We start from the raw sequence: 57,671 nt of genomic DNA, 5'->3' as shown, positions 1-57,671 counted from the left end.
AGCGCGTGATCCGTGCCCGCGAACGCCAAACCGATCGTTTTAAAAATCATAAGGAAATATATTCCAACGCCATGATGACACCGGAAATGGTGAAGCAGATCTGCATCATCGAAGACGCCGGCAAAATGCTTCTCCGCAAAGCCATGGAACGCATCGGCCTCTCCGCCCGCGCCTACGACCGCATCCTCAAAGTCTCCCGCACAATCGCCGACCTGGCCGATAGCGATGATATCAAAGTCGAGCATTTGGCCGAAGCGATTCAGTATCGGAGTCTGGACCGGGAGAATTGGGCTGGATGACCGCACCTATAGTCTATCTTTTCACCCTAAACTTTGTTAAATTTGGAAACACTACAATTGACAAAAGAGATGAGTAATCGTATCGTTTCGGAAATCATGGATGAGCCAGATGCATATCTGGTGCTGGATGCGGTACAAAAAGCGCTTGATGAAGAACGGAAGCGTCGGTTGAAATTTTACAATGAGGTTACCGAGCAGGAAAAAGCCGAGTTTATCAATGGCGAAATTGTCACACATTCTCCCGCAACGTTCATGCACACTAAAATCGGGAGCTTGCTTTTTACTGCTCTCTCACTTTATGTACGCAAGAATGCGCTAGGTTTTGTAGGATATGAGAAGCTAATGATTTCCTTAACCCGCAATGACTACGAGCCGGACATTTGCTTTTTTACCAAGGAAAAATCAAATGAATTTTCCAGTGACAAGATGCTTTTTCCAGCACCCGATTTGGTAGTTGAAATCCTTTCCCCCTCGACAAAAGCGCGTGATCGAGGAATCAAATTCAAGGATTACCAAGCACATGGTATCAATGAATATTGGATTATCGACCCGAAAGATGAAACTTTGGAACAATATCACCTTTTCGGCGAGGAGTACCAGCTGATCCTCAAATCTGCCGTAGGCGATGTCAAAAGCTTCGCAGTAGAAGGCTTCCAAATCCCCATACGCGCCATTTTCGACGACGCAGAGAATCTGAAAGCCATTCAAAATCTATAATTCCCCACTACTCAAAGTTCCTCTACACTTACCCCGCCCAGCTCCTGGAAGAGCGTTTGCCAGTAATGCGTTACGTGCGGGTTGTTTTCTTTGCTGGAAGCTGTTGGTTCGAATGGGGACACGATCGTAACCTGCGGTGAGCCAATCGCGTAACGTTCCAGCTTCTTGGTATCTTCTTTGGCATCCGCTTCTGCCTCAGCGTCGCTTTTCGGCGGGTTGGTATGAAAATCGCGGCGATCGGCGCCTTTTACGCTTTCCACCATATCACTGAAATAATATACTTTCACTTCCGAGCCACTTTCACCGGCTTTGGCGATAACAGGCAAGCTGGCCCAAATGTCTGTCGACAAGTTGGAGGCCCCTGTATTCTGTTGATTGAGCTTTGCCAGTAACTGCCGCAGGTAAATGCTCTTTTCCTTTTGCAATGTCAGCTGGAACGCGGTTTCGATGCCCTCCCGGTCGGTTGCATTCGCGCCTTCGAGATTATCCCGCTCGCTGCGAATGGTTAGGGACAACGCGCGGGCCTTGGATGTGTTTTCATGAATGAAGTACACTTCCAGTTTATCGCCCTTGTTCTTCATATTCTGATCGATAATGTCGGTCAGTGCCTGGCGGTACTTGTCGTTCACATAGCGTTTGTCGACATGCACGCTTTGGGTTTTATCCAGAAACACCAGCGTGTAAACCGGCGCATCGGGAACAGCCTCTTTGGTGGCCTCTTTTTCTCCTCCACATGAAAATAAAGTCAGGAACATGGCTGCGAGCAAAAGGCGGCTTGCCAATGCCCCGGGTTTGCTGAAAAAGGGGTGACGGGTCTGATGATTCATAAATGGATTTTATTTGGCTAAACTAATTGGTTCTTCAAACATTACACAACGCGAAACGGTGTGTATACGCATTTATTTTAATACAAAAAGAAAACCCTTCAAAACACGTGCCTTGAAGGGTTTTCAGAAAATCGAATTGGAATATTACTGCTGCTGCTCCGCCTGTTGCTGAATCATCGTTACCAGTTCTTCGGAAATGCCGGTTGAAGAATAACCGCCATCGTGGTACAGGTTCTGCATCGTCACGAAACGGGTCAGATCCGAGAACAGGGTGATCGCGTAGTTCGCGCAATCATCTGCCGAAGCGTTGCCCAGCGGGCTCATTTTTTCTGCGAAATCATAGAATGCATCGAACCCTTCGATACCCGAGCCGGCCTTGGTTTTGGTAGGCGACTGCGAAATCGTGTTCACACGCACATTTTTAGCTTTTCCATAACGGTAGCCATAGCTGCGCGCAATGCTTTCAAGCATGGCTTTGGCTTCGGCCATATCATTATAGAATGAATAGGTACGTTGTGCCGCAATGTAGGATAATGCCACAACCGATCCCCAATCGTTGATCGCGTCGAGCTTTTCGGCTACCTGCAAGAATTTGTGCAGCGAAAGTGCCGAAATATCCACGCCCTTCTGGAACCACTCGTAGTTCAGGTCGCCATAGGACCGGCCTTTGCGTACGTTCAGCGACATTCCGATCGAGTGCAATACGAAATCGATCTTGCCGCCGAGAATCTCGGTCGATTTGGTAAAGAGGTTCTCAATATCTTCCAGGGAAGTAGCATCAGCAGGGATAATCTCGGCGTCGCATTGTTTCGCCAGATCATTGATCGCCCCCATACGCATGGCGATAGGCGCGTTGGTGAGTACAAACGTGGCACCTTCTTCCTTTGCTTTCAGCGCTACTTTCCAGGCAATGGAGTTTTCGTCCAGTGCACCCGATATAATTCCTCTTTTTCCTTTTAATAAACCGTAAGCCATGTTTCCTTTTATTGTTGATTAATTAGGATGTCCGTTCAAGCCGGCAAAGTAAAGCATTTTTAACGGCTTTAACCACAATATCCGCCGCCGCGATCCCTTTCCTGTATCCGTTCAAGGCTGGGCCACAGGCTTTTCTACTGGTTTCAAATGCAGCTTTTCTTGGAAAAACCGGTCTGTGGCCTCGTACACGCTCTTTACATCCTTCGATCGTAACCGCGAGCCGATCACATGGTCGCCGGTCTCAGGAAATGCCATTTCCTCTTTAAGGTCCGCCGGCGTGCCCAGGCCTTCGAACATTTTACGGATCGCCTTCACCGACACCACTTTATCCTGGTGCTCTTCGTCCTTATAATAATACCCGACAAAAACCGGCATTTTGACTTCGGCGAATATCTCCGGCCGCGCAATGGCGTCGATCATCTGCTGCAATGTCGTGAGCCCATTGGTATGGTAGCCCTGCAACCAGAACTGCGCCTGCGCCGGAATGGAATCCTTACCCATATTGTGGGTACCCATCACCTTATGCAATATTTGCTGACCCCACGGGCCAGTCACGAGTTTCATGGCCGGGTTCGCAATGGCCATGCACGGCGAGTAAAGCACCAATCCCTTGATTTCCGGATGGGTGGCCGCCAGGTAAACGGAGAGCAGGCCGCCCGCCGAAGTACCGATTACGATCACCGTATCTCCCAAAGCCTTCCCGATCGCCAGCGCACGCTTCGCTCCTGCCAGGAAATTGGCGGGCGTGAGGTCGTCGAACGCGTTGGTATCGGCGATACCGGCGTCGTGCATACGCGAGAGGTAGAGATTGGCCCCATATTTCTTAGCCAGGTCCTTGTGAATAGGGTCGCCCTCGGCCCAGCTCGCCCCGAACCCATGAATGTACACGATGCTGTAAGTAGTCTTCTGTTTCAGGCTATCGTTCGCCCACACGATCCTCGCCTCGTTGTCGGGCTTCAAAAGCGGCGTGGCCTTTTCGGTACGGCTTATCTCCTCTTCCAGCTTCATAAGATCGCTGGTAACGGTTGGTAAAACAGGCGTAAGGCGTGCTTCCGGCACTTTTGGCCCGGAAATGTACACTACACCGAGGATCACGAGGATCGCGGCGACCCATAGGATGAACTTTAACATTTTTTATGAATTAAGAAGGTTTCACAGATACGAAAGATCGCTAGTTTTATCGGGTTAATTTACGCAGGATGTAACCATTCAGCAATTTTTCCTGAATTCTGTTATTCATGGGTCAACCCACCCCGGGCAGGGATGTTGTATCTTGCAAACCTAAACGATTTACCCCTTTTCCAAATGCCCAATCTTTTACTCGTTGAAGACGACGCCAACCTCGGAATGCTTCTTCAGGAATATCTGACCGATAAAGGCTTTCCTACCGACCTTGCTACTGATGGGCAAAAAGGATGGCAGCACTTTGTGGATAAAGAATACGATTTGTGCATTTTCGATGTGATGATGCCCAAAAAGGACGGCTTTTCGCTGGCAAAAGAGGTACGTATGAGTGGGCGTGATGTGCCTATTATTTTTCTAACGGCGAAGTCGATGAAGGAGGATACGATGCAGGGTTTCCGGGTTGGGGCGGATGACTACGTGACCAAGCCTTTCGACCGTGAAGAATTGCTCATGCGGATCCAGGCTATTCTCAGGCGCTATACCCGGCAGACCGACCAGCCGGAAGAGGTGAAGGCATTCAAGATTGGCCAATATACCTTTGACTATAATCACCAGCAACTAGCTATTGGCGACACTTCCGCACGCCTGACGAGCAAGGAATCGGAGCTACTCCGGTTATTCTGCCAGAATCTCAACCAGCCCATCAGCCGCAGCTTTGCATTGAAAACCATCTGGGGCGACGATTCCTACTTCAATGCACGCAGTATGGATGTTTACATTACCAAGCTCCGCAAATACCTCCGTGAAGACCCTTCGATTCAGATCATGAATTTGCATGGGGAGGGGTTTAAACTCATGGTTGGTTGAAAGGAGAAATGGAGGAAAGGAGGATGGGCGGCCCGCGTAGGGACAATGGAGTGAGTTAAGTACTGCGAAAAAGGGGCCATTTGGGAAACTCTGTGTTTCTTTGTGGGGTTTTCTTTAAAGTATTTCAATAAGCTTCTATAAAAAAGCCGACGGCCGAAAGCCGATCGCCGACTGCCCAATATCATGATCCAGTTAGACCGTCGTCCCCGACGCAATAGAAAATCCGCAGGTGTGCGTGACCTTGTTCAGGAAACCAGTTTGCAGGTATCCGATTTCATTTTCCCCATGTTTGTTGTAGAAGGAACACGGCAGAAATCCGAAGTGAAGTCGATGCCCGGCATTTACCGCTATTCGCTGGACAATCTGCTCGAAGAGCTTAAAGAAGTGACTGACCTGGGTATCAGGGCAATTGATCTTTTCCCCAACTATCCGGAAAGCAAAAAAGATCGTTTCGCGTCCGAGAGCTACCACGAAGACACTTTCTACCTAAAAGCGATTACCGCCGTAAAGGAGCAATTCCCCGAGCTGGTGATCATGACCGACGTGGCGATGGACCCATACAGCTCGGACGGCCACGACGGACTCGTTGAGAATGGCAAGATATTGAACGATGCCACGCTCGAAATCCTCGCTAATATGTCGCTGGCGCAAGCCAAAGCGGGTGCGGACATTCTCGGCCCGAGCGATATGATGGACGGCCGTGTGGGCTACATCCGCCGGCATCTCGATGCGCACGGGTTTACCGACGTGAGCATAATGTCCTATTCTGCCAAATATGCGAGTGCGTTCTACGGTCCGTTCCGCGACGCATTAGAGTCGGCGCCTAAGTTTGGGGACAAAAAGACTTACCAGATGAATCCCGCCAACAAACGCGAGGCATTGCTCGAAGCACAGCTCGACTTTGAAGAGGGCGCCGACATGCTGATGGTGAAGCCTGCATTGTCGTACCTCGATATTATCCGCCTGCTGGACGAAAACTTCGATATTCCGATCGCTGCCTACAACGTTTCCGGCGAGTATGCGATGGTGAAAGCCGCTGCGCAGAACGGCTGGCTCGATGGTGACCGTGCGATGATGGAAGTGCTTACCAGCATCCGCCGCGCGGGCGCAAAATGCATCCTGACCTATTTCGCGAAAGAAGCAGCCGTGATATTAAACAAACGGTAGCGAATTCCGATTCGGCTAACATACAATGTGGAGATGTCTGATTATCTTACATCTTCACATTTTCTTTTTAAATCATCACAAAACAGTCATGAAACTACCTTTCCTCCTGCTACCGCTCGGGCTGGCCCTTGCAATCCCGGCCGATGCGCAGAAAAAGACATCTTCATTACCTGAATTCCAAATCAAAAAATCAGAAACCGAGGCGCATATCCGCTTCCTCGCGGGCGACGAGCTTATGGGCAGGCGCACCGGCGAGCAGGGTAACTTCGTAGCGGCACGCTACATTGCCGAGCAGTTTCGCAAACTGGGCGTGGTACCCGTACCGGGCAATACCGAAACCGGTACTTCGAGTTATTTCCAGCGTGTACCATTCGAGGAAATGGGTGCTAATGGCCCCGGAGAGATCGCAGCGGATGCCGAAATCATGAAAAGCGGCACCGACTGGCTTCTAATGGCCGGCGATGCGGTGGATTTGAAAGCGCCGATCGTTTACGCAAGTTTTGGTCTGGAAAATGCGGCCAAAGGCTGGGATGATTATAAAGGATTGGACGTGAAAGGTAAAATTGTGCTGGTAGAAAGCGGTACGCCCGAAACACAAACACCCTCCGAAATCATCGCTACTTCGACGGAAAAACGCAAAATTGCCCAGGACAAGGGCGCTATTGCGGTTATTGAGCTTTTCAATGCTCCCATTCCCTGGAATACGGTGAGCAAGTTTTTTGCAGGAGAAAAAATCTCGCTGGCCGAAGGTACTGCTGCTAAATCGATCCCGCATGCCTGGGTAAACGGCAAGGAGGCGAAATTTGCCCGTGCATTGCGCGCGGTGAAAGAAGTTACCTTTAAAACTTCCGGCAGGATTGCCAAACCGATTTACAGCTACAATGTGGCCGGTTATATTCCCGGTACCGACGCCAAACTGAAAGAAGAATACATCCTGCTCTCCGCGCACTACGACCACGTGGGCGTAGGCAAGCAAGGCGGGCAGGCATACACGCCCGAGGATAGCATCTTCAACGGCGCGCGCGATAATGCTTTTGGGGTAACCGCATTGCTCACCGCAGCCGAAGCGTTGGCGAAAAATCCTCCCAAGCGTTCGATCGTGATTGTCGCGTTGACCGGCGAAGAAGTAGGCCTGCTCGGCAGCAAATACTACGCGGCCCACCCGATTATGCCTTTGAACAAATGCATTTTCAATATGAACTCCGACGGCGCGGGATATAATGATACCACCATCGTTTCGGTCATGGGCCTCGACCGCACCGGGGCGCGTGCGGAAATCGAAGCGGCTTGCAAGGCATTCGGCCTGGGCGTTTATGCGGACCCTTCGCCGGAGCAAGGGCTTTTCGACCGTTCGGATAACGTGAGCTTTGCCAAAGAAGGCGTTCCTGCCCCCACTTTCACCCCCGGTTTTAAGGAGTTCAATGGGGATATCATGAAAAACTACCACCAGGTAACCGACCATCCCGAAACCGTCGATTTCAACTACCTGCTGAAATTCAGCCAGGCTTACACATATGCGACCCGCCTGATCGCCGACCGCAAAACGGCACCGCAATGGAGTACAGGTGATAAATATGAGCCGGCAGCCAAGAAACTCTACGGTAAGTAAGGTTTTCAATACAAAAGGAAAGACCTCCGAAGCACATTGTTCCGGAGGTCTTTCCTTTTATTAACTACTATATTATTTCGCTCCCGGAGGGCAGTTCTTTCTCAAATAGTCCGTGAAGAGCGACTGCAAATGCCTCGATGTGCCCGCGCCTTCGGAAATGCTGTGTGAGCGGTTCGGATAAGGCATAAACTGGAACACCTTATTAGCTTTGATCAGCTCATTAACGAGCATTTCGGCATTCTGATAATGCACATTATCATCGCCGGTTCCGTGAATGTAGAGCAGGTTACCACGCAGGTTTTTAGCGTAGGTGATAGGCGAGCCTTTCACAAAATCCTCCCGATTTTCCTGCGGAATGCCCATGTAGCGCTCCTGGTAAATGTTGTCGTAAGTGAGCTGGTTGGCCACAGCCGCTACGGCGATACCGGTTTTGAAATGCTGCGGATATTGGAACAACAAGTTCAAAGTAGACGAACCGCCGCCGCTCCATCCATGCACCGCCACGCGGCTGGTATCGATGAATGCAAATTGTTTGAACATCGCCGTTGCAGCGCCGTCCATGTCTTTGATATTAATGCGACCGATATTGCGGTATATCGCCTTGCGCCATTTGGCGCCTTTCGGCGAAGGTGTGCCGCGGTTGTCGATGGAAGCGTAAATGTATCCGTCGTCGGCCATGCTACCTGCATACAAACGGTTTTTGCCGGTTCCCCAAACGTCCTTCACCGTGCTTCCGGCAGCTTCGCCATACACCATGAATACGATCGGGTATTTTTTGCTCGCATCGAAATTGGTCGGTTTCACCATCCAGGCATCCACTTCCACCCCTTCGTCTGTTTTTACTTTGAAGAACTCGATATTCGCTTTCGATGAGTTGATCTTGTCTTTGGATTGTGCGATGGAGTTGTTAGGATCGATCGAAACGTGCTTAGGGAACGAAATCCACTCTACCAAAGGCGATGTTTTGGCATTCGAAAACTGGTGACGCCCGAATTTACCCAACGGCGAAATGTCGTACGCATGCGTTCCTGCCTGATCGGCCGGGGTAATGCGCACCGGCGTGCCTTTGCCATCCAGCGAAGTCTTGTACAGATAGCTCTGCGTCGCATTATCCGGCGATGCCATGAAATAATAGGTATTGTTCTTCTCGTCAATGCGAACCGGGCTGATCACGTCAAAATTGCCCGAAGTAATGAGCGTTTCCTTCTTCCCATCGCGGCTCACGCGGTAGGTGTGGCGCCAACCGTCTTTTTCGCTTACCCACAAAAATTCCTTACCGCCATTGATCCAGTCCCAGCCCATCGGGTCGTTATCCCAGCGGCTTTTGATATCGATCCACGCTTCATCCTTTTCGTTGTAAAATGGTTTCGCGCTGCCATCGGTGGTATTAATGTAAAACAATGTGCTCTCGTTCTGCTTGCGGTTCAGCTGCTGGATCACCAACTCGTTCGGCATCCCCGACCATTCCATACGTGGAACGTAGGTGTTTTGCGGATCGCCGGGGATATTCATCCATTTCGTCTGCGCCGAAGCAACGTCTACCACCCCGATTTTATACGGAGAAGGCGTCTCTCCTACCTTAGGATATTCCACCGGCACATTGAACGAGTAGATGGAATCCGTAGTATTGATCATCAGAAAATTGCGGATTTTGCGGGCGTCGAGCTGCCAATAGGCGATGGACTTGCTGTCGTCGCTCCAACGGAAGCCATCGCGGCAGTCGAATTCTTCTTCGTAAACCCAATCGAATGTACCGTTAATTACGCGGTCGGTACCATCGGTAGTAACCTGCTTCACCGTGCTGGTCGCGAGGTCTTCCACATACACATTATGCTTGCTCACGTACGCGACTTTCTTGCCATCGGGTGAGAATTTCGCAAACATCAGCGACGACTCCGGCAACCCCTTTCCGAGTTGTTTCAGCGTTTTGGCGGTGATGTCATACACCCAGTAATCGCCGCGCGTATCGTATCGCCACACACGTTTGGTATTGGTGTAAACTAAAACCTTATCACCTGCTTTGCTGATCGAATAGCTACGGATGTTCAGCGGAGAGCCGCCCTGTGGTGTAAGCTGCGCGGATGATACAATGATTTTTTCCTGGTTGGCGGGCAAGGTTACTTCCACGATCTGGCTGTCGCCTGCGTCGCGGTAACCACTGCCGTCGGGAAGCCATTGAAATGTGTCTGGAATCTGCGCAAAAAGCTGAAAGGAAAGGATTGTTAATGAAAGTGTCCTGAATATTTGCTTCATGTGAGCTTTAAAAAATTAGTACGACAACTATATAAGTGCAATTTTAACATTTTAATTAATCTTTTGCACCGTCTCTATCGCTTCCCTTTGATTTTGAGCGCCTTTGTTTTTTCAATGCCTCACTCAGCAAAAACTCGATCTGCCCGTTCAAACTGCGGAAATCCTGCTGTGCCCAGGTTTCGAGTTCCCTAAGCATATCAGGATTGATCCGCAAAACAAATGCTTTTTTCTCCGCCATATCATGGATACAAAGTGCCGGCGTTCAGAATAGGGGTCGCCGCTTTCTCACCGCACAAAACTACCAACAAATTACTCACCATCGCGGCCTTGCGCTCCTCATCGAGCTCCACGATCTGCTTGTCCGATAGCATGGCCAACGCCATATCCACCATTCCCACCGCTCCATTCACGATTTGGCGGCGGGCAGCAACCACAGCCGATGCCTGCTGGCGTTGCAGCATCGCACCCGCGATCTCAGGGGCATAAGCGAGGTGACTGATCCGCGCTTCGAGTACGTCGATACCGGCCCGGCTCAGGCGCTCGGTCAGCTCGGCTTCGAGCATTTCGTTGATTTTTCCGCTCCCGTCACGCAGCGTGACCTCCTGAGCACTCGCTTCTTCATCTTCCATCGAGTCATAAGCATAAATGCCCGCCAAATGCCGCACCGCCGCCTCCGACTGGATTTCCACATATTTTACATAATCATCCACTTCAAAAGAAGCCTTGGCAGTATCTCCTACGCGCCACACTACTACCGCGGCGATTTCGATGGGGTTACCTAGCTTATCATTCACTTTCAGTTTCTGTCCGTTCAGGTTCCGGGCACGGAGGCTGATCTTTTTCCTGCGGAAGAGCGGGTTTACCCAACGCAGGCCATTTTGTTTCATCGTACCCATATAATCGCCAAAAAAAGTCGTTACAACCGCTTCGTTCGGGTTAATGACCGTGAGACCAATGAGAATAATAAATCCGGTGACGCCGATAATCAGTCCGGTAACAGGGCTGCCGGTGGCGATCGCATACACAAAGCCGCCAAAAAGCAGCGCCAGGCCTATCACAAACAGCAGATAGCCAGAGATAGAGCGTAATTCTTTTTCGATCATAGTTTGCTTAGTTTGATATTAAATTGATATCACAATATTATCAAACTCCGTGCAACTTCCTAATGCATTTGGGACAAAAAAATCCCGGAGACTGTGAAAGGCTCCGGGAAAGGATGGGTGGTAGCGGCTAGCGGCGGAATATTGGCCCCTCGACCTGGAAATTGATAGGTACATTGTATTTAACCCTCACCTTCTGGCCCCTCATTTCCCCCGGATTCCATTTTCCGTTCATTAGCTTTACAACTCGAAGCGCCTCCTCATCCAACCCATGACCAATTCGGTTTTCCACTTTATACTCACACATTGAACCATCTTCACACACCACAAACGAGAGCATTACACGTCCCGAGATGCCGTTGCGCGCGGCATCAATGGGATACCTGATATTCATCCCCAAAAATTTATAGAATTCTTTGATCCCGCCTTTGAATTCGGGACTAATCATGGTATTGGTATATTCTTTCTTTTCCCCATTCGCCCAGGAACTACCACTTTTGAATTGACCCAAATCATAAACTTCCTCGTAATACAGGGTACTATCCGCCAATTTCCCGACCCAATTCCCATCTTTCACACCACTCACAACCTTTCCTTGCTCGAAAAGCCATTTACCATTGAGTGTTTCTCCCGCGGCTCGCCAATAACCATCGCCGTTTTTCACATATTGTGCTCCGTCCGGCCCCCAGGCGTTCATCAGCAGGGGTTCCTCCTTAGCGCCCATTCTATTGACCGGAAATTCCCTATGAGCCCTGATTTGCCCATTGGGATCCCAGTAAACTTCCGTAATCAGAGAATCTGATATCAACTGTTGGCGTCTTACCATGCCATTCAGGTCATAGTCTTTGATAAGGGATGCTTTTCCATCCACGCCGTATTCCACATATGAAAGCACGCGGCCTTCGGCGTCAAATGTAACTTCGGGAGCATGGCTGGCTTCGTTATAATCCCGGGCTGCAATCCTGTACGCGGCAATCGAGTCTGCACCCGGGTTCACAAAACGCGATTTGTAGCGGATAGGCGTCTTCGCAAATTTTGCTTCGCCGAGCCTCTTCCATTTTCTGCCTCTTGACTCTTCATAAGCCACATCTCCCGATACGAAACCCCGCTCATCGACGGGCAATGTCCTCCGGTACTTGGCCCGCGCAGAGTCGATGGGTACGAACGCCTCGTTGAAATAATCAATGAATGCAAGCCTTGCCGTGTCAAAGGCAGGCTTAGCCTCCGCCTTGAATGTTACTGGAAAAAAGACCGCCTGCCGGACTGGTTGCCCAGCCAGCATAGCCGGCTTCCAGGCCTTGTACATCCCGAGCACACGCACGGCCGCCGCATTGCATAAAGTGTCGATCCCGCGGGTCACTTCAATGCTGCTCATGCTGCCATCAGGCTGCACCACGCCTTTGAGATACACCCGTCCGTTTACTCCTTTGATCGAATTTTGAAAGGGTATTTGAAGGTTCGAGGTAATAAACTGATTAAGGACGGTCAGTCCGCCGGCGGGTTCGGCTTGTTTCTCTACTTCATGGGGTAAATACACCTGCTGGGCAAATGCCTGCGCAGTGGAAAATAACAATAGAGTGAGTAGTTTTTTCATTAGGGTTGATGAGTTATGCGAAAGGTAAAAATGATATTTTTCTTTTAAAGAAACTCATAGTTACTCTGCAAATATTTCAAAAACGATTTGTAGAAGTAGTTTTCAGCACAAACTTAACCTACTGATAACCTGCGAATAATATCCAGTTAATATTAAATGAGAAAATTTGTATCATGGGAGATACAACTCACTTTCGGACTATCATCATTTCTGACATTCACCTCGGAGCAGGAGGATCGAAGGCAGAAGAGGTCACCAATTTTCTGAAAAGCTACACCTGCAAGAAGCTTATCCTGAATGGCGACATTATCGACGCGTGGCAATTGAAAAAGTATGGGGTGTGGAAACGCAAGCATACGTTGTTTTTCAAGCGCGTGCTGAAAATGATAGAGGAAAATAAAACGAAAGTGATCTATATCCGCGGAAACCACGACGATTTCCTCGATCAGATTATCCCGCTGCGTCTCGGTAAGCATTTCCAGATCCGAAAAGATTACGTATTAGCCTCCGGCGCACAGCGGTTCTACGTGACTCACGGCGACGTTTTCGACTCCATCACCACTCATTTGAAATGGCTGGCTTACCTGGGCGATATCGGTTATACGTTCCTGCTTTGGGTCAATAAATTTTACAATAAATATCGCGCATGGCGCGGTCTCTCCTATTACTCTTTATCGCAACGTGTAAAACAGTCGGTGAAAATGGCTGTGAATTACATGACCGACTTTGAAGAGAAACTGACCGAACTCGCCCGCTCGCGGAACTGCGACGGCGTGATCTGCGGGCATATTCACCACCCGGCGATCCGCGAAATAGAAGGTATCAAATACATGAACTCCGGTGACTGGGTCGAGACGTTGAGCGCGCTGGTAGAGGATTTCGAAGGCAATTGGAGCCTGCTCTACTACGACCAGCAGGAGATCATCGAGAAGCCTGTAAAAAAAACGAGTACCAAAAAAGTCGTTGAGAACTTCCCCGGCATCGAGAAGCAGGTGGCGTTCACCAGTTTTCTGACGGGGCGGAATCAGCGCTATCTATAATCATGAGAATCCTTTTTCTGGTTCAGGGAGAGGGCCGGGGGCATTTGACGCAAGCCATTTCGCTCGGCCAGATTCTGCGTAGTGCAGGACACAAGGTGGTGGGTGCGATGGTGGGGACATCTCCGGGCAGGAATATTCCGTCATTTTTCCAGGAGCAGATCTTCGCGCCGGTACATCATTTTGCCGCGCCCAATATCATATACAAAGCACAAGGAGGCGGTATGAATGTAGGCCGGACGATTGCGACCCACCTGGCGCATTTACCCAAATACCTCAAAAGCTTACATCGTATCCACGAAACGGTGAAGCAGATCAACCCGGATCTGATTGTGAGTTTTTACGATACTTACGGAGGGCTTTACAATCTGATTTATCGCTCGGGCATACCGATGGTTTGCATCGCGCATCAATACCTGTTGCTCCATCCGAAGTTTATTTTTCCTGAAAACAGCCGGATCAACCAGTTTCTGATCAATCTCAACTCTAAATCGACCTCCTGGCTTTCGGCTAACCGGCTTGCATTGTCGTTCCGCGAAATGTCATCGGAACCTGATCTGAAAATCACGGTAGTACCGCCGCTGCTCCGCAAGGAAGTTACGCGACTTACGCCGCAAAAAGGCTCCTTCATACTCGTTTATATGACCCATCACAGCCTGAGCGCTCAGGTGATCGATTGGCACCGAAAACACCCAGATGTACAGTTGCATTGCTTCTGGGACAATGCGGATGCGTCGGAAGAGTTTGCTTTTGATGATACACTCACTTTTCACCAGATCAACAGTGAAAAATACCTGCGGATGCTCGCTACCTGCCGCGCGCTGGTGACCACAGCGGGTTTCGAATCGGTTTGTGAGGCAATGTACCTGGGCAAACCCGTGATGATGGTGCCCGTACCGAACCATTTCGAACAGGAATGCAACGCGATCGACGGCGTGATATCCGGCGCCGGGGTAATGTCCAGGTCATTTGACCTATCAGTAATCTTTGATTATCTGCCGAAGCATATTGATCAGTCGGAGAAATTCAGGGACTGGTATAACCGCGGGCAGCAGATGTTTGTGCGGGAAATCGCAGAATTTGAGAAATCAATCCACATCAGGCGGAAAATACAATCGGAGATCTGACTTTCTCCGCCTGATTCATGCTCACTTGTCCTTTTTGAACACCAGCTGTTCGGGATTTCGATCAAATTTAAGGATCAGTTTATCAGATTGTACGTGATAACTCCCCTTACCGCCCGTCGAATCCGACGGCAGCCAGGCTTTACCACTCCATTCCGGCTCACCCACCTTACTTCCGCCGAAGCTGCTGATTTTGAAAGTACAATTGGGGCCAAGCGTATAAGCTCCGGTAACCGTATTCACAAAAGTGTGGCCGGCGATCGTCCCATTTTTCTGGTCGTCCGAGAAAGTTAAAACCACGCTCTTCCCGCTGATTCCCGGATCTTTGTCAATCGCGCCTGTGGTTGTATTCTGAAAATAATCCAATCGCCAGGTACCAGCCAGCGACGCGACTTCCGAACATGGCGGCATAGCACAACAATCCTTCCCATTTCCGCACTCAAACGCAGTTAATCCAAGAAAAACGAGGCAAACAAACAAATATGCAATTCTTTTCATGGCTTATAATTTTAAAAACTGATCCCTAACCGCAATGCAAGCCTGTTGTAAACCCGGTCTTCGAAACGCTCCTTTTGATCCCACAACGGGGCTTTGGTAACGTGAGCTTCCTGCCGTTTGTAGGTCAATGCCAACGTAAATGCAGCAGATCCCGGCTTTCCTACTTTAATGCCCAGGCCCGGATTGACCATCAGCCCGCCCTTAGTATCGAAGCCTTCGGAATCGTCATGAAACCAGGCAAATGCGTAACCTGCGTCGAGCGTACCGAATAGCTGCACGTTTTTCCTTCCTGCCAAATCGTACCGCACGCCTCCCGCAATCGGGTTCAGTAATGCGGCTTTGTACCAGTCCATTCCGAGGGTTACGCCGGCGGATAGTCGGCGGTTCAATTGCAGGCCATTGAATGTCTGGATCGTTAGGCTTGTCTTGCTATCGACCTGCTCCTGATTTCCGGTGTAAGGATTATCATATTTAACCCGGCCAAATAAGCCGCCAAATTCGGTATGGTTTACAAACCTCGGGCTTTTGCCGGTTTGCGCATTTGCTGCCGTAGCGGCGAGCAGCAAGCATAAGTATGCGATCTTTTTCATATCAAATCGCTTTTCCGACCGGAATTTTGCTCAGTAACCGCAGATCTTTCGGATTGGAAGAATCATATTGGTAAAAACCGTCTTCCCCGATCAGCAGCAAAGTTTTGCCAAGCGAAATCACATCATATGCGTGCATATCTTTGAAATGCGCGAGTTGGTTTTTATCCACCGAGAAGCGCTCGCTCACATCGAACACTTTCAGACCGTGCTCGCCTTCGCAGAGGAAAAGCGTAGGGAAATCGACGCTCAGGCCATGTGGGTTTTCCATCTGATAACTTTTGATCAGTTGTGGCGCGGAAGGATTGCTCACATCCACGAGGTCGAGCTGGTTCTGGCCTCCCCCGCAAGCGGTGCCCGTGCGTAACGTCACGTAAGCGATGCCCCCGCTTACCACCACAGGATCGCACGCGCGGCCGTGCTGGAACATCGAAAGCTGCTTAGGCTCCGCAGGATCACTATTGTCATAGATAAACATGCCCGACGAAGAGCCGATGAACAGATTGTTGTTATAAGGGAAAATGGTTTCGATGCCCCAGCCGAGACTGATCGTTTTAAAATCAACCGGTTGGGAAGGCTTGTCGATCTTGAATAAATGCATTTGGCTTTGCCCCACTGCGTAGAGGAAATTACGGTCGAGCGCGAAACGGGCCATGGAGCCTCCCTGCCCGGTGGTGCTGCCCGAAGATTGCGGCGAAGCCGATGATGCGCTGCTGAGAACCGCCCTGTCGGCAAACAGCCAGCCACCCCACCACGACCCGGGCGAAATATTGTCTTCGCAATTCACAGTCACGGTTTCTTCCACCCATTCAACATTCTGATCGAAAATAGCACCTATGCTTTCATTAAGTCCCCAGCTGCCGCCGTCGAAAGTACCGGTTTGAAAAACATTTTTAACACGGCCTACTTCTTTGGGCGCGGTAGGGTCGGTAATGTCGATCGAAACAAGGTCGGAATAGCTATCAGCATAAAGAATATTATCGCGTACCGCTATGTCGCCGTTACCGGGAATATTGATGAACGTTATAAACTTCGGACTGGCAGGGTTGCCATTGTCGATGATGTGAATACCCTTTTTAATTTCATTGACATATAAATATTTCCCCTTCACATACATTTTCCCTGGCTGCACCAAACTACGGGGCGATTCTGCCTTCACCTGTGTCCTGAGCTCTATCAGAGAATAGGTAACGTTACTAAAACGGCGGACAACACGTGTTTCCTTACATTGATCGTTACACGACCAGCAAAGCCATGCTACGACACATAACAGTAAAAGTTTAGGTTTCATACGGCTTGGTTTTAGAGGCTAGTAAAAATGATATTTCAACTTGGGTAAATGCAGGACAATACTTTTCTGTAATTGGTTGGAACACAAAACAAAATCGTCCGAAAGCAAGGCCTTCGGACGATAACGCACCCCGAAAATACCGGCGAACCGGTATTTTTTATCTTTGATATTTTTAAATGCTTTTTGGCATTGCTATTTTGATTCCGGATTTTTGATCCTACCCATAAAAAGAATGGTATTGGAAGTGCTTTCGCTGATGATTAATCCAAACGGACGGTCGCAAATAAATCTTGGCGATTCCGGTCCGGCAGATGTAAGCCCTACACCGATGGTTGTTACCGCAGCTGCTTCCGTTCCCTTCTCATCGATTCCCAGGTATGCATCCTGCTTTACAAAATCCACGTAGAGCTGTGCTACTTTATTGATCTTGTTGAGTTGTGCATTTCCTTCCACGAACGCACGCTTGATGCCCATCGCGTCCAAGGTTCCATTCAATTTAGCTGAGTATTTGAATGTAAATCTCGGCAATCCCACAGTAATACCCCGTTCAGCCATTCCGCTATTCAGTTTCGTCCATCCCTCGCCTGTGATGTCGTTCAGCACCGCATCCACCGTATGCTGGCCTTTGGGAATGAGTAAGGTCATATTGAACTGGCCATTGGCATAAGGAAGGCGGACTGCGTCATAGTTGCTCCCTGAACCCACTTTGAAATCGGATTCGGCAAACATCATTTTTACATTTTTGCTCTGCCCGTTTTCCAGCCTGAATGGTGTATCCTGCGTCTTGCCGGCATCAAACCTCGTTTGCCAGTCTCCCTTGAAATACAATGCATTCAACAGAAACATGACCTGCTGCGGCTGAATCTGGTCGAGGACCGTCGGAATCTTTCCGTTTGTTTTATCACTCGCCCATTTGTTGATCCGGTCCTTCGCAGCATCGTCAAATGGCAGTCCTGTTACTTCCGACTCAAATGAGTTTTTCAAAACAGATTGAAAATCATTTTCAACTGAAAAGTCATTTCTATACCAAACCGAATTTGCTAATCCCAAACTCACTTTCGAATCGGCAACCGGCAAATCATTAATTAATGTTTTATATGCCGCATTCAAGTCAGCCAATGCGACTGCATCCATTTTCAATGCCTTTTGAATCTCGTCGGCGGTTTCTTTTTCTGCGCCGTTCAAAAGCATGCCCAAAGCCATGTGCAAGCTGAGTGGTGATACGAAGAGATTCTCTTCCGCTGATTGCGTTTTCTGTAACGCGTGAATGAAATCAAATGCAAAAGAAGTGGTCCCGTTTGAAACCGAGGCCGGTATTTCCACCGGATTTACTTCATTCCCGGGCGCAACGTTGTCGTTTGTACAGCCAAACAGCATCGCTGCTGCCAGCATCGGAACGGTGATCGACTTCTTTGAAATTTTCATGGCTAATAGATGCAAGAACATTTTCCTTCTCCACAATCAACCCACAATTCGATAGATTCAAACCAATTGGTAATGGTTGGAATCTTTTTTCAATTATCTCAAAAAGAATAGCGAACGGACCAGGATACGCCATACAAATAAGGATGCGCATCGAGGCTTTGATTGGATTTAAAGCCTGACGATACGGCCTTTTGATACGAACCGGTCAGGTTGGCTGCCCAGTTTGAAGAGAGCTTGTAATTCAATCTCAATCCGGTTGTCGCAGCCCAATTCATGCCACGGTAAATATCGTCGCTGGCTGTTGTTCGAATAATCTCCCCGGAAGCGGATTCCAATTCATTTACTAAAAAGAAATTGGCCATCATCCCACCGAGCACCGAGTAGCTGAATTTCTTGTCGGGATTTAATGTAAAGCCCGCCTGCACCGGCAATTGGAGATATTGATAATTGTTACTTACTTTTTTAGCGACATCAATATATAACGCACCATTATTGAAACCGGCCGCTTTATCGGCGGCAGGGCTATTCGCAGAGGTAGTTAATCCGGCCAATGCATTTTCCAACACATTAGAAGACAAGTTACTGTATGCATTCAGCACATAACCACCACCTTCATAAGCTGAATTGCCGCGCAGGTAACTAATGCCTGTTTCTACGGACCAATGCTTCGACAGTCGCACACCGCCCTGCGTTTGCACCGCGTACGAGGCACGGGCTTCGCTGGATCCGGTAGTTGCCCGTCTCTGGCTCACCGATTGCGCCGAAAAAGCCATGGGTGCCTCTTTCAACTGTACATCCGGATTGAACGATGCCGGCATAACGCCCAGGCCAGCGTAATATTCCTTAGGCTTTTTCTCTTTTACAGGCTCTTCTATTTCTATTTGAGGACGGAAGAAAACATGACGCTTTTGTACATAAACATCCAGGTCACTGTAAGGCAGAGACGCCAGCAATTGTGCAGAAATCGTCTGGCTTTGGTCCGCCAATGCAGCCGCATAGCTGTTTCCGGTCACTTTTGCCGCCGCAATTTCCCCGGGCTGCGCGTTCTCGATAGGCGAAGAGGACGTGTTGATTACCTCATTCACTGAACCTTTGTCAGCAAACGGCTTCCGAACACTGGCAGCAACTGCTACTTCCTGCCGCTCAGCCTCAGGATTTTTTGTTTCAGCAAATGCGCTCCCGCCTTTGCCAACAGCCTTGCCACGACTTGTTGCAGCGATCCCGGTCTTCGATTCGGAAGATTGCTGCTGCCCTGGCTTTATCGATGAAGTTTGGGGCTCGCTTGCAGTCGCCAGTCTCTCCGTATTCAAGCTCTCGTTTGGAGAAGCTGCTTTTTGAGTTGCTTCACGACTCTCACCTTCTGACACCCCCGCTGGCTTGGTATTCACAGCTACCTGTGGTTTATCACCGGTTTTAAGGCCCGACAACCAAAGTCCACCGCCTACCAGCAGCAGTGCAACGATCGACGCAGCAGCGTACCATACTTTCGGCGACTGCCACCACATCGGAACGACCTTTTCCTGCTCCTTGTCAAGACGCGCCTCGATACCCTCCCACACAGACGGCGGGGGAGCTTCGGAAGCCTCCTGCAGGGCCTTTCTCCACTGATCCTCAAAATTGTTTATGTTGGACGGATCCATCATCAAATCTTTTTTCTTTGTTCAACTTCTGTTGAAGCAACGTCCTGGCCCGCGAGTATTGCGATTTGGACGTTCCTTCGGAGATACCCAACATCTGGGCAATCTCATTGTGCTGGTAACCTTCAATCGCATATAGATTGAAGATTGTCTGACAACCGGGCGGCAATTCGCGGATCATTTCCATGAGTTGCTGCATTTGGAAATTCCCCAGCGTGAACTCCCTATCCGACAAGCCATTGTGATGTACATCTATATCGTCGAGTTCTTTCAGGTATTTTTGCTGCCGTAAATGGTTCAATGCCGTGTTTACCACTACGGATCTGAGCCAGTATTCCAGCGGGCTGTCGGCCCTGAAAGAATCAATGTTTTCGTAAATTTTGATGAAAGCGTCCTGCAATACGTCCTCCGCGTCGGCGCGGTTTTTGGTATAGCGCAGGCAAATAGCAAACAACTTACCCCCAAAAACATCATATAGCTGCTTCTGGGCGATACGGTTGCGCTGCTTGCAGCCTTTCACCAGTTCCTGTTCGTTAAACGTCATCCGAAGGTTAGGGGTGCTTCGTTCGGTTTGTAATTAAATTCAGCACCTCTATCCATAAGATAGCCGACTACTGTTGCGTTATGATCCGACCCGCGCTCTCGCGTCCGTCGTAAATTGTCTGACACCCTCATTATCAAAATGGTTGGAATGCTTCGAAAAACTATTGCCGAATGTTGGGTACTTTACGCCAAGGAACTATTCGAAGGCGCATATCATTTAATAAATACAACCTAAAATCTATCGCCCCATGAGCCAATATATGGTTGAAATCCAGCTGCCGGCTGTCATGTCGGAAGATTTCACAGCAAAAATACCTGCTCAGAGAAAAAAGATTAATGAACTGATGGAGCAAGGAAGGCTTATGTCTTATGCTTTGTCTGATGATTATTCCAGACTCTGGTGTGTGGTTCGCGCAGAAACTGAATTTGAAGTTATGTCGCTCGTCTCGGAATTTCCGCTGATCGATTATATGGATCCCAAAATAACCAAGCTTATGTTCAATAATGTGGTAGCCCTTCGTCTGCCCATGTTCTCATTGAACTGACACCCATTGAAGGTATTTTGTTGCCTGTAATGGCCTCGCCGGTATAACCGGCGAGGCTTTTTTTATTAATAATCAGAGCTTTCTGGTAATCAGGGAAGCTATTTTTTCCAAGGCTACCTGATCGGTTTCGCTAAAATCGTCGAGCTGGTCGCTGTCCACGTCCAGCACCATTGCAACGGTTCCATTTCTGTGAAAAACCGGTACCACCACTTCCGAACGCGATGCCGAGCTGCACGCGATATGACCCGGAAATTGCTCTACATCCGGCACCAGAATGGTTTCAGCGCGCGTATAACTTGCACCGCATACGCCTTTATGGAATGGAATACGCGTACACGCGATCGGCCCCTGAAACGGCCCGAGCACCAACTGTCCTTCCTTAACCAGGTAAAATCCCACCCAGAAAAACCCGAAAGCTTCCTTTAAAACCGCGGTTATATTCGCAAGGTTAGCTGTAAGATCACTTTCTTCGGCAATCAATGCTTCGATTTGCGGAAAAAGCGCTTCATAAACCTCACCTCTGTTTGTATCTGTCGGTATAAATAATGTTTCTGCCATAATCTGAAATACTTCTCGATTTCTGGTTAACACAGATGCCTTTTGAATAGTTACAAATAATATGAAAATGCGCTCTGATTGAGCCGGTAATAGCACGCCTTCTGTTGTATATTTGAAGTTCGATTAAGCGCTACAAGCAAGTCCCCTCATGAGTCAAAGACATATCTTATTAATGGATGGCCCCGATCACAAGGGTTTGATCTATCATGTTACCCGCATTCTTTTTGCCCACAATCAGAATATCATCAGTAACGACGAGTACGTAAGCCCTTCGCGCTATTTCTTTATGCGTACCGAATTTGAGGGAGATACCGATATTCCAGAATTATTAAAAGCCCTTCAATCCGAACTGCCTGCCGGATTAAACCTGCGCATTAATCCTAAAAAGAACAAGGATATTGTGCTGATGGTCACCAAGGAGCACCATTGCCTCGGCGAGCTGCTGATCCGCTATGCATTCAATGAGCTGGATGCTACGATTATGGCCGTAATAAGCAATTATAATACGTTACAGCCACTAGTGGGCAAATTTGGCATACCTTTCCATTTTATTTCCCATGAAAACAAAACCCGGGAGGAACATGAGGAGGCGATATCGAGAACATTGGACATTTATCGTCCCGACTACGTCGTATTGGCCAAATATATGCGCATTATCACGCCGCAATTTGTCGAGCGTTTCCCGAACCGGATCGTAAATATCCATCATTCATTTTTACCCGCATTTATCGGGGCCAACCCTTACCGGCAGGCATACGAACGCGGTGTGAAAATCATTGGAGCTACCGCGCATTTTGTGAATAACGACCTCGACGAAGGCCCGATTATCGCGCAGGATGTAAAAGAAGTGGATCACAAACTGACCGCTTCGGATATGGCGACATTGGGAAAAGACACGGAAAAAGCGGTACTCTCGAAGGCTTTGAAACTGGTGTTTAACGACCGCGTTTTCATTCACCACAACCGCACCATTATACTATAAAACAAAGAAAAAGCCCTTAGTCAGAATCACCGAGGGCTTTTTGCAATCTGATGGATGTTATTGAATATGTAATCTTACAAAAAATTCTTTAAAACATCAAATTCAGATTCAACGTGTTAACTAATTCTAAGGATATTCTAATTAAACTGCTTCCGCTGTACGTACCAGCTCAACCAGATCTCCGTCGTTTACTTCTTTCTTGATATCGGCTACTTCGAGGAACCGAGTGTACAGTTCGTCCAATGCAGCTTTTTCGAAGGAGAACCCAAGCAATTCGAGGCGGTGCTTCAATGCGTGGCGTCCGCTGCGGGCAGTGAGTACGATGTCGGATTTATCGACACCCACGTCCTGCGGGTTCATGATTTCGTAGTTCAGATTGTTTTTCAGGAAGCCGTCCTGGTGGATACCCGACGAATGGGCGAATGCATTCCGGCCCACGATAGCTTTATTGGCCTGCACCGGCATACGCATCATTTTTGACACCAATTGGCTCGTCGGGTAAATGTGTTGCGTATTAATGCCTGTTTCCAGACCCAGCTCCTGGTGCACTTTCAATGCCATTACCACTTCTTCCAGCGAAGTGTTACCGGCGCGCTCGCCGATACCGTTGATGGTAACCTCTACCTGGCGCGCCCCCTGGTTGATACCCGCGATCGAGTTCGCAGTAGCCAAGCCGAGATCGTTGTGGCAGTGGATCGAAATAGTGGCTTTATGAATATTCGAAACGTGTTCGAAGATATATTTGATTTTGTTTCCGTACTCATCGGGCAAGCAATAGCCAGTCGTGTCAGGAATGTTCACGACCGTTGCGCCGGCACCGATTACCGCTTCTACCAACTGTGAAAGGAAAACCAGGTCAGCACGACCTGCATCTTCGCAGTAAAATTCAACATCCTCGACTTTGGTTTTAGCATATTTCGTAGCCGCGATCGCTCTTTCGATGATTTTCTCACGGGTAGTATTGAACTTATGCTGGATGTGAATGTCGGAAGAACCGATACCTGTGTGGATACGTGCCCGTTTGGCATATTGCAGTGCGTCCGCAGCCGCGTCGATATCGCCTTGTACCGCACGTGAAAGCGCACAAATAATGGGCTCACGTACAGCTTTGGAGATTTCTACCACAGAACGAAAATCTCCGGGACTTGAAACCGGGAAACCGGCTTCGATAATATCTACCCCCAGCTTTTCGAGTTGGGTAGCAACCACGATTTTTTCTTCGGTGGTCAATTGGCTGCCAGGAACCTGCTCGCCGTCTCGTAAAGTAGTGTCGAAGATCTGAACTCGATTACTCATTGGTGGGTATTAATTTTTTTATGGGACACGAATTTAACAATATTTCAGGCAATATAAAACCCTTTCCTTGTCACGGGAAAGGGTCTGTAACTTATCAAAACATAACCTTTCCCGCCTCACGGTAGCTGTTGGAGATTGAGAATGAGGTTATCTTGTTGGCTCATATTCATGTTGCGAAATTTCGCTCACCGCGATTTTCTTCTGCAAAGAAAGCACAAGTTTTGAATGCAACAAATATTGTTTGGCAAAACTTTAAAATTTTTTAGATTCTTTTCAAAAGCTCTTCGCCAGCCTGTTGTGTATTCAGGATCTTGTCAGCCGGGGTGGTTACATCGGCAATGTCGCGAGTTCTGAAACCATCTTTCAGCAACTTGTCTACCGCCGAAATAATCGCCTCCGATTCTTCTTTCAGACCAAATGAAATATCGAGGAGCAATGCGGCCGAAAGTACTGATGCCAAGGGGTTTGCAACACCTTTACCGGTAATGTCGTGCGCTGAGCCGTGGATAGGTTCGTAAACACCGGTGCTATCGCCAACTGACGCCGAGGCGAGCATTCCCATGGATCCGGCGATCTGGCTGGCCTCGTCGGTAAGGATATCTCCGAAAAGGTTCGCAGTCACTACTACGTCGAAACGCTTAGGATCTTTGATGAGCATCATCGCAGCTGCATCCACGAACTGGTGCTCAACGGTGATATCCGGATATTCAGGAGCCAAAGCCTGAACCACCTCACGCCACAGACGGCTTGTTTCCAAAACGTTTGCTTTATCCACAGAGCAAAGACGTTTTCCCCGGGTACGAGCAGCTTCGAAAGCTTTGCGGGCAATGCGCTCCACTTCGTAACGGCTGTATTCAGCGATGTCGTAAGCGGTGTTGTTGTCGTTTTTGCGGCCTTTTTCTCCGAAATAAATGTCGCCCGTCAACTCACGGAAGAAAAGGATATCCGAGCCTTTAAGGATTTCAGGACGGATGGAAGATGCACCCAAAAGTTCATCAAACAACTTGATCGGACGGAGGTTAGCATACAACCCGAGTTCCTTACGCATTTTCAGCAAGCCTTGCTCAGGGCGAACTTTGGCAGTAGGATCGTTGTCATATTTCGGGTGGCCAACGGCACCGAAAAGGATCGCGTCGGAGTTGCGCATCTTTTCCAACGTTTCGTCAGGAAGCGGGTTACCTGTTGCTTCGATGGCCACGTGGCCCATCAGTGCCTCGTCGTAAGTGAATTCATGACCGAATTTTTCGGCGATTTTTACCAATACTGCCTTTCCTACCTCTGTAACTTCTTGTCCGATTCCGTCGCCCGGAACGATAAGGATATGCTTTTTCATTAAATTTTTAATTGATAATCAATAAATTATAAACAAAATAAATGCACTGCCTTACGACAATGCACTAGCGATTGGTTCAATCTTAGTTTCGGGAACGCCGATCAGGTTGAGCATTTTCTGCGTCGCCTTGATCGCCGAGAACGTCTGGTCCGAATCCAGACCGCGCGTTTTGACCTCCTTGCCGTTGATCTCCCAGGTAATGATCGTTTCGCACAATGCGTCCGTCTTACCTCCCGGTGGAATTCGCACGGCATAGTCGCTCAGCATCGGCAGCTCGATTCCCTTTTTCTTGTAAATCTTTTTCAATGCATTCATAAATGCATCGTACTGGCCGTCGCCCTGCGCATTTTCCTCAAAAACCTCTTCGCCGAAAGAAATCTGCAATGTGGCGGAAGGTTTCAGGTTTTTGGAATGCGTGAGCACGTAGTTGGTGATTACCACCTTCTCCTCCACGGCACTGCTGTCGAGGATATCGGAAATAATGTACGGCAGATCTTCTGGCGTCACCACCTCCTTTTTGTCGCCCAGCTCGATAATGCGTTGCGTTACCTTTTTCAAATCGGCATCTGAAAGCGAAATGCCCAGGTCGCGCAGGTTGTTCTCGATATTCGCTTTTCCGGAAGTTTTACCCAATGCATACAAACGCTGACGACCGAAACGCTCGGGCATCAGTTTGCTGAAATAGAGGTTGTTCTTTTTATCACCATCCGCATGAATACCAGCAGTTTGCGTAAAAACACTCTCTCCTACAATCGGTTTATTAGCAGGAATGCGAATGCCGGAGAACGTCTCCACCAATTTGGAAATCGAGTACAACGACTTCTCATTCACCGCCGTGGTACATTCCGGCATCATGTCGTTGATCACCGCGATCGTGCTCGCGAGGGGCGCATTACCTGTGCGCTCGCCCATGCCATTCACGGTCAGGTGCAGGCCTTGTACGCCCGCCCGAAGTGCTTCCATCACGTTCGCAACGCCCAGGTCATAGTCGTTATGGCCGTGGAATTCGAAATGCTGATTGGGGTAACGCTCAACGATTTCCTTAATGAATGTATACGACTCAAATGGCGTCAGAATGCCCAACGTATCCGGCAACAAAATACGCTTAACTCGCAAAGTACTCAGAAAATCAAGCGAGTGGAACACATATTCTTTCGAATTGCGCATCCCATTGCTCCAATCTTCGAGGTACACATTGCATTGAATGCCCTTCGTTTCCGCGAGCTCGATCACATTGCGAATGTCTTCGAAATGCGCTTCCGGCGATTTTTTGAGCTGGTGGGTCAAATGGTTCAGCGACCCTTTGGTAAGGAGGTTCATCACCTTCGCACCGGCCTGTACCATCCAGTTAATGGACGCGTCGCCGTCAACGAACGTGAGTACTTCTATTTTATCCAGAAAACCATTCGCACCGGCCCAATCCGTGATTTTTTTAACCGCCTGAAACTCCCCTTCCGACACACGTGCCGAGGCTACTTCAATGCGATCGACCTTCACTTCCTGCAACAGGATCTGGGCGATGGTCAGTTTTTCGGATGCGGAAAACGACACCCCGCTGGTTTGCTCACCATCGCGGAGTGTCGTGTCCATAATTTGTATATAGCGACTACTCATAAGCGGCTGTCGGCCGTCGGCTGTCAGCTGTCGGCTGTCGGCTGTTGGCTATTAACAAAGTATGATAGCCGATTGCCGAAAGCCGATTGCCGAAGTCCGACTACCCTTAAAATATTCTCTCTGCTTCAAATTCCTTGATCTCTCCCTTCATAGCTTGCAGATAATCGATATCGTCGAAGCCGTTCATCAGGTTATGTTTTTTATAACCATTGATGTCGAAAGATTCGCTTTCGCCAGTCGCGAGGATCGTGATTTTCTGCTCAGGCAGGTTCACCTCCAGTTCTGCGTTAGGATCAGCCTCGATCGCTTCGAAGATCCTGTTCAAAAACTCAGGGCTCACCTGCACCGGCAAGATACCGATATTCAATGAGTTACCTTTGAAAATATCTGCAAAGAAGCTGGAAACCACGCAGCGGAAACCGTAATCGTAGATCGCCCACGCAGCGTGCTCGCGGCTGGAACCGCTACCGAAGTTGTGGCCTCCTACGAGGATTTTGCCCGAGTAAATAGGGTTGTTCAATACGAAGTCCTGCTTTGGCGTATCGTCGCCATTGAAGCGCCAGTCGCGGAAGAGGTTGTCGCCAAATCCTTCACGCTTGGTCGCTTTCAGGAAGCGCGCAGGGATGATCTGGTCGGTGTCGACGTTTTCGATCGGCAAAGGCACTGCCGAGCTTTTCAGTATGGTGAATTTATCGTAAGCCATTGTTTATTGGCTGTCGGCTTTCGGCCTTTGGCTTTCGGCTTTTTGAGCCTTGCCTTGTCCTTAACTTTCAGCGTTTAGTTTTTTAATCAAATGATACAGTTGCTTTTTAATCGAAGTGATTTCAGACTGAACTAAATCGTACGAATGAATATCAAGAAATCCCAGATCTTTTGAGAGTAAGCTCAGATACTCCACTTCTTGACAAGACCCGAATGAAATTCCCAGAAATCTGGCAAATTCCCTTTCACTGGTCTTTCCGCATCCCTCGCAGATATTCGTTGGAACGGAAACGACCGCCCGACGTATCTGAGATACAAGCCCGAACTTCTCATCAACAAGAAAGCTCTTTGTCAATCTGTAAAGTTCAAGAACAAGCTTATGGCTCTGTTCCCAAACCCCGTACTTCCTAAAATCCCTCATGATAGTGTGCAACATTAAAGCTCGACTGCCGATAGCCGACAGCCGAAGTACATCAAAGCAGTGTCCTCGGGTCCGTAACCACGCCCGTTACCGCTGCCGCAGCTGCTACGAGCGGGCTCGCGAGCAATGTACGCGCGCCTGGGCCCTGGCGACCTTCGAAGTTACGGTTTGAGGTACTTACCGCATATTTGCCGGCAGGGATCTTGTCGTCGTTCATTGCCAAACAAGCCGAGCAGCCTGGCTGACGGAGTTCGAAACCTGCTTCGGTGAGGATATCCAGGATACCTTCTTCCTTAATCTGAGCTTCTACAATGTGCGATCCCGGAACGATCCATGCCGTCACATTATCCGCCTTTTTGCGGCCTTTCACGATCGACGCGAATGCGCGGAAGTCCTCGATACGGCCATTGGTACAGCTACCGATGAAAACGTAATCGATTTTCTTGCCCAGCATATTTTCGTTCTCATGGAAGCCCATGTAATTCAGCGACTTGTCGTAAGTAGCCTTGCCACCTTCCACCTGATCCGAAGTAGGGATCGCGCGGGTGATACCCTGGCCCATTCCCGGGTTGGTACCGTAAGTGATCATCGGCTCGATGTCGGCCGCGTCGAAGTTATATTCTTTGTCGAAAACAGCGCCTTCGTCTGTTTTCAAAGTTTTCCAGTAAGCCAATGCCTTATCCCACTTCTCGCCTTTCGGAGCTTGCTCGCGACCATTGATGTAGGCAAAAGTAGTCTCGTCGGGAGCGATCATACCGCCACGGGCACCCATTTCGATGCTCATGTTACAGACGGTCATACGGCCTTCCATTGACATATTTTCAAAAACATCACCTGCATATTCAACAAAGTAACCCGTTGCACCGGCAGTAGTCAGTTTTGAGATAATATAAAGCGTCACGTCTTTCGGCGTCACACCTTTGCCCAGCTTGCCATTCACGTTCACACGCATTTTCTTAGGCTTAGGCTGCATAATGCACTGCGAAGAAAGCACCATTTCCACCTCCGAAGTACCGATACCGAACGCGATCGCGCCGAATGCACCGTGGGTAGAAGTGTGCGAGTCTCCGCAAACGATGGTCATACCCGGAAGCGTAATACCGTTTTCCGGTCCAACCACGTGCACAATACCGTTGCGGGCATGGCCCAGTCCCCAGTGTGAAATGCCGTATTTGGCAGCGTTCGCTTCGAGGGCTTTCAACTGGTTCGCCGAAAGCGGATCTTGTACCGGAAGGTGTTGGTTAATAGTCGGGGTGTTGTGATCCGCCGTCGCGAAAGTACGCTCGGGGTACATCACGCCAATGCCTCTGGTTTCGAGTCCCAGGAAAGCAACAGGGCTTGTTACTTCGTGGATGAAATGGCGGTCGATGAAGAACACATCCGGACCGTCCTCGATTTTACGGACAACGTGGGCATCCCACACTTTGTCGAAAAGGGTACTCGCTTGATTACTCATTTTGATTAAAATTAGAATTTCGCCTCGTCGTTCAGGCTTCAAAGAAAGAGCTGATAATCAACGCCTTTCTCAGAAGGAGAACCGACATTACAAATTACCGTATAATTAAAAGAATATGTATAACGGTAACGGTTCAAAAAATAGTGATTTTGGTTTGGGATGATGGTTTGAGCGGAAATCTTTATTCGTAGCGCCTGTCACATTTAAATGTAAATCAGATCCTTCTCGATAAATGGCCAAATATTCGGTTTGACCCCATTCTTACTTACCAGTCCTACTTTCTGCTGCAATAGTTCTTCAAGCTCTCCCGCCAAGTCAATAAATTCGAAACCAACAGGCTGAGAAAATTCGACTAAAATATCCAAATCGCTTCCTTGGCGAGCCTCGTTCCGTGCATAGGAACCGAAGAGTGCAAGTGATCTTATTGGATACTTGGCAAACAGGCTGAGTTTATGCTCATGCAGACAGTCTAAAATTTTTGTTAGCGCACGGTTTCGCATTCTGTGCTCGAATTGGCTCAATGTCATGAAACGCCCTTCGGCAATTTCCTCCCTACCTCTATTAATTCCCTTCAATACTCTATCCGGTAACTTCATAACCTATGGATTTGAAATTAACAATTCACCCCTGCCGCTTCGGCGTAGTCCCGTACTTCTCTTTATAAGTCTTGATGAAATGCGAAACACTCTCATAGCCGATTTCCGTGCTAATCTCCGAAACATTCTTCGTACTATTCCTCAATAGAAAATCCGCATAATCCAGCCGCTTGTTTTTCAGCCACAATGCAGGTGAAGTATTGAATTCCTCCTGAAAGTCCCGCTTGAATGCCGAAAGGCTTCGGCCGGAGAGCCGTGCCAGCTCATTTAATGTCAACGGCTTCAAGTAGTAGCTGTTCATCAAAAACGAAAGATCGACCTTTTCGCCTTTATAGAGACTGTACAAAATACCCCGTAGCTGGTTTGAGTTATCCAGCTCCATCAAATGCAGCAGCAATTCCTGAAATTTCAACCTCAGAAAGTGGTTCTTCAATTCCGTTCGCGAGCGGAAATAGGGAAATACCGATTGGATGAACTTTTCAAAGTTATCATCCGACTTCAAAAGCAAAATCGGGTATTCGACGGCTTCGGTGTCTTTTTGAGCATCAAAAAGCTCCGGGTGCAGGCCTACGAATTCTTTCAGGAGCTTTTCGTCAAAAAAGAACACCAAACTCTTATAAGCCTCATGAATGGATTCCGACATTAAGTAAAATCCCCTCTGAATGAACAGGATATCCCCTTTTTCGACATGCACCTCCTGCGTAGGACTAGTAAATTTCTTCTCGCCTTCCAGCACCACAATCACCGCATGCTCCTCGAAAAACACATCGTATTTGGAAGGGTACACCTCATTCCGATAGGCCACGAAGGTCATGTCCTGAATTTTCAGGGACTCGAATTCCTGGGAGCTGATGTCGGATGGTACGCGGAGCACGGGTTAATTAGATTGTTGCTCCTGGTCGATCACATAATCAATCCAATCTTTGGCAGAAGGAACATTGTTCTGTATTACATCCCAAACAATTGAATAGTCTACTTGGAAATATTGATGAATCAATACATCGCGCAAGCCTGCTAACCTGCGCCAATCGACTTCCGGATATTTATACCTGATTTCATCGGGGACCTTCTTACAAGCCTCCCCAACAATTTCCAAACTGCGGATAAATGCTCTGGACACAAGATCGTCGCCGGTAAACTGTTCGAATGTCAGCCCGGAAGAGCGCTCAGTCAGGAATTGAAGCTCTTTTTGAATATGTTTGAGAAAATCAATCAACAAAGGAGACATACTCAATATCCTTTTTTACTTCATTTTGAACAAAACCTGCCATTCCTTCCCAAGTGAGCAGATCAACTCTTTTTTGGAGAAGTTTTTCCAACAGTTCCGCCATATCGAAGAGATTGCTGAACGTCTTCATACCTGGCCGAAATTCCACCAACAGGTCAACATCGCTAGTCTCTTTCTGTTCTCCACGCGCGAAAGAGCCAAAAAGGCCGAGCCTTTCCGCTCCCAATGCTTTCATTGATGAAGCCTTGCTTTCGATAAGTTGAAGTATTTCCTTTTTAGCTGTAACCATTTGACAAGCATATGTTTTGACAACAAGTTAAAAAAATCTCACCTCATTGCCGCATAACGCATTCTACACCATAAACTGAAACAAATCCGGCTGATCGTTCAAATACTCATAAACCACCCGGTTCGCATCCATTCGCTCGATCAGCGGCGCAAAATCTTCACGGCTTTTTAATTCAATACCCACCAATGCCGGCCCCTGCTCGCGGTTGGTTTTCTTCACGTATTCGAAACGCGCAATATCATCATTCGGCCCGAGTACATTCAAAAACTCGCGGAATGCACCGGAACGTTGCGGAAAGCGAATGATGAAATAATGCTTCAAACCTTCATAAAGCAACGAGCGTTCCTTGATTTCCTCGGTGCGGGTAATGTCGTTGTTGCCTCCGCTGATGAGCACGACGACGTTTTTGCCTTTGATATCTTCTTTAATTAGATCCAAAGCAGCTACCGTCAATGCGCCAGCTGGTTCGGCGACAATCGCTTCTTCATTATAAAGTTGCAAGATCGAGGAGCATACCTTCCCTTCCGGCACAAGCAGGATTTGATTCAAACTCTTGCTGCAAATATCAAATGTAATGTCGCCGGCACGCTTCACAGCCGCGCCATCCACAAACTTGTCAATATTATCCAGCGTCACTACATGCCCTTCCTGAATGGATTTGTGCATGGTCGGTGAGCCTTCCGGTTCCACGCCTATGAGCTGGGTCTTAGGAGAAAGTTGCTTGAAAACAGTGGAAATGCCGGATGCCAGGCCACCACCACCAATAGCCATCAGCAGGTAATCGATCTTGAAATCGGCGTCTTTGAAAATTTCCAGACCGACAGTCCCCTGGCCTTCAATCACCTGCAAATCATCGAATGGATGCACGAAAACAGCATTGGTACTGTCGCGGTAGGCCATGGAAGCATGGTAAGCGTCATCGTAAGTATCGCCTACCAAATGTATTTCAATCCATTCCTGTCCGAAGAGCCGCACTTGTTTTACTTTTTGCGCCGGGGTAGTGGTAGGCATGAAAATAGCGCCCTTCACCTGCATTTTGCGGCATGCGTACGCTACGCCTTGCGCGTGGTTGCCTGCGCTCGCACACACGACCCCACCCGCGAGGGCTTCGGGCGTGAGGCTCGCCATTTTGTTGTAGGCTCCGCGGATCTTATAGGAGCGAACGGTCTGCAAATCTTCTCGTTTGAGGTAGATATTAGCCCCGTACTGCTCCGAAAGATGTGCATTAAAAAATATCGGTGTGTGGTTAATCACCCCGCGCAGGCGTTCGGCGGCGAGGAATATGTTATCGAGAGTCGGAACGGAATGTGAAGTGCTCATAAATGATTCTGAAACAAAAGAGCTTTGCCAAAAGCAAAGCTCCATTTCTATCTTTTGCCCTTGACTTAAGTCAAGGGCAATGGGATTAGGCTTCGCCTAAATTTGGCCTTGCGGCCCTGGCTTCGCCTTTATTTTTTGAAACAATTAGTTTCTCTCTGGGCGCAGACCGCGTACAGTAGTACCAGCTTGCCACATTTCTGATTCGCGCAATTCAGCCAATTCAGCTTCCAGCTTCACGCGGTAGTCAGGCTGTGAGTTGCGGGTGATCGAGATAGTAGCCTGTTCGCCGCTTTTTACAGAGTTGTACAATTGCTCGAAAACAGGCTTGGTAGCGTCACGGAAAGGTTTCCACCAATCCAAAGCACCACGCTGAGCAGTAGTAGAGCAGTTAGCGTACATCCAGTCCATACCGTTTTCAGCAACCAATGGCATCAACGATTGGGTTAGCTCTTCAACAGTTTCGTTGAATGCTTCTGACGGCGTGTGGCCATTCGAACGCAACACTTCGTATTGTGCAGCGAAAATACCCTGAATAGCACCCATCAAAGTACCACGCTCACCGGTAAGGTCGGAAGTTACTTCGCGGTAGAAATCAGTTTCGAACAGGTAACCTGAACCTACACCGATACCCATTGCGATACATTTTTCACGCGCTTTACCAGTAGCATCCTGGAATACCGCGAAAGAAGAGTTCAAGCCTTTTCCTTCCACGAACAAGCGGCGAAGTGATGTTCCCGATCCTTTTGGAGCAACCAGGTACACATCCACGTCAGCAGGAGGAACGATGCCAGTCTGATCTTTATAAGTTACACCGAAACCGTGTGAGAAATACAGTGATTTTCCAGCAGTAAGGTGTTTTTTAACAGTTGGCCAAAGTTCGATCTGAGCAGCGTCAGAAAGCAAGTAGCAAATGATAGTTCCTTTAGCAAGCGCCTCTTCGATATCGAAAAGGGTTTCGCCTGGTACCCATCCGTCAGCAACGGCTTTGTCCCAAGACTTACCACCTTTACGCTGACCAACGATTACATTGAATCCGTTATCGCGCATGTTCAAGCTTTGGCCTGGGCCTTGTACGCCGTAACCAATTACAGCGATGGTTTCGTTAGAAAGTACTTCACGTGCTTTTTCGAGTGGAAATTCTTCACGGGTTACTACTTCTTCTTCGACCCCGCCGAAATTTAATTTTGCCATTGATTATTGATTGGATTATTGATTTACTACGAATTAAAAAGCAATACTACTAAAAGTTGTCCGACTATTGGTAATACTCCCACTCAGCTTCCGGAAGATAATCTACCAGTGTCTGAGGCGATTTACTTACCGCCACACGGCCCGAACGAACGAATTCGAGGATCTCGTGGGGTTTGATATAGTCGAAAAATTCAAAGATCTCCTCCTCTGTTCCCGTTTTCTGGATGATCACATAAGTGAGGTGCCAGTACACGACCCAGGCTTTGTAAGTCTTGTTAATGGTCTCGATATCGAGTGGTTTGGCTCCGATCGGCGTAGAAACCTTGAACAATGCGATCTCATTGTACGCGATGTCTTCATTGAGATAACCGAAAACCGCGAGTACTTCGATGATCTTGCGGATCTGGCGGACGAGCTTCTCCACCGCGTCCCGCGACTCGCTACGGATGACGATCGTAAAGCGGGAAATACCCTTACGCTCGGTTTCCGAAACCGTTAAGCTCTCGATATTAATCCGTCGCCGGGTGAATATCGTCGTGATCTTGTTGAGAATACCGATTGAATTCTCAGTAAAAACACAAATGGTGTATGATGTCATAATTTCCTCCTCTTTTATATTATTCCAAACGGATATCGGCTACGCAGGCACCCGTTGGCACCATCGGGAACACGTTTTCTTCTTTCTCTACCAATACTTCCAGCAGGTAAGGCTTATCGGAAGCCAGCATTGTATCGAGCGACGCGTGCAAATCCTCACGTTTCGCACAAGTGTGGCCGTCGATACCGAACCCTTTGGCAATCGTGATAAAATCAGGGTTTTGCAGCTCCACGAACGAGTAGCGTTTCTGGTGGAAAAGCTGTTGCCACTGACGTACCATTCCGAGAAAGTTGTTGTTCAGAATGATGATTTTCACCGGCAGGCCGCTTTGCGCGATGGTACCAAGCTCTTGAATGGTCATCTGGAAGCAACCATCACCGATAATCGCAACCACTTCGCGGTCCGGCGCACCTACTTTCGCTCCGAATGAAGCAGGCAATGCATAACCCATCGTTCCCAAACCACCCGAAGTGATGTACGAGCTAGGCTTTTTGAACTGATAGTAACGCGCTGCCATCATCTGGTGCTGGCCAACGTCCGCCACGATCACCGCTTCGCCTTTGGTTTTATCCGAAAGCGTACGGATCACTTCTGCCATTTTGATCTTCTCAGTAGTTGGAGCTAATTCCGGCTGGGTGATTTTCTCGTCTTCGATCGCGTCGTACTTCTTGAATTCCGCGATCCAGGCTGCATGATTGTTCGCATTCACCAATGGAAGCAGCTGTTCGAGCGCGATTTTAGCATCACCCACTACCGGCGCATCCGCTTTCACTATCTTGTCGATCTCAGCCGGGTCGATTTCAATATGCACTACTTTCGCCTGTTTCGCATAGCGGCTCAAATCGCCGGTTACCCGGTCGTCGAAACGCATTCCGACGGCGATAATGAGGTCGCATTGGTTGGTGAGCACGTTGGTACCGTAGTTACCGTGCATGCCCAGCCAGCCCATATAATTAGGGTGGTCAACCGACATTGAGGAAAGCCCCAGCAATGTCGAAGCGGCAGGAATATCTGTTTTTTCAATGAAACGGATTAATTCCTGTTCCGCGCCGGCGATTTGCACGCCGTGGCCTACGAAAAGGAAAGGACGCTTCGCCTGGTTGATCAGCTTCGCTGCTGCTGCCAGCTGCTCTTCCTTAGGAGCAAGGCGCGGATGGTAGCTCAGCAAAGTCTCCGTCTTTTTATGTACGAAAGGCTTCGTCATCAGCTTCTGCTGCGCATCCTTGGTAATATCGATCAAAACCGGACCCGGACGGCCTGATTTTGCTATATAAAATGCTTTGGCAATGATTTCAGGGATCTCATCCGCATTGGTGACCTGGTAGTTCCATTTCGTAATAGGAATGGTGATACCCATCACGTCGGTCTCCTGGAATGCGTCCGTACCCAGCAAATGCGAAGCCACCTGACCGATAATGCAGACCATCGGCGTAGAGTCGATGATCGCGTCGGCGATACCGGTTACCAGATTGGTGGCACCCGGTCCCGAAGTAACCAGGCAAACCCCCACCTCACCCGTAATGCGCGCAAAGCCTTCCGCCGCGTGCGCAGCGCCCTGCTCGTGGCGCACAAGAATGTGGTTGATCTGATCCTGATAGTCATAGATCGCATCGTACACCGGCATAATCGCGCCGCCCGGATAGCCGAAAATGGTTTTCACCCCTTCCGCAATCAGCGACTGGATCACCGCATGCGAGCCATTGATCAGCTCCGGCTTGGCCACCGAAACCACCGGTTCCGAGCCCTGAATTGTTGCAGTTTGATTTTCATTAAATCCCATGACCTCTATTTTATTTAGTCGGATGAATCCTCTCCTTAATCTTCACTAATGCTTACGCTTCGTCAGTCACGCAACCTTCGCTGGCCGACTTCACAGTTCTGATATATCTTCCCAGCATACCTTTTGTAAATTTCGGCGCGGGTTGTACCCAGGCTGCTTTGCGGGTTGCCATTTCTTCGTCCGTAATGTGCAGAGTCAGCACGCGGGTGTTGGCATCGATAGAAATACGGTCGCCGTCTTTAACGAGGGCGATCGGGCCGCCGTCGAATGCTTCCGGGGTAATGTGGCCTACAACGAAACCGTGTGTACCGCCTGAGAAACGACCGTCGGTGATCAATGCGATCTTGTCGCCCAATCCTGCGCCCATTACCGCAGAAGTAGGTTTCAGCATTTCCGACATACCCGGACCGCCTTTCGGACCTGCATTGCGGATTACTACCACGTGGCCTGCTTTGATCTCTCCTTTGGCAAGCATTTCGATGATCTCCGATTCGTGCTCGCACACTTTCGCTTCGCCGTCGAATGTCAGACCTTCCTTACCGGTAATTTTCGCAACCGCACCTTCCGGAGCCAGGTTACCGTAAAGTACCTGGATGTGGCCTGTCTGCTTGATCGGTGTTTCAATCGGGAACACCATTTTTTGTGTTTCGAAATTCAAGTCAGGAGCCTCGGCGAGGTTTTCAGCAACTGTCTTGCCTGTTACCGTAATACAATCGCCGTGGATCAATCCTACTGAATACAAATACTTGGTAACGGCAGGCACACCACCGATTTCCAGGATATCCTCCATGAAGTATTTACCGCTAGGTTTCAAATCCGCGATAAACGGTGTACGGTCTGAAATCGCTTGAATATCGTCCAATGTCAATGGAATGCCGGCTGCGCGGGCGATTGCCAGGTAATGCAATGCCGCGTTGGTAGAACCACCCAGCGCCATTACCACCGTCAATGCGTTTTCCAGCGACTTTTTGGTAATAATATCTTTTGGAGTAATGTTCAGTTCAAGCAACTTCTTCATCGCCGCACCGATTTTCTTGCATTCCTCCTGCTTGCCTTCGTGCGTAGCCGGGTACGAGCTGCTGAACGGCAAGCTCAATCCCATTGCCTCGATCGACGACGCCATCGTGTTGGCAGTGTACATACCACCGCAAGCGCCCTGGCCAGGGATCGAATTTTGAATTACTCCTTTATAATCTTCGTCAGAAATATTGTTGGCGAACTTCTTACCCAACGCTTCGAATGCCGAAACGATGTCGAGTTTCTGTCCTTTATAATGTCCCGAGCGGATTGTTCCACCGTACACCATAATAGCTGGACGGTCCAAGCGCGCCATGGCCATAATAGCACCCGGCATGTTTTTATCACAACCCACCACCGCGATCACGCCGTCGTACCATTGTGCAGCCACTACGGTTTCGATCGAATCCGCGATAATGTCGCGGCTTGGGAGCGAGTAGCGCATACCGTCATTTCCGTTGGTCATACCATCCGAAACGCCGATCGTGTTGAAAATCAGGCCCACCATGTCGTTCGCATTCACGCCCTGTTTCACGTACACCGACAAGCCGTTCAAGTGCATGTTGCAAGGGTTACCTTCGTATCCTGTGCTGGCAATCCCGATCTGGGGTTTAACAAAGTCTTCTTCTTTCAAACCAATTCCATAAAGCATTGCCTGCGCGGCCGGATTGGTTACTTCCTGGGTAAGGGTCTTCGAAAATCTGTTTAATTCTGTCGCCATTGGTGAATGATTGTATTTAAAATAAAAACACCCCACTCGGTTAGGTGAGTGAGGTGCCAGTTATGTGCTATCATCCCACTCACGCTATTGCGTGACGATAAGTAGGACCGGGACGATAAGAGTCAGTTTCATTTTTAGCGGAACCTTTGAGTCTAGCGAAATTTCGCTGTTTTTGACTTGGTGTTACAAATTAGAAGCCATTCTTTTTATTTTCCAAACATTCAAAGCTTTTTTTGTTATTAATCTATGATAAATACCAAATTTCCTCCCGGTGCAGGATCGTTATCGGAAAACATTTAATTTTGGATTCCAAAAACCACGAACCACAATGATGACTACCGAAGCGTCTTCGAACTACAATGATCTCGAAAAAATGAGCGTCCACGACATTCTGACCTCCATCAACCGCGAGGATCAGACCGTGCCGCACGCCGTTCAGAAATCCATTCCGCAGATCGAAGCATTGGTGGAGCAGATCGTTCCGAGAATGCAGAAAGGCGGCCGGCTATTCTATATCGGCGCCGGGACCAGCGGACGGCTGGGCGTTGTGGATGCATCGGAATGCCCGCCGACATTCGGTGTGCCGTTTGATCTGGTAGTGGGAATTATTGCCGGCGGCGATACGGCCATTCGCAAAGCCGTGGAGAATGCAGAAGACGACTGGAACCAGGCATGGAAAGACCTGGCGGTTTATACACCTAATGCCAATGATACATTAATAGGAATAGCAGCCTCCGGCCGCACGCCATACGTAATCGGCGGTTTGAATGAAGCACGCAATGCAGGTTTGCTGACAGGCTGCGTGGTTTGCAACGACGGCTCCGCAGTGGCCAAAGCCTGCGAATACCCGGTGGAAATCGTAGTAGGCCCCGAGTTCTTGACCGGTAGCACCCGAATGAAATCCGGTACCGCTCAAAAACTGGCGCTGAACATGATCTCAACCTCAGTCATGATCCGCCTCGGCAAAGTGAAAGGGAATAAAATGGTGGATATGCAGCTCACCAATGAAAAACTGGTCAACAGGGCGTTGCGGATGATCATTGATGAACTGAATATCTCGCCTGACGAGGCCCAATCACTGCTCGAAGAGCACGGAAGCGTCCGCGCGGCCATCGAAGCAGTGAGAAAATAGGGTTATACCGAAAGCACGATCTTGCCGAACTGCTGCCCGGAATCCATGTAACGAAGCCCCTGCTCGGCTTCTTCGAGCGGCAACACCTTGTCGATGATCGGCACAATCTGTTTTTCGGCTACAAACTGCACCATATCGGCAAACTCCTGCTCGGTACCCATGGTGCTGCCGTAAATATTAAGTTGTTTGAAAAACACTTTCGCCGGGACGATGTCGGTGATATTGCCGGTGCCGCCTCCGTAGAAGCAAATGCGGGCACCAGGAGCAGCGATATCGATCAGTTTCGCGAAACCCGGGCCACCGGCGCTATCGATAATGACATTGAAATAACCCGTCTTGGGTCCGCGTGCTTTCACGAGCAAGTCCCGGAACCAGGTCGGGTTTTTATAGTTAATCCCGCCTTTTGCGCCCATTTCGATCGCTTTCTGTATTTTCTGATCGGAGCCGGACGTTACCCACACTTCCGCACCGGCGGCAATGGCGATCTGGATCGCAAAAAGCGCCACGCCTCCGCCCGCACCCGTTACGAGCACACGATCTCCTTCCTTGAACCGGCAGCGCGTCATCAGCGAGCGCCAGGCGGTAAGCCCGCCCATGGGCAATGCGGCCGCTTCTTCAAATGACAAATGCGCAGGCTTTTCGGCCAGGTATTTCACCTCGGTTTTTACGTATTCCGCAAATGTTCCATTATCGGGAAGACCGAGTATTTTGTGGTCATCGCCGTAAAAATCAGGGTTTTCGCCCCAGTTTTGGGATGGGTTGATGATCACCTCTTTTCCGATCCAGTTTTTGGCCACACCGTCACCTACTTCGGTCACAATGCCCGCACCGTCGGAACCAGGGATGATAGGGGTTGTAATGCGCGGATAAAGTCCTTTTTGTATCCAAACATCGCGGTGGTTGAGCGACGCGGCTTTTACCTCAATAACCGCCTCCCCCGGACCGGGATTGGGCTTTTGCACTTCCTCAATCGCCAATGGCTCATGAAGGTTCTTTAAAATAGCGGCTTTCATAATGTTGGGTTTTTAAACAAAAAAATGATGAACCAGCCTGCCCGAAACGGTACCTGCCGTAGTTCATCATTTTAAAATGATTGGAACCGTTTCGGATGCTATATATCCGAATATTCGGTGGGATACAAGAAGAAGCTGGTGTTTTTTGAAACGTTGTTCTGATACTCCGGATTTACTTTCAGCTTATTCCATTCCGCATCTTCGGTGAACGATTTCCAGTGCGCATCACGCGATGCTTTGTTCTCGAAAGTGGTCATGTACATCAGGTTCGGCATGTGGCTTCCAGCGATCACTTCGCCATAGAATACCGCATTAAAGCCCAAGCGCTTGAACAATGGAACTTCCCCGCCCGCATTGAACATCTTCACTTTATTCTGGTAAATTTTCTCTGTATGCCCTTCGTAGCTACGCAGTTCATACACTCTTTCACTTTTCGGGCCGGTGAGGTTGGGCTTCATGTGTACGGGTGCGTCCGTGAATGCTTGCAGCACAATCGACTCGAAACGCGCGTAAGGCGGATTTTTATAGTTCGCTTCGATATAGTCTTTTCCAGCAGACACATAAGCAGCGTCCTTGTCCAAAGTTTTAGGCAAAGTCAGCAGCTGATCGAGTGACTTGATCGGCGTAAGCACGTAAATCAGCTTTCCGGCCATGGTGTCCGTCGCGACGGGCTTGAAAACACCCACATTTTTGATCCCGGCGCGGTGCGCTGCGGGCACATATGCGTCTTTCAGGAAAGCCTCTACGCGGGCTTCCTGATCGGCATTTTTAAGATGATAAATTTTGATCTCGTAAAATTCGCGCTTGGGAGCCGCGGCTACGGTGCTCAATGCAATGCCGAGCAGCAAAAGGGTAAAAAGGAAATTAAGGTTTCGGTAGTTGGACATACTCTTCAAAATGTCATTTAAATAGTGAATAACCACCAAAAAAGACTTTTGTGTCCGAAGTTTACCCTATCTCAATCCCCACTAATTTTTTTCGAAGCGCATTAGAATTTGGGACAGGAAAGCTGCCGTTTCCGGGTTTTCGGGCGCTTCGGTTTTGATTCGAGCGGGGCGAAAACATACGAAAGTGAAATCTCATGCGCACCTCCGCTACCAGCACCTAATGTAGAAATGGTAAGATCGTAGCTGTAACCGATTGAGAATTTATCCTGCCGGTAGCCTGCCAGGAATATCAGTGATTCGTGGTTATTGATATTCTGTTCGTATTTCTTGAATGGAATTCCCCGATACCATGCGCCGATTACCAGCGGCTCGATAGTCACATACATGCCGGCGTCGAACTGGTCGTATTTGCCCTGCTTTTTATACATGATCGCGGGAGAAATTGTCTTCTCCTTATCGATTTCGTCTCCAAGAAATGTGTAACCGGCAAATGGAATGCGCAAACCCGCTTGCAAGCTGGCTTTCACAGGAAGGCGTGCCTCGGTAAGTTCCGAAAATGCCTGGTTAGGACGGTTCAGGTGATGTGCCGAAACCCCGGCCCAATACCAGTCGGAATAGAGCATTGCTCCTGCACCAAAATCGGCGTAGAATACATTAGGCCCTCCTTTTGCAAATGGATCCTCCGACGGCTGGCCGGTTAAGCCACCATTATTATATTGATCACCAAACGTCAATCCGAAGTAATCCAGCGTGCGCGACGCAAAGCCGCCCTGGATACCCAGACGCAGCGAAGTCAGCTCATTGAACTGAATCTGGTAGGAATATTGCAGTGCAGCCTCGGTTGATTTGAGGTTTCCCAGCCCCTGGCTATCCATCGTTACCAGTACGCCCAGGCCACTATTGTAATTAGGCAGGAACACATCGGCGCCTATCGAAGTAGTTACGAAGTTGGCCGACAGAGATGGCCATTGGTTACGGTAATTGATGGTTGCACGCGGCGCCAGCGCCCCTCCGGCCAGCGCGGGGTTTAAGTACAACGGGTTTGCGTAGAACTGCGAAAATTGCGGATCCTGGCTCCAACCTTTCAGGCAAAGCAGTGTCAGTATGAAAAGAGGAAGTAGACGCTTGATCATAGATGTGTTGGCTTGCCGTTTCCAAAAAACGGCCCCTTTTTGGACTCAAAAAAATTACCTGATTAATTTCACAAATTATCCTCAAATTGCGTATTAATATTCAAATTAGAGTGGTTTTTACGACATTACCGCACAAAATTTTAACATTTTATTTTCGTTAGTAATGTCGGGTAACTTGAATATTCTTTGAGACGGTAGGGGTGTTTGAACAAGTAACGAAACATGGGGCGATTTTATAATAGATACCACCGATTTTTTTATGTTCTCTGCCTGCTCATGCTGCTCCTTGGCGCAAGTGCCATGGCGCAGTCGCCCTTTGTCGTAAAAGGACAGTGTATGCAGAACCCCGATTGCGAAGCGGATTCGACTTCGTTTCGCGATACCGTCACTGTTGCGAAAGCGTGGCGATGGAGCTTCGGCGACGGTAGTGCCACAGACACCCGCCGCAATCCTCAGCATTCCTATATGGCTCCTGGTACGTACACCGTTACGCTTGTTCGCACTTTGCAAAACGGTACCCAGGAAACAGTACCCCAAACAGTCAAAATCGGCGAGCTTCCTCCTGAATTCCAGCAATGGAGAATAGATACAACCATTTGTAAGGGTGATACGATCACGCTCGATCCCTATCCCAACGGTGCGCCGGAGGGTGCGAAATATATCTGGTATCCCAAAGGCGACACGACACAGACTTTAAGAGTCGACAGTTCAGGGTGTTATTCCGTAGAAGTGATTGTGAATGGCTGCAAAATCCAGAATCGGATCAACGTCAAAATTTGTATGGAGCCTCAGGCACAAGAAGGCTCCAAGTGGTACTTCGGGGGCAATGCCGGTCTCGATTTTTCTAACACGCCTCCTTCCCCGCTAACCGACGGCAAGCTGAATACACCCGAAGGAACGTCGTCCATTGCCAATTCGAAAGGACAACTACTCTTCTATTCGGACGGTATTAAAGTATGGAATAAGAATGGGGATGAAATGACGTGTACGTTCGGCGCGTGCGCACCCATGAAGGGAAGCCCCAATTCGACGCAATCGGTGCTCATTGTGCCCCAGCCTACTTGCAGGGGCTGCGAGTACCTCTATAATGTATTCACGACTTCGGATATTAATGGTGAAAAGCTGCTTACCGTGAGCGTGGTGGATATGCGCCGCAACAACGGTCTGGGCCAGATTATCGAACAGAATACAACCCTTCAAACCCCTACTACCGAGCGCATTGCCGCCGTCCGCAACGACCGCGACAGTACCTACTGGGTCGTTTCGCACGATTATGGCACCAACAAATTCCGCATTTTCCACGCTACCACAGGTGGCCTCGTAGAAGTGGCGGCTCCCGAGTTGGGCATGGCACACGACAGTACCAACAAAGCTGAGGGTTATATGAAGTTTTCATCACCCGACAGCACTACCGGTGAACGCCAGCTGGCCGTGGTGATTCCGGGACCTGCACGGAATTATGTGGAGCTGTTCAGCTTCAATGATTCGACAGGCACATTGACCTACAAGAAAACCATGGACCTCGGTCCTGCACCACCCATTGCATATGGTATTGAATTCTCGCCGACGGGGGAAAAAATGTACGTTTCTTTCCAGGGCGACAATGGCACGAAATCCTATTTGAAACAATACGATCTTACGTTGCCTGACAGCCTTGTCACGGAAACGGCTATCACCATCGACAGCTCTGCCACGCAGAAGTTTGGGGCATTGCAGTTCGGGCCGGACGGGCGCATTTACATGGCTATTCAGGGGAGCGAATACCTGGCGACGATCGGCGAGCCGGAGGGGAATTCATTGACGGGCGTCGACTATGAGCGCGACGGAGCGAATCTGGGAGGTAAAAAAAGCCAGTTAGGATTGCCCAATATGGTGCAGGATTTTACACAAGAATCACAAGGGCCGGGATTTGAAGCCAACGGGTTCTGTACCAATGAACCCACGCAGTTCCAGGCCAGTCCAATGTGTGACCCGATCGAGGATACTTATTCCTGGGATTTCCTAGGGAACGGCCAGTTCTCAACTCCTTCCAAAACGCAAACGGCCACATATACATACACCAAACCGGGTACCTACATGGTAGCCATGCGCGCTACAAACAAATGTACCGACACCACGATCGTGCAGGAGGTTACCATCTACGAAACGCCTTCAAACATCGATCTTGGCAAGGACAAAGACACTTGTGGTGCCTATGTGCCGTTGGATATGAAGGTAGACGCGGAAGTTTACAGATGGGTCTACCGCGGCCGGGTTGTTGGCCGTAGCCGTACCTATAACGCCACATCAACCGGCCGATATATCGCTATCGCATTCAACGGCCCGCAAGGCGATTGCTACGCAGCCGACACGATCGAAATTACACTACGCAAGCCGCCAGCCGTTTCCATCGGCCCGGATACTACGCTCTGCCGCGACAGTTCACTGGTGCTGGGCGTAGAGAGCACCAGATGGATAGAATTTAATTGGAGCACAGGAGAAACAACCCGCGAAATCACTGTTACACAACCAGGGTCATACATTGTTACAGTGAAGGACAGAAACGATTGCTACAATTCAGACACAGTGCAGATTGGCGAGCGCCCATCCCCAATTCTGGGATTAGCTCCCGAGAATTACATCTGTATTCCGGATGGCCAGTCCGTCATACTTGATGCCAACGGACAAGGCCCCTACGAGTATCTCTGGCCGCATTCCGGCGACACAACGAAAACCATTACCGTCAATCAGGAAGGAAAATACACCGTGCGGGCAACCAACAAAGAGGGATGTTCCGTGGAACAAACCACAGAAGTTGTCGACAAATGCGAGCCACGATTCTTCATCCCCGACGCTTTCACACCGGACGGCGAAGGTCACAATGAGATATTGCAGGTGTTCGGGGCATATTATACCAATTTCTCGATGCGCATTTACAACCGCTGGGGTGAGGTTATTTTCGCGACTACCGACATAGAGGCGCGCTGGGACGGGACTTACAAAGGCCTGAAAGTGCAGCCCGGAAGCTACCCCTACGTCATTTCCTACGAGGCACTTTACTATCCGGAACGCAACCCGATTATGAAGCGCGGATCGGTAATGGTGATCCGTTAGCCTTTCCTTTTGCAGATTAAATCAGTTATTTTTGATTAAATAATATCAAACCAGCCGCCGCTCAAAACGGACGGCTGGTTTTCACTATCTGTTCAACCGACTATGCGCCAGGATTATCTGTCCGGAGATAAAGAAAACCTTTCAAATACCGATAAAGACATCGAACGCGCGTTGCGGCCGTTGTCTTTCGAGGATTTTACCGGGCAGGACAAGATTCTTGAAAACCTGAGGATATTCGTGCAGGCCGCCCGCCAGCGCGGCGATGCGCTCGATCACGTGTTGCTGCACGGCCCTCCGGGGTTAGGGAAAACGACCCTATCGAATATCATCGCAAATGAGCTGGGGTCGGGGATTAAGATCACTTCGGGCCCGGTACTCGATAAACCCAGCGATCTGGCCGGCCTGCTGACCAATTTGCAGGAACACGACGTCCTTTTCATCGACGAAATCCACCGTCTGAACCCCATTGTGGAGGAATATCTGTATTCGGCGATGGAGGATTATAAAATCGATATCATGCTCGATAGCGGCCCGAATGCCCGCAGCATTCAAATCGGCCTGAACCCATTCACGCTCATAGGCGCCACTACGCGCGCGGGCATGCTCACATCCCCGCTACGCGCGAGATTCGGGATCAATGCGAGGCTGGAATATTACGATGCACAATTGCTATCATCCATTCTGAAACGTTCGGCCTCGATCCTGGGAACGCCTTTGGAGGAGGATGCGGCTTATGAAATTGCCCGGCGTAGCCGCGGTACTCCGCGTATTGCCAATAACCTGCTGCGCAGAACCCGCGATTTCGCGCAAGTAAAGGGTAATGGTCGCATTACCGTAGCCATTGCCGAAATGGCCTTGCAGGCATTGGATGTGGATCAGAACGGGCTGGACGAAATGGATAACCGCATTCTGAGCACAATTATCCAAAAGTTCAAGGGAGGACCGGTAGGCTTATCCACCATTGCCACTGCCTGCGGCGAAGAGGCCGACACGATCGAGGAAGTCTACGAGCCGTTCCTGATTCAGGAAGGTTATATCAAACGCACCTCGCGCGGTCGCGAAGTGACAGAAAAAGCATTCAAGCACCTGGGCATTTTACCACGCCATCGCTCTGGTGAATTGTTCTGAGCGTTAACTTTTTAAGAAGTTTTCACATTCACATACAACATAAACCTGAAAATTGTAATTTTGCGGTAAATTAGCGTAACCGCCTCCTATGATCGAAGTACTGGTTTCCGAAAAGTTGGTAGTGAGAGTGCCCTGTGCTGTGATAGAACGTAATGGAAAAGTACTTGCCGGGCAGCGAAGCGCAGCCTTGTCCTTCCCCCTCCAATGGGAATTCCCTGGCGGAAAGCTTGAAAAAGGCGAAACCGACGAACAGGCATTGCTCCGTGAGATCATGGAGGAACTTAATGTAACTGTTGAAATCGTCGATAAACTCCCCGAAACGTCCAAGGACCAGGGCTGGCGCGAGATCGTGCTGGTACCATTCGTTTGCAAAGTGGATACGACCGATTTTGTCCTCACCGAGCACGAACAAGTCCTCTGGCTGGATCCCGACGACCTCCCTACCCTCGACTGGACCGAAGCAGACCTGAACGTAATCAAAAATTACTACGATTACCTAGCGGCTAAAAGTTAACCGCTTACCTTTCACCGTTTCATCAAATTTCCCGTTTTCATAAACCAGGTGCCCCGAAACAAATGTGTGGGTAATCCGTGACCGGAATTCCGTGCCGTTAAACGGCGACCAGCCGCATTTGGAGTAAATATTGGAAGGGTTAACCTCCGTGGTCGCATTCGGGTCCACCAGGATCAGATCTGCCCAGTAACCTTCGCGGATATAGCCACGATCTTTGATATCGAAAAGATCGGCTACGGCATGGCTCATTTTTTCGGCTACACGATCAATCGGGATCTTGCCGGCCTTGCTCAGTTCAAGCATCACATTCAGCGTATGCTGCACCAATGGCAAACCTGATGGTGCCTGCCAGTAATGCTGTGCTTTTTCCTCGATGGTATGCGGAGCGTGGTCGGTTGCGATCACATCAATGCGGTTGTCGAGCACGGCTTGCAGGATCGCTTCTTTGTGATGTGGCGCCTTAATCGCCGGGTTGCATTTGATTTCGTTACCCAGCCTCCGGTAATCTTCCGCATCGAACCACAAATGATGCACGCATGCTTCGGCTGTTACGAGTTTCGGCTGCCCGTTCGCGAGCAGGATTTTGCCATTGCTACGGATTCCCGGTTCGAACAAATGAACCTCGTCACCAGTGGAAATATGCAGGATATGCAGGCGCGTTCCGTGCTTGTGCGCGAGTGAACTTGCAAAAGTGGATGATTTGAGGCAAGCCTCTTCATTCCGGATCAATGCATGAATGTCGTAAGGCACATCATCGCCGTACTTCTCCTTGAAATAAGCCATGCGGGCCTTTACAGTCGGCTCATCCTCACAATGCGTTGCGATAATGCAGGGCGCATTGGCAAAGAGCTTTTCGAGCACCTCGGGCGCGTCTACCAGCATATTACCAGTGGAAGACCCCATGAATATCTTAATACCACAAACCTGTGTAGGATCGGTACGCACTACCTCATCATAGTTGTCGTTCGACGCCCCCATAAAGAAGGAGTAGTTGGCAAGGGATGTATTGGCCCCGATCTGGTACTTATCTTCCAGCAATTGCTGCGTGAGCGTGTTGGGAACCGTATTCGGCATTTCCATGAATGAGGTAACCCCTCCGGCTACTGCCGCTTTCGATTCCGTGTAGATGTTCGCTTTGTGCGTAAGCCCCGGCTCTCTGAAATGCACCTGGTCGTCGATCACCCCCGGCATCAGCAAAAGCCCTTTTGCATCAATCACCCTGTCCGCTTGCACATGCTGTAAATCCCGTTCGATTTTTTTAATGTGACCATTTTCAATTATCACGTCTAAATACTGAACCTGGTTTTCATTTACGACCTGGGCATTTAAGATCAGCGTTGTCATGTGCGGCGGCGATTGGATTGATGTCGTGCAAAGGTATTCAGACCGGTTGAAATTCACTCATTGAATCACACAAAAATGAACCTGAAACAACTCCTCCGTGATTTTGCCGATCTACTGTTTCCACGCTGCTGCGAGAGCTGCGACCGGGTATTGCAAGGCAATGAAGCTACTATTTGCACGCTTTGCCGCATTTCGTTGCCGCGCGTCGGGTCGGATGGATTGAATGGCGAATCGCTCCAATTCAAATTCGTGGGCCTTCCCGAAGTCCTTTCAACCCATTCGTTTTTGCTGTTTACCAAGAGAAGCAAGGTGCAAAAACTGCTGCACGCATTGAAGTACAAGGGAAATAAGGAAGTGGGGATATTGCTTGGGCAGATGTTCGGGCAAGAATTAAAGACATCGGGGCATTTACCGGAAGCTGAAATTATCCTGAGCATTCCGCTTCATCCCAAAAAGCGAAAGCAACGGGGCTACAATCAAAGCGACCTGCTCGCAGAAGGCTTTTCCCGGGCAACAAGCATTCCGTGGTCGGGCGCAATGCTCGAACGCGTAAAATACACCGCCACACAAACTGGTAAAACCAAAATGGAAAGAAGGGAGAATGTACAGGGAGTATTTGCCGTTAAAACGGGCTTCTCTCCTAAAAGCGTGATCCTGATCGACGATGTACTTACTACCGGTGCTACATTGGAAGAGTGCGCGAGGACATTACTTGCCTCCGGTTGCAAACAATTTCATATTCTCACCATCGCTCTGGCACAGCACTAAAACCGAAAAGCCGCCATTCATAAGAACAGCGGCTTTTCTTATTGGTTTTATTTCAAATCTTATTCTTTATGCGTTCCGGTGGCGATCATCGCGCAACGGAAACCTACCATCGCAGTAGCAGAGTCCTGATCCATGTAACGGCGTGTTCCCGGAGACAACCAGTAAGCTACGTCAGCCCATGAGCCGCCTTTGTAAACTCTCAGCTTATCATCAACCATTGAGTTGTTGTTTTTGCTGTCGTAGTTTTTAGCCTCATCCTGGTAACCGTCGCGACGGAAGGAGTTGAGGTCGTTTACATCGCTGTTTGAAAGCGGACGGTACACGTCGTAAACCCACTCACTTACGTTACCAGCCATGTCGTAAAGACCATTGTCGTTGGCCGGATACGACCGGATTTCCTGTGTGATAATCGCTCCGTCATTGGATTTACCAGCGATACCAGCGTAGTCACCAGGGCCACGTTTGAAGTTCGCGAGCATTGTTCCCTGCTTGCGGCCACGTGGGTTACGCATGGTGGAACCATCCCATGGATAAATTCTTGAATTGGCCTGGTTTTCGTCAGAATACTGTGTTCCGATCATCGCCATAGCAGCGTATTCAAACTCAGCTTCTGTCGGAAGGCGGTATGGAGGCATTACGTAGCCGCTTTCGATACGAAGTTGTGGTGCGGGAGCATCAGCAGCTGCAACAGCTTCGCCTTCTGCTTTCTTCTTCTTGCCGAAAGAGAATCCCTTTTTCTTTTTACCACCAGCAGCAGCTGCGCCCTTGGCATTATTAGCCTGGCTCACAGCAGCGGTACGCCATGCGCAATAGTCGTTGGCCTGAACCCACGAAACACCTACTACCGGATAAAGGCGGAAGCCCGGGTGACGCAGGTACATTGTTACGTAAGAATCGTTGAATGACAGTTCGTTAAACCAAACTGTTGTGTCAGGAAGCGCCTTTGCATAGAACTCTTCCGAAGAGTCTTTCTGGATTGCATTCAGGTATTCGAGGTAGTGGACGTTCGCCACTTCGGTCTGGTCCATGTAGAACGACTGAATACTGACAGTCCGTTTCGGGTTGTCCCGGCGTGTCATCACATCCTCTTCCAAAGAACCCATCGTAAAACGTCCTCCTTCGATGTACACTAGGTCAGGACCGGCTGGCAAAGCTTTGTACTGCTTTACTTCAAACCCGTCTTTGCCGTTGTAAGCCAAGCCTGTTTTAGAGCTGGTCTTGCCAGGTTTCAAGCTGGTTGGCTTCTTTTTACTACACGCAGTTGCCGCTAATAACACTATCAGAATCAGCGCGATCGACCGGGTACCCATCTTTTGCATGCAAATCATTGCTTTAAAGTGACTTAAGTGTTTGGTATTTTATAGTATGCGAAACCGCAAATGTATGAAATCAATCGATATTATTTTTAAAAATCAATTATCAGGTAACCGGGGCCTGTTTGCTACTGGGTCATTTCCATCAATACCTGGCGTGCCTGATCAATGCTTTTGATGTCCTCGCAAATCAGTATCAGCTTGCCTTTCTGATCTTTAAGCGAAATTTGCTTAGGGTGTTTTTTAATGTAATCAATCACCTGCCCGAACTTCGCCGACTGAAAGAATTCGTCATTCTGCGAAGTAACGAAGTAGCCTTTCATCGTATTGCTTTTCAAAGTCAGTTTTTCGAACTGCAAAGCCTCTGCTTCCCAACGCAAACGGACCGTTTTCAGCAAATCCTGCACCTCATGCGGCACCGGACCGAAACGGTCGAGGATTTCCTTTTCAAATTTCCCGAGCTCCTCCTCCGTCGCAATATTATCAAGGCGGGTATATAACGACAGCCTTTCCGAAATATTTTTTACGTAGTCGTCCGGTATCAACGTCGCGAAATCGGTTTCGATCTGCGTATCGGGCACCAGGTTTTTCGGCAGGCTGAAAACACCTTCGAACAGGTCTTTAAATTCATTGCTTTTCAGCTCCTGGACAGCCTCGTCGAGCATTTTATGATACAATTCATATCCCAAATCATTCACAAAACCACTTTGCTCAGCGCCCAGCAGGTTACCTGCTCCGCGGATGTCAAGGTCTCGCATAGCTACCTTAAAACCGTCACCCAGGTCCGAAAACTCTTCCAGGGTCTGTAAACGTTTACGCGAATCGCTCGCCAGCGTCGATACCGACGGGGTTAACAGGTAGCAGAATGCCTTCCGGTTCGAGCGCCCTACGCGGCCGCGCATTTGGTGCAGATCCGAGAGCCCGAACATGTGCGCGGAGTTGATAATAATGGTGTTCGCATTGGCAATATCGATCCCGGATTCTATGATATTGGTCGAAACCAGAATATCGTACTCGCCGTCGATGAAATTCATCATCACTTTTTCGAGCTTATCGCCGTCCATTTGCCCGTGCGCTACGCCTATGCGCACGTCGGGCACGAGGCGCAGGATAATATTCGCGATGGATTCGATGTCATTCACGCGGTTATGGACAAAGAAAACCTGCCCGCCGCGCTGCACCTCGAAGCTGATGGCGTCCCGGATAAACTCCTCACTGAAAGTATGTACTTCCGTCGTAACGGGCTGGCGGTTCGGCGGCGGGGTTGCGATAACCGAAAGGTCGCGCGCGCCCATGAGCGAGAAATGTAATGTACGCGGAATCGGCGTGGCGGTAAGCGTAAGCACGTCCACGTTCACGCGCATTTCTTTCAGCCGGTCTTTGGCTTTTACTCCAAACTTCTGTTCCTCATCGACGATCAGCAGTCCCAAATCTTTGAATTTTACATCCTTATTCAAAATTCGGTGGGTACCGATCAGAATATCGATCTTCCCTTCCTCAGCCTGTTTCAATGTATCCTTGATTTCTTTCGCAGATTTGAAGCGGTTGATATACCCTACCCGGGCTGGAAAATCGGCGAGGCGTTCGCTGAATGTCTTGTAATGCTGCATGGCCAGGATCGTCGTAGGCACGAGTACCGCCACCTGCTTGCTGTCACAAACCGCCTTGAATGCGGCCCGGATCGCGATTTCGGTTTTACCAAAGCCTACGTCCCCGCACACGAGCCGGTCCATCGGGTGGCCTTTCTCCATATCGTCCTTCACATTGGCCGTAGCGGTGGCCTGGTCGGGCGTGTCTTCATATATAAAGGATGATTCCAGCTCCACTTGCAGGTAGTTGTCCTTCGAGAACGGGAATCCCGGCGCCTGGCGACGTTTGGCATACAATGCGATCAGCTCGTGCGCAATGTCTTTGAGCTGCTTCTTAACCTTCGACTTTTTGGCTTCCCATTCCCCCGAACCCAGCTTGCTCATTGCCGGCGGAGTGCCTTCCTTGCCGGTATACTTCGCGATTTTGTGCAGGTTATGCACACTCACGTACAGCAAATCATTGTCACGGTAAATGAGCCGTACCGCTTCCTGCTCCTTCCCGTTCACATCCTTGCGCTCCATTCCTGCGAAACGGCCGATGCCATAATCGACGTGCGTCACAAAGTCGCCTACCTGCAAGGATTTCAGCTCTTTCAAGGTCATTGCCTTGGATTTGCTGAATTTCTCTTTCAGGCGGTATTTATGAAAACGGGCGAAAATCTGGTGATCGGTGTAGCACGCTACTTTCAGGTTATCATCCACAAAACCCTCCCGGAGCGAAATGTGCATGGGCCGGAACTTCACGAACGGATCGAGGTCTTCGAAAATCCTTTCGAGGCGATCGAGCTGTTTGGGTTGCTCGGCAACGATGATATTGACATACCCTTTGTTCTGATTATCCGTCAAATCATCCAAAAGCCTTTTGAAATCCTTGTTAAATGAAGGCTGCGGTTTCGAAGAATAGGGCAGCTTCATTTCAGTCTTGAAATACGATTTCTTGCCGAATTCAACCGTTTTAAACTTCTTAACCTGGTTCAGAAACCCGCGTCGCGTTTCGAAAAGCTCGTTGGGATTCGAAACGATCTGTACACCACCGCCGGTCACTTCTTCCAATGCCTTTTCAGCCCTTTCGAAGCATTTTTCAATCACTTCCAATGTCAGTTCCGCGTCTTTGAACCAGATAGCGGTATCATCGGTGAAGAAGCTCAGAAACGAGTCCCGCGTTTCGTGCGAGAGTTTTTGCTGAATGTCCGGTACAATATTGATCTGCTTCGCGCTCTCAATGGAAAGCTGTGTGTCGGGATCGAACGAGCGGATACTTTCCACCTCATCCCCGAAAAGCTCAATCCGGAACGGGTGTTCGTTGGCAAATGAAAACACGTCGAGTATACCCCCGCGCACGGAGAACTGCCCCGCTTCGAACACAAAATCGGTGATTTCGAAACCGTAGCTGTTCAAAAACTCCGTCAGAAATGCAGGATCGAGCTTTTCCCCTACTTTCACCGAAAACGTATTGGCTTTCAGTGAGCGCTTGTTGATTACTTTTTCAAACAATGCTTCCGGGTAAGTCACAATTTGCACCGGCGTGTTGCGCCCTGCGCTGAGCTTGTTCAGGATCTCACCGCGCATGAGCACATTGGCATTATCCACTTCCTCGTAATGGTAAGGCCGTTTGTAGGATGTAGGATAAAACAGGACTTCGGTAGAACCCAGCAGGTTTTGAAGGTCATTCTGAAAATAGGCCGCTTCCTCGCGGTCGCTGAGAATGTACAAAGCCGATGTTTTCTTCTTGTGCTGCACGGCAGCGGCGACCACCGCGTCGAGGCTTCCTACCAGCCCTTTTACCTGCACGTGCGCCGCATCGGCATCCTTAGAGGCGATCTGCGCGCTCAGCACATCCATGTAACTGTCGCCTCCGTATAGTGTTAATAAGTCTTTAACTTCCAATTATATCAAATGCTGTGCAGCCTCAACCGCAGTGAATGTAAACGCAAAAAGCCGTTTCGGGAAATTTCCGGACCGGCAAAATAAATAACAATGGCCGGCCGCATTTTGTTGCTGTAACCAACCGGACTACAAAAATAGCCGTAAATCATTCCGCGTAAAAATCGGTCAGATCATTTTATTTTTACCTTTTCTCATCTCAATCCCCTCATGACCGACTGGCTTAATCAACCCGTTTCGTTGGCAGGACTGCCGACAACCGTGCTCGAAATCCTGGGTTTCGTCACCGGCGCGATCTGCGTTTACCTCAATACCCGCCAGAATGTGCTCGGCTGGTTTTTCGGGATTATTAATGCGGTGTTGTATGGGGTGGTTTTCTGGCAGGTAAGATTGTATGCCGACATGGGCTTGCAGGGCTATTACTTCCTGACAAGCATTTACGGCTGGTGGATGTGGAAATTCGGTGGACAAAACCATGATGGCCTGCGTGTAACGCGCACGCCCGTGAAGCTCTACCCGGTTTTTGGGTTGATTTTTGTCGCAGTAACCCTCTCCTGGGGCTTTTTACTCGGCAAGTTTACCGATGCGAGCCTCACCTACGCCGACTCGGCACTGACGATCGCCAGCCTGATCGGCCAATGGATGATGGCCCGTAAATACCTCGAAAACTGGATCATCTGGATCGTCGCCGACGCGGCTTATGTGGTTGTGTATTTCTACAAAGACCTCCACCTCACCGCAATTTTGTACGGCGTCTTTCTCATACTTGCGGTTATCGGGTTCGTACAGTGGCGCAGGGACGTTGTCAGGTATGGGCAGGCGTAGGCAGGGATTGTCATTAGTAGTCAGGTGTGGGCATTGATGGTCATGTGTAGTCAGATGTAGTCATGGATGGTTTGGTCGTCAGGAATTGGTGTTGCTTAAATCTCCTCCACTCAGGCTATACTTGACAGCTCCTGACTATACTTGACAATACCTGACCATTCTTGACCGCGCGGCGGACCGCAACACATGACAAATACCAACGTCCCGATTATGAGCGACGTATCAATCGAGCGTATCGAACGGGATTTCCTGATCTTCGAGCAATGTGCGGATGCGTGGCGAATCCTGGAAGACGATTTGCAATTCCTTTTTCGCTACGCCTTCCTCTTCCTCGTCCAGCCATTTCCAGTCTTCTGCCGTAGCGTCGAAAATGTCGATGATCGTCAGTAGCTTATCCTCGGACTTTTCCTTTGAAAGCCAGTCGCCCGAATTTCCGATGTAGATAATGACTTTCTTTTCATCGATCCATTCCAGGTCATTGAGCATTTCGTCGAGCGCGTCGAGGTTTTTACCGGAATAATCGGGGAAATGCATGGCGGCGGCGATTGCCTCGTGGAAATCTTTGGCGGACGTCGCCTTACCTCCGTCGATGTGGGCTATAAATGCACCCAGGAACGTTTTACGGACATCGGATTCTTCCCGGGCCAGCAGGAAGTGTGTGTTTTTCATAGAGTCGTTGATTTAAAACACTGCAAGTTAGAGAAAAATGGACGTGCAACTCCAACCTTTCAGTAGTGTTTTATTTCAAATACCGCTTTCTTAACAAATGCATCATATGCACGTTGATACCCCACTGATCCGATAGCGGCTGATGTGTAAACGGTACGGTTGGTTGATAATTCGGTGGCCCGAATTCCGTCAGAACGGTTAGCGTTTCACCGCTTTTGACCTTGTATTCGACCACTTTGTCCCACCACGCCAAATGCGCCTTCACGGCCGCCTCCCATTCCGGTGCACGCGGGTCGTTCACCTGCGGGCCCTCCTCGTGCCCGATGCGCGAGTGGATGTGCCCCACGCGTGTAAGCGCAAGCTGAATGGTTTCCTCCTGGTCCTGCAAAAGGCTTTCATGCACATTACACCAATGCGAAATATCGAGCGTAAGCCTTAATGCCGGGTTCTTCTCGATAAAATTCCGGGCCACATGCGCCGCGAAAAGCATGCGCCCGCGGTGGGTTTCATGGTGAATGGGTATGCCGCTTTTGGCCGACGCTTCGGTGGTATGGTCTATAAACGCCTTGTTTTGTTCGTAAGTAAAATGGTCACGGCCGCTGTGGCAATTGATGTAAAGCGGCTTCACCGGCCATTGCGTAGTAGCTGCGTCGATCTGCGATTTGAATGCATTCAAATGCGCTTTGTGATCCCGCTCGCCCGATCCGCAGAGAAAGCCTACTTCGAGATCGTGCTTTTTCAATGCGTCGAAAAGCTCCTTCTGCTTGTCTTTCGAGCCTTGCCACCACATTTCGATACCATCATAACCTTCTTTTTTGACGGCAGCGCAAAACTGGTCGGTGGTCCCCTGAAAGCCCCAGTTGGTACCGAGCACTTTCAATGACAGCTTATTTTCAAACTGCACCGCTGCTTTATTCGCGTCGGCGACCGATTCGAAGGTCGTTAAGGCGCCGGCCGTGGTGACTGCGGCGGCTGTGGCGTTGTTAATGAAATCCCGGCGGGTCATTTTAATGTTGAATGATTGAATGACTGAATGATTGAATGGGCGACGTTGGTCAGGTATTGTCAAGTGTAGTCATGGATTGTCAGGTGTAGTCATGGATAGTCATTGGCTTAGGTATTGTGTTCCAGTCAATGAATGTTTATTCCTGACTACTCTTGACAATACTTGACTACACCTGACTACTGACTTCAATTGACAATACTTGACAAGCCTGCCTACATTTGACAATACTTGACCAAACCTGACAACAACTGACTATTTTTTAGACGCCGCAACCGGCTTGGTCGCCGTGCTATCGCCCGCTTTCAGGAACTGTGCGACCTCGGCTTCGCTGAAACCGTTGACGATCTGCAAACCCGGGGACTGCTTTGCCGCTTGTGCTACCGCACTATCGGTCACGCCCGATTGCCAGACGTAAATTGAACGCAGCCCTTTCATCGACGCGATATTTTTCAATCCCGCATCGCCCATTTTGGTGTCGATCACATTCAGGTATTCCAAATGCGGCAGGCTTTTGATCTGCGCAATGCCCTGGTCGGTCACGCCGGAGTGTTCCAAATGGAGCTTGGTGAGGTTCTTCAATTTGGCAATTTCTTTCAAACCGCCGTCGGTGATCTGGGTACCGCCCAGTTTCAGCCAGGTTACCTGCTCGGCTACCGGCAAAAGCAATGCAATGTCCTTGTCTCCGAATTGCGGTGCATTTACTGCACTCACTTCCAGCAAATTCTGATCTTGTGATAATGTGTTGACGATCAGTCCTGCTTTCCGCAAAGCCTGGATGTCACTTTCTTTCGCAGGTGAAACTTTCAATGTAGCAATGGCCGATTCTTTCTGTTTTGCGCCGCCGGATCCACCCGTCGCCGAGCCTCCGCCGAGTGACGCGAGCGCCGGTTTTACCCGATCCGTTACTGCCAGCTCTGATACTTTTTTGTCCGCAGGCGCTCCCTGATCGATCCACCATGATAGCAACGCGATCTGCTCGGTACTCAATTGAGGCTTGCCCTTCGGAGGCATGTGGTTGTCGTCGCTTTCGTCCAGCAAGCACCGTTTGATC

At 49.3% G+C, this 57,671-nt stretch carries 53 protein-coding genes (2 of these 53 cut by a window edge); 15 read left to right on the top strand and 38 right to left on the bottom strand.

Annotation, left to right across the window (positions count from 1 at the left end; genetic code table 11):
* Nucleotides 1-299 carry the 3' portion of a YifB family Mg chelatase-like AAA ATPase gene (locus tag J2Y43_RS23975; protein WP_309988568.1) on the top strand. The gene continues 1,243 nt to the left of window position 1, outside the view, so only the last 299 of its 1,542 coding nucleotides appear in the window; its start codon lies off the left edge, out of view; the stop codon is at nucleotides 297-299.
* A gap of 42 nt (nucleotides 300-341) precedes the next feature.
* Nucleotides 342-1,016 (top strand): Uma2 family endonuclease, encoded by a 675-nt coding sequence (locus J2Y43_RS23970; RefSeq protein WP_309988573.1) that lies wholly within the window; start codon nucleotides 342-344, stop codon nucleotides 1,014-1,016.
* A gap of 11 nt (nucleotides 1,017-1,027) precedes the next feature.
* Here J2Y43_RS23970 and J2Y43_RS23965 read toward each other — a convergent pair whose 3' ends face one another.
* From J2Y43_RS23965 to J2Y43_RS23955, 3 genes are all read right to left on the bottom strand, one after another.
* Nucleotides 1,028-1,843: a hypothetical protein gene (locus J2Y43_RS23965; RefSeq protein ID WP_309988576.1), complete on the bottom strand. Its 816-nt coding sequence runs from the start codon at nucleotides 1,841-1,843 to the stop codon at nucleotides 1,028-1,030.
* Nucleotides 1,844-1,987: 144 nt separating this feature from the next.
* Nucleotides 1,988-2,818, bottom strand: coding sequence for an enoyl-ACP reductase (locus tag J2Y43_RS23960; protein WP_223400869.1), 831 nt, complete (start codon nucleotides 2,816-2,818; stop codon nucleotides 1,988-1,990).
* Nucleotides 2,819-2,929: 111 nt separating this feature from the next.
* Nucleotides 2,930-3,949 (bottom strand): serine aminopeptidase domain-containing protein, encoded by a 1,020-nt coding sequence (locus tag J2Y43_RS23955; RefSeq protein ID WP_309988579.1) that lies wholly within the window; start codon nucleotides 3,947-3,949, stop codon nucleotides 2,930-2,932.
* Between the two features lie 174 nt (nucleotides 3,950-4,123).
* Between J2Y43_RS23955 and J2Y43_RS23950 the strand changes: the two genes are divergently transcribed.
* The 3 genes from J2Y43_RS23950 to J2Y43_RS23940 all read left to right on the top strand — a co-directional run bounded on the left by J2Y43_RS23950 (nucleotide 4,124) and on the right by J2Y43_RS23940 (nucleotide 7,586).
* The gene (locus tag J2Y43_RS23950; RefSeq protein ID WP_309988582.1) at nucleotides 4,124-4,810 is read left to right on the top strand and encodes a response regulator transcription factor; all 687 of its coding nucleotides are present in this window, start codon (nucleotides 4,124-4,126) and stop codon (nucleotides 4,808-4,810) included.
* A 183-nt stretch (nucleotides 4,811-4,993) separates the two neighbouring features.
* Nucleotides 4,994-5,977, top strand: coding sequence for a porphobilinogen synthase (hemB, locus tag J2Y43_RS23945; protein WP_223405874.1), 984 nt, complete (start codon nucleotides 4,994-4,996; stop codon nucleotides 5,975-5,977).
* Nucleotides 5,978-6,065: 88 nt separating this feature from the next.
* A complete protein-coding gene (locus tag J2Y43_RS23940) occupies nucleotides 6,066-7,586 on the top strand; it encodes a M20/M25/M40 family metallo-hydrolase (protein WP_309988587.1) in 1,521 nt (506 codons plus the stop codon).
* A 72-nt stretch (nucleotides 7,587-7,658) separates the two neighbouring features.
* Here J2Y43_RS23940 and J2Y43_RS23935 read toward each other — a convergent pair whose 3' ends face one another.
* The 4 genes from J2Y43_RS23935 to J2Y43_RS23920 all read right to left on the bottom strand — a co-directional run bounded on the left by J2Y43_RS23935 (nucleotide 7,659) and on the right by J2Y43_RS23920 (nucleotide 12,533).
* The gene (locus J2Y43_RS23935) at nucleotides 7,659-9,839 is read right to left on the bottom strand and encodes a S9 family peptidase (protein ID WP_309988590.1); all 2,181 of its coding nucleotides are present in this window, start codon (nucleotides 9,837-9,839) and stop codon (nucleotides 7,659-7,661) included.
* A gap of 55 nt (nucleotides 9,840-9,894) precedes the next feature.
* Nucleotides 9,895-10,077, bottom strand: coding sequence for an Arc family DNA-binding protein (locus J2Y43_RS23930; protein ID WP_291201245.1), 183 nt, complete (start codon nucleotides 10,075-10,077; stop codon nucleotides 9,895-9,897).
* A 1-nt stretch (nucleotide 10,078) separates the two neighbouring features.
* Nucleotides 10,079-10,942 carry an SPFH domain-containing protein gene (locus J2Y43_RS23925; protein WP_309988593.1) on the bottom strand — a complete coding sequence of 288 codons (864 nt, stop codon included), beginning with the start codon at nucleotides 10,940-10,942 and terminating at the stop codon, nucleotides 10,079-10,081.
* Nucleotides 10,943-11,069: 127 nt separating this feature from the next.
* Nucleotides 11,070-12,533, bottom strand: a complete 1,464-nt coding sequence (locus J2Y43_RS23920; RefSeq protein WP_309988598.1) for an energy transducer TonB — start codon at nucleotides 12,531-12,533, stop codon at nucleotides 11,070-11,072.
* Between the two features lie 173 nt (nucleotides 12,534-12,706).
* Here J2Y43_RS23920 and J2Y43_RS23915 point away from each other — a divergent pair, with 173 nt between their 5' ends.
* Nucleotides 12,707-13,573 (top strand): UDP-2,3-diacylglucosamine diphosphatase, encoded by an 867-nt coding sequence (locus J2Y43_RS23915; RefSeq protein ID WP_309988601.1) that lies wholly within the window; start codon nucleotides 12,707-12,709, stop codon nucleotides 13,571-13,573.
* Between the two features lie 2 nt (nucleotides 13,574-13,575).
* Nucleotides 13,576-14,697: a glycosyltransferase family protein gene (locus tag J2Y43_RS23910; protein WP_309988604.1), complete on the top strand. Its 1,122-nt coding sequence runs from the start codon at nucleotides 13,576-13,578 to the stop codon at nucleotides 14,695-14,697.
* Between the two features lie 21 nt (nucleotides 14,698-14,718).
* Here J2Y43_RS23910 and J2Y43_RS23905 read toward each other — a convergent pair whose 3' ends face one another.
* From J2Y43_RS23905 to J2Y43_RS23880, 6 genes are all read right to left on the bottom strand, one after another.
* Nucleotides 14,719-15,192: a hypothetical protein gene (locus J2Y43_RS23905; protein ID WP_309988608.1), complete on the bottom strand. Its 474-nt coding sequence runs from the start codon at nucleotides 15,190-15,192 to the stop codon at nucleotides 14,719-14,721.
* Between the two features lie 11 nt (nucleotides 15,193-15,203).
* Nucleotides 15,204-15,782 (bottom strand): hypothetical protein, encoded by a 579-nt coding sequence (locus J2Y43_RS23900; RefSeq protein WP_309988611.1) that lies wholly within the window; start codon nucleotides 15,780-15,782, stop codon nucleotides 15,204-15,206.
* 1 nt (nucleotide 15,783) lies between these two features.
* Nucleotides 15,784-17,070 (bottom strand): hypothetical protein, encoded by a 1,287-nt coding sequence (locus J2Y43_RS23895; RefSeq protein ID WP_309988614.1) that lies wholly within the window; start codon nucleotides 17,068-17,070, stop codon nucleotides 15,784-15,786.
* 192 nt (nucleotides 17,071-17,262) lie between these two features.
* Nucleotides 17,263-18,495, bottom strand: coding sequence for a serpin family protein (locus tag J2Y43_RS23890; protein ID WP_309988617.1), 1,233 nt, complete (start codon nucleotides 18,493-18,495; stop codon nucleotides 17,263-17,265).
* Nucleotides 18,496-18,593: 98 nt separating this feature from the next.
* Nucleotides 18,594-20,138, bottom strand: a complete 1,545-nt coding sequence (locus tag J2Y43_RS23885) for an outer membrane beta-barrel protein (RefSeq protein WP_309988619.1) — start codon at nucleotides 20,136-20,138, stop codon at nucleotides 18,594-18,596.
* On the bottom strand, nucleotides 20,107-20,676 hold the full coding sequence (locus tag J2Y43_RS23880; RefSeq protein ID WP_090385172.1) for an RNA polymerase sigma factor: 570 nt from the start codon (nucleotides 20,674-20,676) through the stop codon (nucleotides 20,107-20,109). Before J2Y43_RS23880 ends, J2Y43_RS23885 begins: the two co-directional genes overlap by 32 nt.
* Nucleotides 20,677-20,923: 247 nt before the next feature.
* Between J2Y43_RS23880 and J2Y43_RS23875 the strand changes: the two genes are divergently transcribed.
* Nucleotides 20,924-21,220, top strand: a complete 297-nt coding sequence (locus tag J2Y43_RS23875) for a muconolactone Delta-isomerase family protein (RefSeq protein WP_090149248.1) — start codon at nucleotides 20,924-20,926, stop codon at nucleotides 21,218-21,220.
* A 72-nt stretch (nucleotides 21,221-21,292) separates the two neighbouring features.
* Here the strand turns inward: J2Y43_RS23875 and J2Y43_RS23870 are convergent, their stop codons facing one another.
* Nucleotides 21,293-21,778 (bottom strand): GAF domain-containing protein, encoded by a 486-nt coding sequence (locus tag J2Y43_RS23870; protein WP_309988625.1) that lies wholly within the window; start codon nucleotides 21,776-21,778, stop codon nucleotides 21,293-21,295.
* Nucleotides 21,779-21,926: 148 nt separating this feature from the next.
* Here J2Y43_RS23870 and purU point away from each other — a divergent pair, with 148 nt between their 5' ends.
* A complete protein-coding gene (purU, locus tag J2Y43_RS23865; protein WP_309988628.1) occupies nucleotides 21,927-22,760 on the top strand; it encodes a formyltetrahydrofolate deformylase in 834 nt (277 codons plus the stop codon).
* Between the two features lie 141 nt (nucleotides 22,761-22,901).
* Here purU and J2Y43_RS23860 read toward each other — a convergent pair whose 3' ends face one another.
* From J2Y43_RS23860 to ilvD, 15 genes are all read right to left on the bottom strand, one after another.
* Nucleotides 22,902-24,056, bottom strand: coding sequence for a 2-isopropylmalate synthase (locus J2Y43_RS23860; RefSeq protein ID WP_106595775.1), 1,155 nt, complete (start codon nucleotides 24,054-24,056; stop codon nucleotides 22,902-22,904).
* A gap of 262 nt (nucleotides 24,057-24,318) precedes the next feature.
* Nucleotides 24,319-25,389, bottom strand: a complete 1,071-nt coding sequence (leuB, locus tag J2Y43_RS23855) for a 3-isopropylmalate dehydrogenase (RefSeq protein WP_291201285.1) — start codon at nucleotides 25,387-25,389, stop codon at nucleotides 24,319-24,321.
* Between the two features lie 51 nt (nucleotides 25,390-25,440).
* Nucleotides 25,441-27,003, bottom strand: coding sequence for an alpha-isopropylmalate synthase regulatory domain-containing protein (locus tag J2Y43_RS23850; protein WP_309988633.1), 1,563 nt, complete (start codon nucleotides 27,001-27,003; stop codon nucleotides 25,441-25,443).
* Between the two features lie 106 nt (nucleotides 27,004-27,109).
* Complete coding sequence (leuD, locus tag J2Y43_RS23845; RefSeq protein ID WP_309988636.1) at nucleotides 27,110-27,706, bottom strand: 3-isopropylmalate dehydratase small subunit; 597 nt, start codon at nucleotides 27,704-27,706, stop codon at nucleotides 27,110-27,112.
* 60 nt (nucleotides 27,707-27,766) lie between these two features.
* Nucleotides 27,767-28,126 carry a four helix bundle protein gene (locus J2Y43_RS23840; RefSeq protein ID WP_310226662.1) on the bottom strand — a complete coding sequence of 120 codons (360 nt, stop codon included), beginning with the start codon at nucleotides 28,124-28,126 and terminating at the stop codon, nucleotides 27,767-27,769.
* A gap of 52 nt (nucleotides 28,127-28,178) precedes the next feature.
* Nucleotides 28,179-29,582, bottom strand: a complete 1,404-nt coding sequence (gene leuC, locus J2Y43_RS23835; RefSeq protein WP_309988642.1) for a 3-isopropylmalate dehydratase large subunit — start codon at nucleotides 29,580-29,582, stop codon at nucleotides 28,179-28,181.
* Nucleotides 29,583-29,785: 203 nt separating this feature from the next.
* The gene (locus tag J2Y43_RS23830) at nucleotides 29,786-30,178 is read right to left on the bottom strand and encodes a nucleotidyltransferase family protein (RefSeq protein WP_309988645.1); all 393 of its coding nucleotides are present in this window, start codon (nucleotides 30,176-30,178) and stop codon (nucleotides 29,786-29,788) included.
* Nucleotides 30,179-30,203: 25 nt separating this feature from the next.
* Complete coding sequence (locus J2Y43_RS23825) at nucleotides 30,204-31,052, bottom strand: AraC family transcriptional regulator (protein ID WP_309988646.1); 849 nt, start codon at nucleotides 31,050-31,052, stop codon at nucleotides 30,204-30,206.
* A gap of 3 nt (nucleotides 31,053-31,055) precedes the next feature.
* Entirely contained in the window at nucleotides 31,056-31,406 is a 351-nt protein-coding gene (locus tag J2Y43_RS23820) for a DUF86 domain-containing protein (RefSeq protein ID WP_309988649.1), read from the bottom strand.
* Nucleotides 31,387-31,695 (bottom strand): nucleotidyltransferase family protein, encoded by a 309-nt coding sequence (locus J2Y43_RS23815; RefSeq protein WP_309988651.1) that lies wholly within the window; start codon nucleotides 31,693-31,695, stop codon nucleotides 31,387-31,389. Before J2Y43_RS23815 ends, J2Y43_RS23820 begins: the two co-directional genes overlap by 20 nt.
* A 63-nt stretch (nucleotides 31,696-31,758) precedes the next feature.
* A complete protein-coding gene (gene ilvA / locus J2Y43_RS23810) occupies nucleotides 31,759-33,015 on the bottom strand; it encodes a threonine ammonia-lyase IlvA (protein ID WP_223405915.1) in 1,257 nt (418 codons plus the stop codon).
* A 144-nt stretch (nucleotides 33,016-33,159) separates the two neighbouring features.
* A complete protein-coding gene (ilvC, locus tag J2Y43_RS23805; RefSeq protein WP_309988653.1) occupies nucleotides 33,160-34,206 on the bottom strand; it encodes a ketol-acid reductoisomerase in 1,047 nt (348 codons plus the stop codon).
* Nucleotides 34,207-34,270: 64 nt separating this feature from the next.
* A complete protein-coding gene (gene ilvN, locus J2Y43_RS23800; protein ID WP_223405919.1) occupies nucleotides 34,271-34,804 on the bottom strand; it encodes an acetolactate synthase small subunit in 534 nt (177 codons plus the stop codon).
* A 19-nt stretch (nucleotides 34,805-34,823) separates the two neighbouring features.
* Entirely contained in the window at nucleotides 34,824-36,584 is a 1,761-nt protein-coding gene (gene ilvB, locus J2Y43_RS23795) for a biosynthetic-type acetolactate synthase large subunit (RefSeq protein ID WP_309988657.1), read from the bottom strand.
* 52 nt (nucleotides 36,585-36,636) lie between these two features.
* A complete protein-coding gene (gene ilvD / locus J2Y43_RS23790; RefSeq protein WP_309988659.1) occupies nucleotides 36,637-38,322 on the bottom strand; it encodes a dihydroxy-acid dehydratase in 1,686 nt (561 codons plus the stop codon).
* Between the two features lie 328 nt (nucleotides 38,323-38,650).
* Here ilvD and murQ point away from each other — a divergent pair, with 328 nt between their 5' ends.
* Nucleotides 38,651-39,454, top strand: a complete 804-nt coding sequence (gene murQ / locus J2Y43_RS23785) for an N-acetylmuramic acid 6-phosphate etherase (RefSeq protein WP_309988660.1) — start codon at nucleotides 38,651-38,653, stop codon at nucleotides 39,452-39,454.
* Nucleotides 39,455-39,456: 2 nt separating this feature from the next.
* Here murQ and J2Y43_RS23780 read toward each other — a convergent pair whose 3' ends face one another.
* The 3 genes from J2Y43_RS23780 to J2Y43_RS23770 form a co-directional block, all read right to left on the bottom strand.
* The gene (locus J2Y43_RS23780) at nucleotides 39,457-40,467 is read right to left on the bottom strand and encodes a zinc-binding dehydrogenase (protein WP_309988663.1); all 1,011 of its coding nucleotides are present in this window, start codon (nucleotides 40,465-40,467) and stop codon (nucleotides 39,457-39,459) included.
* A gap of 98 nt (nucleotides 40,468-40,565) precedes the next feature.
* On the bottom strand, nucleotides 40,566-41,354 hold the full coding sequence (locus tag J2Y43_RS23775) for an NIPSNAP family protein (protein WP_309988666.1): 789 nt from the start codon (nucleotides 41,352-41,354) through the stop codon (nucleotides 40,566-40,568).
* Between the two features lie 101 nt (nucleotides 41,355-41,455).
* Nucleotides 41,456-42,487 (bottom strand): type IX secretion system membrane protein PorP/SprF, encoded by a 1,032-nt coding sequence (locus tag J2Y43_RS23770; protein WP_223405934.1) that lies wholly within the window; start codon nucleotides 42,485-42,487, stop codon nucleotides 41,456-41,458.
* 336 nt (nucleotides 42,488-42,823) lie between these two features.
* Here J2Y43_RS23770 and J2Y43_RS23765 point away from each other — a divergent pair, with 336 nt between their 5' ends.
* The 3 genes from J2Y43_RS23765 (at nucleotide 42,824) to J2Y43_RS23755 (ending at nucleotide 47,222) form a co-directional block, all read left to right on the top strand.
* Complete coding sequence (locus J2Y43_RS23765; protein WP_309988669.1) at nucleotides 42,824-45,580, top strand: PKD domain-containing protein; 2,757 nt, start codon at nucleotides 42,824-42,826, stop codon at nucleotides 45,578-45,580.
* Nucleotides 45,581-45,682: 102 nt separating this feature from the next.
* Entirely contained in the window at nucleotides 45,683-46,708 is a 1,026-nt protein-coding gene (gene ruvB, locus J2Y43_RS23760) for a Holliday junction branch migration DNA helicase RuvB (protein WP_309988672.1), read from the top strand.
* A gap of 88 nt (nucleotides 46,709-46,796) precedes the next feature.
* Nucleotides 46,797-47,222, top strand: a complete 426-nt coding sequence (locus J2Y43_RS23755) for a (deoxy)nucleoside triphosphate pyrophosphohydrolase (protein ID WP_309988676.1) — start codon at nucleotides 46,797-46,799, stop codon at nucleotides 47,220-47,222.
* Here J2Y43_RS23755 and J2Y43_RS23750 read toward each other — a convergent pair.
* Nucleotides 47,205-48,566, bottom strand: a complete 1,362-nt coding sequence (locus J2Y43_RS23750; protein ID WP_309988679.1) for a dihydroorotase — start codon at nucleotides 48,564-48,566, stop codon at nucleotides 47,205-47,207. The two genes, J2Y43_RS23755 and J2Y43_RS23750, sit on opposite strands and share 18 nt — an antisense overlap.
* A gap of 75 nt (nucleotides 48,567-48,641) precedes the next feature.
* Here J2Y43_RS23750 and J2Y43_RS23745 point away from each other — a divergent pair, with 75 nt between their 5' ends.
* The gene (locus J2Y43_RS23745) at nucleotides 48,642-49,334 is read left to right on the top strand and encodes a ComF family protein (protein ID WP_309988681.1); all 693 of its coding nucleotides are present in this window, start codon (nucleotides 48,642-48,644) and stop codon (nucleotides 49,332-49,334) included.
* Nucleotides 49,335-49,393: 59 nt separating this feature from the next.
* Here the strand turns inward: J2Y43_RS23745 and J2Y43_RS23740 are convergent, their stop codons facing one another.
* Both J2Y43_RS23740 and mfd read right to left on the bottom strand, forming a co-directional pair.
* Nucleotides 49,394-50,644: an SUMF1/EgtB/PvdO family nonheme iron enzyme gene (locus J2Y43_RS23740; protein ID WP_409014493.1), complete on the bottom strand. Its 1,251-nt coding sequence runs from the start codon at nucleotides 50,642-50,644 to the stop codon at nucleotides 49,394-49,396.
* Nucleotides 50,645-50,775: 131 nt separating this feature from the next.
* Entirely contained in the window at nucleotides 50,776-54,123 is a 3,348-nt protein-coding gene (mfd, locus tag J2Y43_RS23735; RefSeq protein WP_309988685.1) for a transcription-repair coupling factor, read from the bottom strand.
* Between the two features lie 207 nt (nucleotides 54,124-54,330).
* Here mfd and pnuC point away from each other — a divergent pair, with 207 nt between their 5' ends.
* Entirely contained in the window at nucleotides 54,331-54,945 is a 615-nt protein-coding gene (pnuC, locus tag J2Y43_RS23730) for a nicotinamide riboside transporter PnuC (protein WP_309988688.1), read from the top strand.
* Nucleotides 54,946-55,167: 222 nt separating this feature from the next.
* Here the strand turns inward: pnuC and J2Y43_RS23725 are convergent, their stop codons facing one another.
* From J2Y43_RS23725 to J2Y43_RS23715, 3 genes are all read right to left on the bottom strand, one after another.
* A complete protein-coding gene (locus J2Y43_RS23725) occupies nucleotides 55,168-55,614 on the bottom strand; it encodes a barstar family protein (RefSeq protein ID WP_309988690.1) in 447 nt (148 codons plus the stop codon).
* A 70-nt stretch (nucleotides 55,615-55,684) separates the two neighbouring features.
* The gene (locus J2Y43_RS23720; protein ID WP_309988692.1) at nucleotides 55,685-56,620 is read right to left on the bottom strand and encodes a TIM barrel protein; all 936 of its coding nucleotides are present in this window, start codon (nucleotides 56,618-56,620) and stop codon (nucleotides 55,685-55,687) included.
* Between the two features lie 252 nt (nucleotides 56,621-56,872).
* Nucleotides 56,873-57,671: the 3' portion of a c-type cytochrome domain-containing protein gene (locus tag J2Y43_RS23715; protein WP_309988695.1), read on the bottom strand. 710 nt of this gene lie beyond the right edge of the window; only the last 799 of its 1,509 coding nucleotides appear in the window; its start codon lies off the right edge, out of view; the stop codon is at nucleotides 56,873-56,875.

The organism is Dyadobacter sp. BE31 (assembly GCF_031457695.1).
In the GTDB taxonomy this organism is placed as follows: Bacteria; Bacteroidota; Bacteroidia; order Cytophagales; family Spirosomataceae; genus Dyadobacter.
Note: the sequence above shows the minus strand (reverse complement) of the source record. Positions and strands in the feature narration are given on the sequence as shown.

Excerpts from the sequence above, each read along its gene's own strand:
- J2Y43_RS23720 (WP_309988692.1), bottom strand. The coding sequence starts at position 56,620 with ATGACCCGCCGGGATTTCATTAACAACGCCACAGCCGCCGCAGTCACC.
- J2Y43_RS23950 (WP_309988582.1), top strand. The coding sequence starts at position 4,124 with ATGCCCAATCTTTTACTCGTTGAAGACGACGCCAACCTCGGAATGCTT.
- J2Y43_RS23755 (WP_309988676.1), top strand. The coding sequence starts at position 46,797 with ATGATCGAAGTACTGGTTTCCGAAAAGTTGGTAGTGAGAGTGCCCTGT.
- hemB (WP_223405874.1), top strand. The coding sequence starts at position 4,994 with ATGATCCAGTTAGACCGTCGTCCCCGACGCAATAGAAAATCCGCAGGT.
- leuB (WP_291201285.1), bottom strand. The coding sequence starts at position 25,389 with ATGAAAAAGCATATCCTTATCGTTCCGGGCGACGGAATCGGACAAGAA.
- J2Y43_RS23875 (WP_090149248.1), top strand. The coding sequence starts at position 20,924 with ATGAGCCAATATATGGTTGAAATCCAGCTGCCGGCTGTCATGTCGGAA.
- J2Y43_RS23930 (WP_291201245.1), bottom strand. The coding sequence starts at position 10,077 with ATGGCGGAGAAAAAAGCATTTGTTTTGCGGATCAATCCTGATATGCTT.
- J2Y43_RS23770 (WP_223405934.1), bottom strand. The coding sequence starts at position 42,487 with ATGATCAAGCGTCTACTTCCTCTTTTCATACTGACACTGCTTTGCCTG.
- J2Y43_RS23955 (WP_309988579.1), bottom strand. The coding sequence starts at position 3,949 with ATGTTAAAGTTCATCCTATGGGTCGCCGCGATCCTCGTGATCCTCGGT.
- J2Y43_RS23830 (WP_309988645.1), bottom strand. The coding sequence starts at position 30,178 with ATGAAGTTACCGGATAGAGTATTGAAGGGAATTAATAGAGGTAGGGAG.
- J2Y43_RS23935 (WP_309988590.1), bottom strand. The coding sequence starts at position 9,839 with ATGAAGCAAATATTCAGGACACTTTCATTAACAATCCTTTCCTTTCAG.
- J2Y43_RS23900 (WP_309988611.1), bottom strand. The coding sequence starts at position 15,782 with ATGAAAAAGATCGCATACTTATGCTTGCTGCTCGCCGCTACGGCAGCA.
- J2Y43_RS23890 (WP_309988617.1), bottom strand. The coding sequence starts at position 18,495 with ATGAAAATTTCAAAGAAGTCGATCACCGTTCCGATGCTGGCAGCAGCG.
- ilvN (WP_223405919.1), bottom strand. The coding sequence starts at position 34,804 with ATGACATCATACACCATTTGTGTTTTTACTGAGAATTCAATCGGTATT.
- murQ (WP_309988660.1), top strand. The coding sequence starts at position 38,651 with ATGATGACTACCGAAGCGTCTTCGAACTACAATGATCTCGAAAAAATG.
- J2Y43_RS23815 (WP_309988651.1), bottom strand. The coding sequence starts at position 31,695 with ATGGTTACAGCTAAAAAGGAAATACTTCAACTTATCGAAAGCAAGGCT.
- ilvD (WP_309988659.1), bottom strand. The coding sequence starts at position 38,322 with ATGGCGACAGAATTAAACAGATTTTCGAAGACCCTTACCCAGGAAGTA.
- J2Y43_RS23750 (WP_309988679.1), bottom strand. The coding sequence starts at position 48,566 with ATGACAACGCTGATCTTAAATGCCCAGGTCGTAAATGAAAACCAGGTT.
- J2Y43_RS23840 (WP_310226662.1), bottom strand. The coding sequence starts at position 28,126 with ATGAGGGATTTTAGGAAGTACGGGGTTTGGGAACAGAGCCATAAGCTT.
- J2Y43_RS23740 (WP_409014493.1), bottom strand. The coding sequence starts at position 50,644 with ATGGGTACCCGGTCGATCGCGCTGATTCTGATAGTGTTATTAGCGGCA.
- leuD (WP_309988636.1), bottom strand. The coding sequence starts at position 27,706 with ATGGCTTACGATAAATTCACCATACTGAAAAGCTCGGCAGTGCCTTTG.
- ilvC (WP_309988653.1), bottom strand. The coding sequence starts at position 34,206 with ATGGCAAAATTAAATTTCGGCGGGGTCGAAGAAGAAGTAGTAACCCGT.
- J2Y43_RS23925 (WP_309988593.1), bottom strand. The coding sequence starts at position 10,942 with ATGATCGAAAAAGAATTACGCTCTATCTCTGGCTATCTGCTGTTTGTG.
- purU (WP_309988628.1), top strand. The coding sequence starts at position 21,927 with ATGAGTCAAAGACATATCTTATTAATGGATGGCCCCGATCACAAGGGT.
- J2Y43_RS23965 (WP_309988576.1), bottom strand. The coding sequence starts at position 1,843 with ATGAATCATCAGACCCGTCACCCCTTTTTCAGCAAACCCGGGGCATTG.
- J2Y43_RS23820 (WP_309988649.1), bottom strand. The coding sequence starts at position 31,406 with ATGTCTCCTTTGTTGATTGATTTTCTCAAACATATTCAAAAAGAGCTT.
- J2Y43_RS23920 (WP_309988598.1), bottom strand. The coding sequence starts at position 12,533 with ATGAAAAAACTACTCACTCTATTGTTATTTTCCACTGCGCAGGCATTT.
- J2Y43_RS23775 (WP_309988666.1), bottom strand. The coding sequence starts at position 41,354 with ATGTCCAACTACCGAAACCTTAATTTCCTTTTTACCCTTTTGCTGCTC.
- J2Y43_RS23915 (WP_309988601.1), top strand. The coding sequence starts at position 12,707 with ATGGGAGATACAACTCACTTTCGGACTATCATCATTTCTGACATTCAC.
- J2Y43_RS23895 (WP_309988614.1), bottom strand. The coding sequence starts at position 17,070 with ATGAAACCTAAACTTTTACTGTTATGTGTCGTAGCATGGCTTTGCTGG.
- J2Y43_RS23870 (WP_309988625.1), bottom strand. The coding sequence starts at position 21,778 with ATGGCAGAAACATTATTTATACCGACAGATACAAACAGAGGTGAGGTT.
- J2Y43_RS23860 (WP_106595775.1), bottom strand. The coding sequence starts at position 24,056 with ATGAGTAATCGAGTTCAGATCTTCGACACTACTTTACGAGACGGCGAG.
- J2Y43_RS23725 (WP_309988690.1), bottom strand. The coding sequence starts at position 55,614 with ATGAAAAACACACACTTCCTGCTGGCCCGGGAAGAATCCGATGTCCGT.
- J2Y43_RS23910 (WP_309988604.1), top strand. The coding sequence starts at position 13,576 with ATGAGAATCCTTTTTCTGGTTCAGGGAGAGGGCCGGGGGCATTTGACG.
- J2Y43_RS23880 (WP_090385172.1), bottom strand. The coding sequence starts at position 20,676 with ATGACGTTTAACGAACAGGAACTGGTGAAAGGCTGCAAGCAGCGCAAC.
- J2Y43_RS23765 (WP_309988669.1), top strand. The coding sequence starts at position 42,824 with ATGCAGAACCCCGATTGCGAAGCGGATTCGACTTCGTTTCGCGATACC.
- ilvB (WP_309988657.1), bottom strand. The coding sequence starts at position 36,584 with ATGGGATTTAATGAAAATCAAACTGCAACAATTCAGGGCTCGGAACCG.
- J2Y43_RS23780 (WP_309988663.1), bottom strand. The coding sequence starts at position 40,467 with ATGAAAGCCGCTATTTTAAAGAACCTTCATGAGCCATTGGCGATTGAG.
- J2Y43_RS23905 (WP_309988608.1), bottom strand. The coding sequence starts at position 15,192 with ATGAAAAGAATTGCATATTTGTTTGTTTGCCTCGTTTTTCTTGGATTA.
- leuC (WP_309988642.1), bottom strand. The coding sequence starts at position 29,582 with ATGAGTAATCAAGCGAGTACCCTTTTCGACAAAGTGTGGGATGCCCAC.
- J2Y43_RS23885 (WP_309988619.1), bottom strand. The coding sequence starts at position 20,138 with ATGATGGATCCGTCCAACATAAACAATTTTGAGGATCAGTGGAGAAAG.
- J2Y43_RS23745 (WP_309988681.1), top strand. The coding sequence starts at position 48,642 with ATGAACCTGAAACAACTCCTCCGTGATTTTGCCGATCTACTGTTTCCA.
- ruvB (WP_309988672.1), top strand. The coding sequence starts at position 45,683 with ATGCGCCAGGATTATCTGTCCGGAGATAAAGAAAACCTTTCAAATACC.
- pnuC (WP_309988688.1), top strand. The coding sequence starts at position 54,331 with ATGACCGACTGGCTTAATCAACCCGTTTCGTTGGCAGGACTGCCGACA.
- J2Y43_RS23960 (WP_223400869.1), bottom strand. The coding sequence starts at position 2,818 with ATGGCTTACGGTTTATTAAAAGGAAAAAGAGGAATTATATCGGGTGCA.
- J2Y43_RS23850 (WP_309988633.1), bottom strand. The coding sequence starts at position 27,003 with ATGAGTAGTCGCTATATACAAATTATGGACACGACACTCCGCGATGGT.
- J2Y43_RS23940 (WP_309988587.1), top strand. The coding sequence starts at position 6,066 with ATGAAACTACCTTTCCTCCTGCTACCGCTCGGGCTGGCCCTTGCAATC.
- ilvA (WP_223405915.1), bottom strand. The coding sequence starts at position 33,015 with ATGAGCACTTCACATTCCGTTCCGACTCTCGATAACATATTCCTCGCC.